The sequence below is a fragment of the Nocardia bhagyanarayanae genome (genome assembly GCF_006716565.1).
In the GTDB taxonomy this organism is placed as follows: domain Bacteria; phylum Actinomycetota; class Actinomycetes; order Mycobacteriales; family Mycobacteriaceae; genus Nocardia; species Nocardia bhagyanarayanae.
The window spans coordinates 287,363-345,033 of record NZ_VFPG01000001.1 but is presented as its reverse complement, the minus strand read 5'-3'; the positions used below and the strand labels follow the sequence as shown (position 1 = coordinate 345,033).

Sequence of the window (57,671 nt, the reverse complement as noted above, 5' to 3'; positions counted from 1 at the left end):
TCGGCATCGCCGCGCCGGTGCTGCTGCTGCTCGCGCGACTGCTGCAGGGCCTCTCGGTCGGCGGTGAGTACGCCACCAGCGCGACCTACCTTTCCGAGGTCGCGTCCGCCGGTCGGCGCGGGTTCTACTCGAGCTTCCAGTACGTGACGCTCGTCGCTGGTCAGCTCACCGCCCTCGGCGTGCAGATCGTGCTGCTGCAGGTGCTCACCTCGGCCCAGATGCATTCCTGGGGTTGGCGAATCCCGTTCGCGATCGGTGCGTGTGGCGCCCTCGTCGTGATGGTGCTGCGGCGCGGGATGGACGAGTCGGCGTCGTTCGAGGCCGAGGCCTCGGGTGCGAAGGAGGCGACCGGGTCCTCGCGCGGTTCGCTGAAGGTGCTGCTGCAGTACCCGAGGGAGTGCCTGCTCGTGGTCGGCCTGACCCTCGGCGGCACGGTGGCGTTCTACACCTACACCACCTACATGCAGAAGTTCATGATCAACACCTCCGGTATCTCCAAGGGCACGGTGGCTTGGATCAACTTCGTCGCGCTGCTGGTGTTCGTGGTGTTGCAGCCGCTGGCCGGCGGATTGTCCGACAAGATCGGCCGCCGCAAGCTGCTGATCTTCTTCGGTGTGAGCGGCGCGCTGCTGACCGTGCCGATCATGACCCTGCTCGCGCACACGTCCAACCCGTTCGCCGCGTTCGGCCTGATGATGCTGGCGCTGGTCATCATCACCGGCTACACCTCGATCAACGCCATCGTGAAGGCCGAGCTGTTCCCGACCAAGATCCGCGCGCTCGGCGTCGGCCTGCCCTACGCGCTGACCGTCGCCATCTTCGGCGGCACCGCGGAGATGATCGCTCTGGCGCTGAAGAAGGCGGGCGCGGAGTCGGTGTACTTCTACTACGTGGCCGGCTGTATCGCGATCTCGCTGATCACCTACTGGTTCATGCGGGAGACCTCGGCCGAGTCCACTATCGACGCCGACGAGAAGGCGCGCGCCGCGGCGAGCGTCGATTCCGATGACGACCGACCCATGGCCGCCGTGCGTGGCTGAGCGGCTCGTCTCCGCGCCGATCCCGCCCATGTGGCAGGATCGGCGCGTGCGGCTTGCGGTGGTCGAAGATGACGACGGTGTGGGTGACGCGCTCGTCGAGGCGCTCAATGCCCGCGGTTACTCCGCCGAGCGCAAGCGGCGCGGCAGCGAGCTGCTGCTCGATCACCGCCGCTACGACGCCGTCATCCTCGACCTCGGACTGCCCGACGGCGACGGTCTGCAGGTGCTTCGGCAACTGCGCGAGGTGAGCACGGTGCCCGTGCTGATCCTCACCGCCCGCAGCGACGAACGCTCCATCGTGCGCGGATTGCGCGGCGGCGCCGACGATTACCTGGTGAAGCCGCCGCGGATCGCGGAGCTGATGGCGCGGCTGGAGACGGTGCTGCGCCGAGCCGCCGCGGTGGCGCAGTCCGAGCGCACCGAGGTGGTCACCGGTGACGTGCGCGTCGATCTCGCGGCCAGGGTCGTCGAGGTCGGCGGTGCGCCGGTCGCGTTGACGCAGAAGGAATTCGAGCTGGTCGAGGTGCTGGTGGAACGACCGGGCGCGGCGGTGAGCCGCCAGCAGCTGATGGACCGGATCTGGGGCGACGCGTTCGTCGCGGTGTCGCGTTCGCTGGACGTGCACATGACCGGTCTGCGCGCCAAACTGAACCGGCCGGGGCTGATCACCACGATCCGCGGCTACGGGTACCGGTGGGGACAGTGAGCGTGGAGGACGGAAGGCCATGCGGCGCAGACTGCTTGCCGCGCTGACGGTGTTCGCGGCGATCGCGGTCCTGGCGTTCGCTGTGCCGTTGTCGTTGACCTACGCCACCAGCCGGACCCAGGAGTTGGTGCTCGGCCGTTCCGGTGACGCGGATCGGTTCGCCACCCTCGCCGACGCCGTCGCGGTGGAGGAGAACGACGCCGCGCTGGCCGAGGAGGTCGCGCGGTATCACGAGTTGTACGGCGAGAACGTGCTCGTGGTCGACGCGCGCGGCGCGACCGCGGTCAACGCGGGCGTGGACATCATCGATCCGGCCGTGGTCGCGGCGGTCGCCGACGCGCGGCGCAATCAGCGACCGCATCCGATCGACCGGCTGATGCCGTGGAGCGATTCGGTGATGCTCGTAGCGCGGCCGGTCGGGACCGGCGTGCAGGTCAACGGGGCCGTCGTCATCGAGGCGTCCACCGCGCAGGCGCGCCGCGACATCACCCGCGCCTGGCTGATCATCGGTTTGGGCGGCGCCGTGGCCATGGTGCTGTTCACGATGCTCGCGCTGACGCTGAGCCGCTGGGTGCTGCGGCCGCTCGCGGCACTGTCTCGCGCCGTCGCCGAATTGACCGCGACGCTGCCGAAAGCGCGGTCCGCGCCGGAGACTTCCGAAGACGCGCCGCCCGCGTCGATCGCGAGGCACTACGGCGGACCGCCCGAAATGCGCGCCGTCGCGGAATCTTTCGACGCCATGGCGCTGGCGGTCGCCGACTCCACGGAGGCGCAACGGCAACTGGTCGCCGATACCGCGCACGCGATGCGCAATCCCTTGGCCGCGCTCACCATTCGGCTGGACTCGCTCGAGTACGCGATACCGGAGAGCGCCGCCGACACGTTCCGCGGCGCGAGCGCGGAGGTGGACCGGCTCACCACGCTGCTCGACGGGCTGCTGACGCTGGCCGTCGCGGAGACGCCGGAGGGGTTCGCCACCGCGGCGGGCGCCGAGGAACATCGTTGCGACGCAGGACAAGTCGTGGCCGATCGGATCGACGCCTGGCATTCGGCGTTCGCCGCGTCGGGGCAGTCGCTGCGCGCCGAGCAGCCGGGAGGACCCGCCGAGGTCGCCGTCTCGGCGGATGTGCTCGCGCAGATTCTCGATGTGCCGCTGAGCAATTCGAATCGCTACGCGGGCAGCGGCGCGCACACCGTCGTGTCGGTGGGTATCGAGCCGGACTGGATCACGGTGACGGTCCGCGACGACGGCCGTGGCGTGCCCGCCGACGAGATCCACAAGCTCACCACGCGGTTCTTTCGCGGTTCCGCCGCGCAGCCAGGCGGTTCCGGCCTGGGTCTGCCGATCGCCGCGGCCCTCGCCCAGGCGCGCGGCGGCGCGCTGTCGGTCAGCGAGGCGTCACCGCACGGACTCGCGGTCGCGGTCCGGCTGCCCGCGGCGGTGGCGTCGTGACGGGGCGGCTCGACCGCCGCAAGTTCCTGGCGCTCGCGGCGCTCGGAGTCGCGGGTGTCGCGGGCTGCGGAAGCGGGGACGAGCCGGTGGTCCGGTTGGCTTCCGGTGAGGTGGGTGGCTTCTATCACGCGTTCGCGCGCCTGCTGGCTGCCGCGGCCGCGCGGATCGGAACGGTACGGATCGAGCCGGTCACCACCTCCGGCTCCCAGGACAACCTCGCCATGCTGGCCAGGGGAGACGCGCAGGCCGGTCTCGCGCTGGCGGATTCGAGCAGGAACGCGCCGGGCGGCGTGCTCGCCCTCGGCCGGGTCTACGAGAACTACTTCCAGCTGGCCGTGCGGGCCGACAGCACCGTCCGCCAGGTGGTCGAATTGCGCGGCCTGCGCGTGAATCTCGGCGCCGAGGGTTCCGGCGCCGCGCTGACGGGGGAGCGGATACTGCTCGCGGCAGGGCTGGATCCCGCGACCGACGTCATCGTGGAGCACCGCCCGCTACGCGACGCCGCGGCGGCCGTGCGCTCCGGCGCCGTCGACGCGCTGCTGTGGGCGGGCGGCGTCCCGACCGCGGCGCTGGAGGTGCCGCTGCGGATGCGCCTGGTGGATCTCGGTGATCTGGCCGCGCCGCTGCGCCAGCGGTACGGGCACATCTACGACCGCGTCGAGATCCCGCGCGACGCCTATCCCGGCGGCTCCGCGATCACCACCATCGGCGTGGCGAACCTGCTGCTCGCCGCGCCCACGTTGCCGGACGAGGCCGCCGCCGCGATCGTCGATCTGCTGGCCGGGCACCCGGACGCGCTGGTCCCGGCCGAGGCCGCGGGCACCCAGTTCCTGGACGCGCGTTCGTTGATCGGCACCGGCCCCATTCCGCTGCACCCCGGCGCGGCCGCGGCCTACCGGCGGCGCCACGGGTGAACGTCGATCAGGAGCGCACCAGCCGCGCGATCGCGTCGGTGGCCTCCTTGATCTTGGCGTCGGCCTCGGGGCCGCCCGCCACCGCGGCGTCCACCACGCAGTGGCTGATGTGGTCCTCCAGCAGACCCATCGCCACGGCCTGCAGTGCCTTCGTCATCGCCGAGACCTGGGTGAGGATGTCGATGCAGTACTTCTCCTCTTCGACCATCCGCTGCAACCCGCGGGCCTGACCCTCGATGCGGCGCAGGCGCTTGAGGTAGTCGTCCTTGGCGGTGATGTAGCCGTGTGCCGAGTGGTCGTGGCCCGGCTGTTCCTTGGTGGTGCTCGCGTCCGGGGTGGTCACCGCTGTCTCCTCGCTGCCTGCCGGAAGTCCGATTTAATACCCCCCTAGGGTACATCCGTTCCGGCGTGTTGTCAGGTGCGCGCGCGGCTGGGCGCGGGTTCTTCGCGCCGCGCCGCTCGCTGATCGGCACCGTACCTGGCCAGCGCGATTCCGCCTATTACGAGCAGCGCGCCGAGCGCCTGGATCGGCGCGACCGCCTCGCCGAGCAGCAGCCAGGAGAGCGCGACGGCGAACAGCACCTCGCTCAGCAGGATCAGCGACATCAGCGTCGCGCCGATGCGCGCCGCGCCCGCCACACCGCAGAGGTAGGCCACCACGGTGCTGATCAGGATCAGCAGGGCGAGTGCCAGCCAGACGGGAAGATGACGCTCGGCCATGTTCGCGGTCGCGCCGCCGAAGTGGATCGGCAGCACGGTGAGCGCGCCGAGCGTCCAGCTGGTCAGCGCGGCCACGGTGAGTCCGGCGCCGAGCAGGACCACCGGGCGCAGGCTGTCCGACGTGCGCGCGGAGAGCAGGAAGAACGCCGCGTTGCACAGCATGGACAGCGCCGCCCAGCCCAGGCCGGGCAGGCTCAGTCCGCCCGCGTCGAAGACGTCGATCACCAGCGCGGCCCCCACGAGCGCGACGACCGCGCCGAGCAGGGTGGCGTCCGACGGCCTTCGCCCGCGCACCGCCCAGTCCCAGCCGATGACCACGATCGGAGCCAGGAACTGAATCATCAGCGACACCCCGACCTGCAGGTATTCCAGCGAAAGGAAGAACGTCGCCTGTACGCCCGCCACCGCGATCACGCCGTACGCGCCGATGGTCCGCAGCCGGCGCACGCTGCCACACAGCCCGTCGGGGTCGGCGAACCCGGCCAGCACGAGCATGATCACCGATGCGCCGGTCAGCCGCACGGCGAGCACCGCGCCGGGCGACCAGTCGGCGGCGAGCACCGATTTCGCCAGCGGTCCGGAACTGGCGAACGCCAGGCCGCTCGCCACGGTCAACCACACGCCCGCGCGCGACACGAATACCTCCAACTGGACCGATGAGTCGTCCCATCATTGCCGATGCCGGCGAGTGGTCTCCGTCACGCATCGCTTCGTCGGGCGGTACCGGTTGCGCGGGAAGCGCGGGCGGACGGAAGAATCGGGCCCATGAGTTCGCTTCCCCGGCCCGCCCTCGCCGTCATCGGCGGCAGTGGTTTCTACGATTTCTTCGACAACGACGCCACCCAGGTCGAGGTCGACACCCCGTACGGCAAGCCGAGCGCGCCGATCGCGGTGGGCGAGGTCGAGGGACGGCCGGTGGCCTTCGTGCCCCGGCACGGCAAGCAGCACGAATACGCGCCGCACACGCTGCCCTACCAGGCCAACATGTGGGCGCTGCGCTCGCTGGGCGTGCGGCGGATCCTCGCGCCGTGCGCGGTGGGCAGCCTGCGCGCCGACTGGGGACCGGGCACCGTCGCGGTGCCGGACCAGCTGGTCGACCGGACCTCCGGTCGTCCGCAGACCTACTTCGACGGCGGCGGCGTGCACGTCTCCTTCGCCGACCCGTACTGCGAGGAACTGCGCGGCGCCGTGGTGAAGTCCGAGGTCGAGGCGCTGCCGCTGAAGGCGGGCGGCACCATGGTCGTGGTCCAGGGTCCGCGCTTCTCGACCCGCGCCGAGAGCCGCTGGTTCGCCGGGCAGGGCTGGGACCTGGTGAACATGACCGGTCACCCGGAGGCCGTGCTCGCTCGCGAGCTGGAGATGTGCTACGCCGCAGTCGCTTTGGTGACCGATCTGGACGCGGGCCTGGAGGAGGGCGACGGCGTGCACGCGGTCGACGTCTTCGCCGAGTTCAAGCGCAACCTGGCCCCCTTCAAAGAACTCATCCGCGCCTCGGTCGCGGCGGTCGACGGAACCGACACTTGCGATCGGTGCCGTGTCCATACCGGCGTGGCGCTGCCTTTCGAACTACCGTAAACCGCATGCGACGGTGCGACGTTCGTGCCGCCACCGGCCGGGTATCGGCTGTGGGCGGCGGGGTGTGGCTGCGATGAAGGTACTGCTCACCGGGGCCGCCGGATTCCTCGGATCACACGTGCGTGGCGCGCTCACGGCCGCCGGGCACGAGGTGATCGCGCTCGACCTGATGCTCGCCGACGTGCACGGGCCCGACGCCGCGCCGCCCGAGGGCGTCGCCGAGGTGGACGTCCGGGACGCCGACGCGCTCGCGCCGCTGTTGCGCGGCATCGAGGTGGTCTGTCATCTCGCGGCCGTCACCGCGCCGAGCACGGAATCGGAATCCGGCATCGCCGCGTTCGCCACGCACAACGACCACGGCACCGCGGTCCTGCTCGCGGCCATGAGTCAGGCCGGGGTCCGTCGGCTGGTGCTCGCCTCGTCCATCACCGTGTACGGCGAAGGTCGCTACCGCAGCGTGCGCGGCGGGCCGTTCTTCCCCGGCCTGCGCTCGCGCGCCGATCTCGACCGCGGCATGTTCGACCACCGCGCGCCGCGCACCGGCGAGGTGCTCACCTGGGAGCCGGTCGGGGAGGACGCGCCGCTGCGGCCGCGCGGCTTCTACGCCGCGAGCAAAGCGGCTCAGGAGCAGTACGCGCTGGCCTGGGCGCTGAGCACCGGGGCGTCGGTGACCGCGCTGCGCTATCACAACGTGTACGGCGACGGCGCCCGCTCGGGTATGGCCACCCGGTTCCGAGCGGATCTGCTCGCGGGCCAGGCGCCGCGGGTGTTCGAGGACGGCGGCCAGGTGCGGGATTTCGTGCACGTCCGCGATGCCGCCGCCGCGACCCGCGCCGCGGTGGAGCGCCAGCTGCCAGGCTTCGTTCCGCTCAACATCGCCTCCGGACACCCGATCACGCTGTGGGAGGTGGCCTCCATCATGGCCAAGGCCCGCGGCGGACCGTCGCCGATCGTGACCGGCCAGTACCGGATCGGCGACGTGCGCCATTTCGTCGCCGATCCCGAACGTGCTCGTCGCGCATTGGATTTCACCGCGCGGGTGCTCCCTGCCGACGGGCTCGCCGAATTCGCCCGGGGTACAGCGGAAGTCGCCGCCGCAGGCTGACGTCCGCCACCCGCCTCGCCTGACGCACAAGACGCACCGGCGCGCGCGCTCCGCGGATCGACGCTCGCGGCGGTCTTGCTCAGCTCCGCAGGGTGCGGTCGAGGTCGCTGCCGCGGGCTGACGGGTGCAAGGCGCAGTGGCTCATTCGCCACGGAGTGCGGCCGAGGCCGCTGCGGCGGTGGACGGTCGCGAGGCTGATGCTTGCGGCTGTGGGTTGCCCGAAGCCCAGTCTCTCAGCGGTGCGGCAGCCGGGCCGGGCTCCGCGTGCGGAACAGGTCAGGCGGACTCGGTTCGGAAAGCGTCGGCATGCGCCTCGGCCCACTGGCGGAAGGTGCGCGGTGCGCGGCCGGTCACCTCGCGCACGGTCGGGTGGACCTCGGATTCGTCCAGCGTGCCGTCGATGAAGAAGCTGGTGAACGCCTCGGCGTAGGCGCGGGGCATGGTCGCCGCGAGTTCGGCGCGGGTCTCGTCGTCGGTGAGTTCGCGGCACACGAGCGGCCGGTCGAGGACCTCGGCGAGTATCGCGACCTGCTCGGCGGGCAGCAGCGCGGCCGGGCCGGTGAGATCGAGAATCCGGCCGTCGAGGTCGCCGCCGGTCAGCGCCCGCGCCGCCACCGCGGCGATGTCGGCGGGGTCGACGGCCGCGACCCGCACCCCGGAGAACTGGGCGCGCACCACGTCACCCGCGGCGAGCTGCGGCAGCCAGCGCAGCGCGTTGGACATGAACGAGCGCGGCCGCAGGAAGGTCCACGGCAAACCGGATTCGCGCACGGCCTGTTCGGACAGCGTCATGTACCGGGACACCGCGTTGCCGAGATCCGCCAGCGCCGCCGACCCGCCGGAGAGCAGCACCACCCGCGCCAGCCCGGCCTTGCCCGCCAGCGCGAGCAGCTCGTCGAGGTTCTCATAGCCCGGCATCAAGTACATGCCCTGCGCGCCGTCCAGCGCCTCGGCCAGGGTCTCGGGTCGGTTCAGGTCGCCGGTGACCGCCTCCACGCCGTCCGGCAGCGACGCCCGCGCCGGATCACGAACGACCGCGCGCACCCGCTGTCCGTCCTCGGCGAGCGCGCGCACGAGTTCCGCGCCGATGTTCCCGGTCGCTCCGGTCACCACGTACATACCGTCTCCTTCGGCTCCGCGCTGCGAAACATCGCGTTCCCGAACATGTTTCGGGAACGCGCCTATCCAATCTACGTGCAGATCGCGCAGCGCGCCCTGGCCGTGGGTGTGGCTTTCCGCTCCGCCCCGTGCGCGTTTCGACGGTGCCGCGACGTGCCTCGCGCAATTCTTAGCCGGTGGTGCACTGGGCCTGCTCCGCCTGCGCTGCGAGACGTGCGCGGCAATCGACGAAAGGGGGCGGCGGTCTCGATGAGGCGTGCCTCCGCTACCGCTGCGGCCATGTGTGGTCTGTCGGCCGACTGAGACCGGTGGTGGTGCGCCACTGTCGGCGGCCGCGTCCATTACGCTCGCCCGGTGGACACCCCGGTACGGCTCGAGATCATCGTGGCAAGCGTGCGCCCGGAGCGGTTCGCTCCGGTGGTCGCCGACTGGTTCCTGCGCGTCGTCCGGGCCAGACCCGAATTCGACACGGGCGTCATCGATCTCATCGACACACCGCTGCCGACGGATCTCACCGACACCCCGGAAGCCCAGGCGTACCGGGACCGGCTGGCGGCCGCGGACGCGTTCGTCGCGATCACCTCCGAGTACAACCACGGCTACCCGGCGTCGCTCAAGACCGCGTTCGACACCGCCAAGCGCGAGTGGCGCGCCAAACCCATCGGGTTCGTCTCGTACGGCGGACTCTCCGGCGGCCTGCGCGCGGTGGAACAGCTCCGGCAGGTGGTCGCCGAGATCCACATGGTCTCGATCCGCGAAACCGTCAGCATCCACCAGGCCAAGCGGCAGTTCGACGCGACGGGCACGCCGACCGACGGCGCGGCCATCGACGCGAGCGAACGGATGCTACGCCAATTGCACTGGTGGGCACGGCATTTGCGGGATGCGCGGGCGGCCGACCCCTACCCCGGCTGAGGCCCGATCACTGGGCGGCGACGGGCCGTCGTCCGCGCGGATGTCCGATGTAGGTGGCCTCGCGCGGGATCGACACCAGGGTGAGATCCACCTGCGCGGTTCCGGTGCGAAGCACCACGCGGTTGCCGATCGCGCCGGGCTGATGGATGGACAGGTCCGGCCTGGTCGCGGGCCAGCCCATCGGGTCGCCGGTGACGTAGATCGTCGTGACGCCTGCGTGCGGCGCGGGCGCGAGCACCCCGTCCACCACGGTCGCGGTGAAACCCGCGTCGGACTGGTGGGTTTCGACGGCGATGGTGAGGCGCTCCGGGTTGCCGATGGTCTGCACCAGGTTCTCCCACGCGTGCGCGCGGTCCGTGCGGATCAGGATGCGCTCGCCGACGGCCAGCGCGCGGAACACCAACTGCTGCGCCAGGTAGAGCTCGCCCGCCAGGTACACCGTCGAGATGCCGGTGCCGATGATGCGAACGGCCACACCCTGATTGTTCTCGTCCGAACCGATGAGCTGACCGCAGCCGGACGACGGCAGGTGCAGCGCGCCGATCACATCGATCGGGTACTCGGTCATCGGCACGGTGTCGTCGAGGCCGGGCACGGCGAGCGGCAGGTGCGCGAGCAGGCTGTCACGGTGACGCCCGTTCATCGACACCATGCCCGTGAGCTTGCCGCGCTCGGGCAGTTCGCGCGCGGTCAGCCGCCAAGCCGCGCCGATGCTCACCGATTCGGCGGAGCTGCCGGGGCGCAGCCGCACGGTGACGGTGGTGCCCCGCGACGGCGCGACCCACAGCTGCGCGAGCAGATCCGAGCCGAGTTGCTTCGGGTCGACCGCACTACCGATGTTGACGGCGTTGCCGATCTCGGCGTAGCGCCAGCGATGGGTCAGGGTGCGCGGATCGAAGCCCGCGGTGATCTGCAGGACCGCCTTGCGGATCTCGGGCGCGGTCAGGATGCGGGCGCTGCAGTCGGCGTCCTCCAGCGCGCGCATGATGCGTTGCGTCGCAATGGTCACCGCGCGCGAGGCGCCCTCGCTACCACCGCCGCGCCGCGCCGCCGCTTCCGGGCAGGCGATGGCGTCGAAGCTGATCGCCAGCCACACGGCGCGGTGCGCGGTGGCGGGCAGCGGGCCGAGCAGTGATTCGTAGATCTTGCCCGCCGGTGTGCCCGCGCGACTGCGGTGTCCGTGGCTGATGATGTCGATGCCGCTGAGCAGGATGTCGTGCTGGTTCAGACAGGCGGCGAGTTCGGGAAGCGGCAGCAGGTGCGAGGCGTGCACGGTGCTGCTGGAGATGCGGGTCAGTCCGCCCTTCGGCGGCAGCACCTCGACGACCGTCACCACCCTGGTGCCGTCCCAGTACAGGCCGAGCGAACGGTCGTCGGGACCGCGGAAGTCGACGGTGTCGCCGATCTCGTAGTCGCGGTGGGTGATATAGCGCCACCAGGTCGCGATCCAGTCCAGCACGGTGCGTTTGGCGATCGGGATCAGCGGAAGCAGCCCGACCACGACGGCGATGCCGAGCGCCGGCCACCCGCCGAGACCGGCCACCAACGCGATCACTCCGGCGACCATGCCGATCACCTGTGCGATCAACAGATTCGGCAGTGAGATGCGACCAAGCAGCGGACGTGGTCCCGCCCCTGTGGCTTCGGCCATCAGCGTCCCCCAAAATACCCGGTATCGACCGTTTCCAACCGGCCGAGCTGAACAAGAGTCCCAGGGAACTGTACTGTGTTCCGCGAACGTGAGCACTGTTCGGGGGAGGAACCATGCCTTCAAAACCCACCACGCGCTGGCAGGTGAGCGGTTACCGCTTCCTGGTCCGCCGGATGGAGCACGCGCTCGTGCGCCGGGATGTGCGAATGCTGCACGATCCGATGCGCTCCCAATCCCGCGCCTTCGCGGCAGGTCTGGTCCTGGCCTGCGTGGTACTCGCCGGTTGCGGCATCCTCGCGCTGCTCCGCCCGCAGGACAAGATCGGCCAGAACGTGCTGCTGATCGGCAAGGAGTCCGGCGGCGTCTACGTGCAGATCGACGGTGTCGTGCATCCGGCGCTGAACCTGGCCTCGGCGCGCCTCGCGTCCGGTGAATCGGGCAAGGCCGTCATCGTCAAGGAGTCCGAGCTCGGCAAGAAGCCGCGCGGCCAGCTGATCGGAATCCCCGGCGCGCCAGCGGCTTTGCGCTACGACAAGGACGGCAAGGGCCGGACCTGGACGGTCTGCGACGTCATGAAGGTCGACGGCTCCAAGGATTTCACCACCACCGTGCTCGCCGGCGACCTGGAACTGGGCGACAAGGCCTCGGTGCTGCCCGCCGACCGCGCGCTGCTCGTGAAGGTGAAGGAGCAGGCGTATCTGGTCTACAACAAGACGCGCGCCCGCGTTGACATGAACGACCGCAGGGTGACCGACGCGCTCGGCATCACCGGCGCGACACCGCGACCGGTCAGCGAGGGGCTGCTCAACGCGATTCCCGAAGTGCCGCAGATCGTTCCGCCGAAGATCAACGATCCCGGTGCGCGCGTGAGCTATCAGGTCGGCGACCGGCGGGTCGGCGATGTGGTGCAGGTGTCCTCCGATCCCGACCAGAATTACGTGGTGCTGCACGAAGGTCTGCAGGCGGTCTCGGAGGTGACCGCGGAAATCATCCGCGCCACGTACCGGTCGACGCCGGGTGCTTCCTGGATCGATCCGACCGACAAGACCAGCGCGAACATCGCCACCGTGCTCGCCGTCGACACCTATCCGACGATTGTGCCCACGATCGTCGATGCCAAGGATCAGCCCATCAGCTGCTTGTCCTGGAAGCCGAACCCGGCCGCCAAGGACGGCGGTATGCAGGCCGAGCTGTCGGTGATCACCGGTGTCGCGCTGCCGATGCCCGACAAGGCCAAGGCGGTGCCACTGGCGCAGGCCGACGGCACGGGGCCGAACGCGGACTCGGTGTACGTCCCGCCGGGCACCGGCGCGTTCGTGCAGACCACCGGCATCGAACCCGACAGCAGGCGTAAGGATTCCCTCTTCTACGTCGCCGACACGGGCGTGCGCTACGGCGTCAAGAACGCCGACGCGCAGAAGGCGCTCGGTCTGGACGCCGAGGCCGGGGTGAAGCCCGAGCCCGCACCGTGGCCCATCGTCGGTCTGCTCGCGAACGGCCCCACGCTCGGGCGCGAAGAGGCGATGGTCGCGCACGACGGTGTCGCGCCCGATCCGTCACCGGCTTCGAAGCCGGTCGGCAATCAACAGAAGTAGTCGGGAGGCAGGTCAGCGCCGCTCGGCGTCGGCTTCGCTCGGCGCGGTGCCTTCGCGCAGCGAGGCGACTTCGCTTCGCAGCGCGCGGACTTCGTCGAGCAGGACGGAGATCTCCCGATCGGTGCGCTCGGCGCTGACCTCCACCGCCTTCAATTGATCGATCACCCAGCTGGTCGTGGTGCCGATCGCGAAACTGATCAGCCCGATGCCGAAGGTCATCAGGACCAAGGAGATCAAGCGACCCTCGGTGGTCACCGGATAGACGTCGCCGTAGCCGACGGTGGTCACCGAGACCGCCGACCACCACAGCGCGTCACCGAAATCGGTGATCTTGCTATCGGGTGCGCCGTACTCGGCGTCGAAGAAGGCCAGGCTGCACAGCAGCAGGATCAGCGCCGAGCTGGCGCCGACGAACACCGAGAGCCGGGCCCGCGTGACGGTGCTGCGGTTCAACGTGTCCAACAGCAGCAGCGCCGCCCGCAACAGCCGCAGCGGCCGGAACGGCGGCAGCACCACGATCAGCAGCTCCAGCGGATGTCGCCGCAGGAACCGCCACCGGTCGGTCGACAGCCACAGCCGCACCGCGAAGTCCGCGGCGAACAGCGTCCAGATCAGGATGTCGACGCCGGTCAGCCAGGAATCCAGCCGCGGCGAAGCCCCGGTGTCGAGCACATGCCACGCGTACACGCCGAGGAACGTCACCGCCAACGCCATCATCGGAACGTTGGTCGCGCGCTCCCACGTCTGCCTGCGGGTCACGATCGAGGTCTGGTCGGTCATCGGGTACTACCTGTTGCTCTGCGGTGCGGGGCGGCGAGTCGCCCGTCGATTGCGGCTGAGGCTACAGGTCGACCCGGCTCGGGCGGCACGGCTACGGCAACGCGACGAGCCGAACTTCGCCCGGGCTGGCGGCCGCGAACTACACTTGGTCGCCTGATGGTGCTCGCGCCCGGTCACCGCTCCATCGCCCAGAGCCAGGTTGTCGCAGATCAAGGCGGGTCCGGGGAACGAGCGCAGCGTTGCCGCCGCACTGGCGCCGCCCGCGTGATCCGGCCCGGCCGGAACGAAGGCGACGGGTGCGCCCGAACCGCTCTCGCCAGCCGAAGGGCCGACAGGATGCGCCGACAGATTCTGTTGATGTGCAGCGCCGAGAACGGACTGACCGTGCGCGCGGCCCTCGCCCTGCGGCACCGCGGATATCTCGTGCGCACCGCGGTCGTGGAGACGGAATCCGACATGGATCTCGCCGCCGCCTCGGGCGCCGACATGATCGTCTGCACCTACCTGACCCGCCGCATCCCGCGCCGGATCTGCGCGGGCGCCGTCCCGGTGGTGGTCGTCCACCCGGGCCCGATCGGCGACCGGGGACCGTCGTCACTGGACTGGGCCATCACCGACCGCGAGCCGTACTGGGGTGTCGCCGTGCTTTCCGCCGTCGAGGATCTGGACGCGGGCCCGGTGTGGGCTTGGCGCACCTTCCCGTTCGACACGCGCTGCCGCAAGAGCACCCTGTACGGCACCGTGGTCGCCGACGCCGCGATCGAGTGCGTCCTCGCGGCGGTGAGCCGCGCGCTCGACACCGATTTCGTTCCGTTCGATCAGGCGGAGGTGCCTCGAGCGTTTCCGCACGCGCGAAGCCGTTCGGCCATGCGCCAGGCCGACCGCGCGTTCGACTGGTCGGACGACGCCGAGGCGATCGCGCACCGCGTCCGTGCCGCGGACGGCGCACCCGGCGTGCTGTCCGTTCTCGCGGACCGGCCCGTCTACCTCTACGACGCCAAGCCGGGACGGCGCGGTCCGATAGACGCCGAGCCGGGGACGATGGTCGGCCGCCGCGACCACGCGATCGAAATCGCCTGCGGCTCGGGCACAATCTGGGTCGGGCACCTCCGTGCCGCGGGCGCGGCCGAGTCGAAATGCAAAGGGCCCGCGCTCGGCGTGCTCGCCCGAACCGGCATCCGGCCCGCGACCATTCCGGTCACGACGGACCCGGCGCTCCCCGGCGATATCCACTACCGCGCCGACGGCCCGGTCGGTGTGATCACCATCGACCCGTACAACGGCGCGCTGACCACCGGACAGTGCCACCGCCTGGCCGCCGCGATCGAGTTCGCCGCCGCACGGGACACCAAGGTCCTGGTGCTTCGCGGCGGCGTCGGTCCGTTCTTCTCGACCGGAATCCATTTGGGCGCCATCGAATTCGCCGCCGACGCCGCCGCGGAGGGCTGGGCGAACATCCGCGCGATGAACTCCGTCTGCCGTGCGCTACTGCTGTGCGCGGACCAACTCACCGTCGCGGCGATCACCGGCAACGCCGGCGCGGGCGGCGTGATGCTCGCCCTCGCGGCCGATGTCGTCGTCGCGCGCGAAAGCGCCACGATAAATGCGCATTACAAGTCGTTGGGCCTGAGCGGCTCGGAATTCCACACCCTCACCCTGCCTCGGCGCGTCGGGTCCGATGCCGCCGAACGACTGCTGAACGACGCACAACCGATCGACACCGCCACCGCGCTGAGCCTGGGACTGTTGGACGAAATCGGCCATATCGGCCGCGGTTTCGACGACTGGCTCGACGACCTCGCCCGCTCCTACGCGGAACCGTCGGCGTGGACGCGAATCATGGCGGCGAAACGAACCCGCCTCGCGGACGACGGCGAGTGCGCGCTGATCGATGCCCACGAGCGCCGGGAACTGGCCTGTATGCGCACCGACCTCAACGGCGTGGACTTCCACACGCGACGACGGGCCTTCCTCGACAAGCGAATTCGCGCCGCCCGAACCGCATAGCGCCGACCGCCTCGGGCATTCGCGCGCCCGAGGCGGTCGGCGTCACATGTCGTCCGAGGTGACGCCGAAGCGGCGGCGGATCGGGAACGACGCGAGGTAGCCCAGGATCAACGCGGTCGCGATGATGCCGGTGCCGATCAGCGCGACGTTGCGCGCGGTGTTGTCCGGTGGCGGCGGCGGTGCGGGCACGGCGAGCTGCTCGCTGCGCGGCGGTGTCGGCCGCTTCGGCGGCAGCTTGTCGGGCACCGCGTTGGTCAGCGCGGCGATCGGGTCGACCGCGCCGTAGCCGACGTACTGGTTCCAGCCCTCGGCGGGCGCGTGCGCGGTGGCCTGGATGCGCCGAATGACCTCGCGCGCACTCATTTCCGGGAACCGGGCCCGCACCAGCGCGACGACGCCGGAGACCAGCGGCGTGGCGAAGCTGGTGCCGCTGATCGGGTTCTGCTGTCCGCGCTGATCGACCGCGCCGATCGCGGTGCCGTCGCCGCGCGGGTTGAGCGAGACCATGTTCTCGCCGGTCGCGGCCACGCTCAGCCAGGGGCCGGGCACGGTGAACTTGGACGGGGCGCCGTTCTGGTCGATCGAGCCGACCGAGAGGGCGTAGTCGTCCCAGCGCGCCGGGCTGACGTTGACCGTGACATTGCTCCACGGATCGGACGTCGGGTCGAGCGGGTCGATCACCTTGTTCACCGGCTTGCACTGCTCGGTGTCGTTGTTGCCCGCCGCGGCGACCACGACGACGTTGCTGTCGAGCGCGTACTGCAACGCCGCGCCGATCGCGCCGTCGACGTCGTTGGACGAGCCGCACCAAACCTCGGAGATGTTGATGACCGTCGCGCCCATGTCCACCGCGCGCACGATCGCCGACGCCATGGTGGCGAGGGTGCCGTAGCCGTCGGGCAGGTCGTCGGGTCCCTTGTTCCGGGAAGCGCCTTCGCGCTGATACATCTTGCTGGTCTGGCGGATGGAGATGATGCGCGCCTCGGGAGCGACACCGGCGAAGCCTTGGCCCTCGACCTGCGAGGCGGCGATCAGCCCGGCGACGAAAGTGCCGTGGCCGTCGCAGTCCTCGGTCCCGTCACCACCCGCGGCGACGAAATCGCCGCCCGCCTCCAGGCCGGGCAGCCGCGGATGCCGCGCGACTCCGGTGTCGATGACCGCGACGACTTGACCCGCGCCCTTCGAGAACTGCCAAGCGCTCTCGAGATCGAGCGCGCGTTGCGCCGCGGGGATGGTCGGCCCGTCGCCGCCGGTCACGATGTCGGCGCAGTTCGAGTTGGGCGGGCGTTCGGTCTTCTCGGGCGGCGCGGCGGGATCGCCCGCGGGCCGCAGCGCCGGATTCACCGCGGGCGGCCGATCGGCCTGCGCGACACCGTGTCCGGAGCCGACGCCGAACGATGCCGAAAGCCCGAGCGTCACCGCGACGGCGGCAACGCGCAAGTGCGCGTTCACAGCCCGCGGACGAGAGAGTAGAGCGAGGCCACCCAGAACACGAGCGGCAGCACCGCCGCGACGAACGCGTACTCCAGCAGCTCCACGCCCCGGCGCATCGGCGGCGTCGCCGACTGGTTCGGGACGATGATGCCCAGGATCAGCGCGGCCACCAGGATCAGCATCGCCGCGCCGAAGACGGCGAGCGGCATATCCATCGCGAAACTCGCCCCCACCAACATGATCAGCACGATCGACGCGCCACCGGCGATCAGCACGACCGCCTGCTCGGCGCCCGCGTAGGTGCGGCTGCGGAACATCAGCACCGCCGCGCAGACCAGCGCGAGCGCGATGCCCTGCCAGTACGGGTCGTCGGACTCCGGATCGGTGGCGGCGAGCGCGCCCGCGACGGTGACCAGCGTGGTCGCCGAGACCAGACCGGCGAGGTACATGCGGGCCCGTTCCGACTTCACCCGCAGCGCCTCCATGGTCGGCAGCGCGCGGTGATCGTCGGGGTCGTCCTCGGTCGGGTCGATCGGCGTGCCCGGCGAAGGCACCGGCGGCAGCGGCAGTTTGGCCAGCAGCATCGAGATCCGCGGCGACAGTGAGAGACCCGCGAGGCCGAGCGCCGCGGCCACCGCGCCGATCGCCTTCAGCGGCTGATCGGTGAGCAGCCCGACCAGAGCGGCGGGCACCGCGTACACCGCGAGCGCGGCCGCGCCGATGAACAGCGCGAGACCAACGCCGGTGACGCGCCACGCCAGGATCGCGGTGGCCCCCAGCAACACCGATCCGAGCAGGATGTGCGCCCAGCCGTAATGATCCGGTACATAGAGCATCCCGGCCGCGAGCGCGGGCGGCAGGGCGCAGCCGCCCAGAACCAGCGCGGTCGCGGTGTCGCCGTACATCCGGCTCAGCACCATGCCCGCGACGACGAGCAGAATGGCCACGGCCAGCGCGATCGAACCGCTGACCCACTCCGGTAGCTCCTCCGGCGCGAGCAACAGGCCGAGGCAACCGACGATCATCGTGATCGCGGCCAGAATGGAGCCGGTGAGCCGCGCGGTCTTCGGCGTCCAGCTGCGGTAGTGGTCGGTGTCCGCGATCGCGACGTTGTACATGATGTCGTCGAAGAGCGGTGTGGGCGCGGTGTGCGAGGCGCTTTCCAACATGAGGAGTTCGCCGTCGCGCACGCCGTGCTCGCCGAGGCTGAGCGAGTTGGAGAACGGCGGATGACCGATTCTGGCCAGCACCCACTCGGCGGGCTCGAAACGCTCGCCTTCGTTGTCGAAATCGTTGGTGCGGCTGTGCTGAGCGACCATGTCGACGACGCTCGGGATCACCAGCGCGACCGGCACGTCGACCGGGATCGCCATGTCCACCTGGGTGTGCTTCGCCAGGATCGTGACCCGAGCCAGGTCCGGCGCACGGACGATACCGCGCGAGGAGTCTTCGTCGATGTGGTCAAGTCGCGCGTGCGTCAAACTTCCCCCAACCTGGTGTTCTACCTCGATTTTCCGCTGACCCGTCGCGCTGGGGGGCGAGCTTGCGACCCTGGCGTCGGGGCAGCAGAATGCAGGTCGAACTGTACGACATGTCGGCGGTGGCCTCTACACTGAGCCCGAAGTCGCAGCATGTGAAGAGGGGGAATTCTTGAGCACCGTCCGGTTCCAGCGCCGTGCTCGCCGGGAGATGCCGCGTACACCGGGCGGCGAGGTCACTTTGCAGCCGCCGCCCGAAATCCCCAGGGTGACACCGGGCAATCTGCTGATGAAGCTGATGCCCGTCGTGATGATCATCGGCATGGTCGGCATGATGGCGCTGCTGTTCACGCAGGGCGGGGGCATCGCGTCGAACCCGATGAGCATGATGTTCCCGATCATGATGCTGTTCTCTATGGTCGGCATGTTCGCGGGCCAGGGCGGCGGTAAGGGACAGAAGGCGGCCGAGGCGAACGAGGACCGCAAGGACTACCTGCGCTACCTCGACCAAGTGCGCAAGGACGTCGACGAGACCGCCAAACAGCAACGCGCGTCGGTGGAGTGGAGCCACCCGGAGCCCGGCCTGATCTGGATGCTCGCGGGCACCAGCCGCATGTGGGAGCGCCGCGCGGGGGACAAGGACTTCTGCCACGCCCGGATCGGCATCGGCGGGCAGCGCCTCGCCACCCGGCTGGTCGCGCCCGAGACCGGCCCGGTCGAGGAGCTGGAACCGATCGCGGCGGTGTCGCTGCGCCGCTTCGTGCGCGCCCACTCGACGGTGCCGGATCTGCCGACCGCGATCGCGGTGAAGGGCTTCGCGACCATCGCGCTGGACGGCGACCGGAACGAGGCCCGCGACATGGTGCGGGCGATGTTGTTGCAGCTGTGCATGTTCCAGGGACCGGACCAGGTGCTCGTCGCCGTGGTGTGCGGGCCGGACACCGCGCGCGAGTGGGAGTGGACCAAGTGGCTCCCGCACACCCAGCATCCCGACGCCCAGGACGGCATCGGCACCCAGCGCATGTTCTACGGCTCGATCCGGGAGGCCACCGCGAGCCTGCACCCGCTGCTGGCCAACCGCGTCCGCTACTCGCGTAACCAGCCCGCGAACGCCGGTCTGGTGCAGGTCGTCATCGTGGTCGACGGCGGCCTGCTGGAAGCCGAGGACGACCAGCTGCGCGAATCCGGCTACGAGGGCGTCACCATCATCGATCTCTGCGGATACGCACCGCGCCTTGCGGTTTCGCGCGGCATCAAGATGGTCGTCGAGAACGGCGAGTGCGTCGGCCGCGGCGCCACCGGCAATCAGGAGCGGTTCGCGCTCATCGACCGGATCAGCGCGCACCAGGCACAACAGGCCGCGCGCAGGCTCGCGCCCTACCGCGCGGCCACCCAGCGCAGCAGCGACGTGGAGACCGAGGACTCCGAGGTCATCTCGACCTGGGCGCAGCTGATGAGCCTCGGCGACATCGGTTCGTTCAATCCCGAGAGCGCCTGGCGTCCGCGCTATGGCCGTGAGCGACTTCGGGTTCCGTTCGGCGTCGACGCCGCGGGCCTGCCGATCGAGCTGGACATCAAGGAAGCCGCCGAGAACGGCATGGGCCCGCACGGTCTGTGCATCGGCGCCACCGGTTCCGGTAAGTCCGAGTTCCTGCGCACCCTGGTGCTCAGCCTGTTGGCCACCCACTCGCCGGACCAGCTGAACCTGGTGCTCGTCGACTTCAAGGGTGGTGCGACCTTCCTGGGTCTGGAGGGCGTGCCGCACGTCGCTGCCGTCATCACCAACCTCGAGGAAGAGGCCGACCTCGTCGACCGTATGAAGGACGCGCTGGCCGGTGAGATGAACCGCCGCCAGGAAGTGCTGCGCCAAGCGGGCAACTTCGCCAACGTCTCCGAATACGAGAAGGCGCGCGCGGCGGGCGCCGACCTCGACCCGCTGCCCGCGCTGTTCGTGGTGCTCGACGAGTTCTCCGAACTGCTCACCCAGCACCCGGATTTCGCCGAACTGTTCGTGATGATCGGCCGGCTCGGCCGCTCGCTGCACGTGCACCTGCTGCTGGCCTCGCAGCGCCTCGAAGAGGGCAAGCTGAAGGGCCTGGAGAGCCACCTGTCCTACCGGATCGGTCTGAAGACGTTCTCCGCCAACGAATCTCGCCAGGTGCTCGGCGTGCCCGACGCCTACAACCTGCCCAACACCCCCGGTGGCGGTTACCTCAAGTCCGACTCGGGCGAGATCCAGCGCTTCCAGGCGTCCTACGTCTCCGGCCCGTACGTCGGCGGCGGCTCCCAGCGCGAGGTCACCCAGGCCGGTGTCGCGGGTGGCGAGATCGACGTGAAGGCACGGCCTTTCACCGCCCACCACGTGGACTTCCGCGCCATCGACCGGGTCCCGCTGCCCACCCAGGCCAGCCACGAGCCGGAGGAGCACCGCACCGAAGAGGGCGAGCAGATCTCGAACCTCAACATGCTCGTCTCCCGCATCCGCGGGCACGGCCGCCCTGCGCACGAGATCTGGCTGCCGCCGCTGGACGAGGCGCCGACGCTGGACCAGCTCATCCCGCGCTCGATCCTCACCGGCGAATACTCGGCCATCGCGACGCTGCGCGCGCCGATCGGCATCGTCGACCGCCCGTACGACCAGCGCCGCGATCCCTTGGTCGTGGACCTGTCCGGTTCGCGAGGCAACGTCGCGGTGGTCGGCGGTCCGCAGTCCGGCAAGTCCACCGCGTTGCGCACCATGATCATGGCGATGTCGATGACGCACACCGCCGAGCAGGTGCAGTTCTACTGCCTCGATTTCGGTGGCGGTACCTTGGCCAGCCTGGAGGGGCTGCCGCACGTCGGTTCGGTGGCGAGCCGTTTGGACGAGGACAAGGTCCGGCGCACCATCGCCGAGATGACCACCATCGTCCGCCAGCGCGAGGCTCGCTTCCGTCAGCTCGGCATCGAGTCGATGGCGGAGTTCCGCCGCCTGCGTTCGATGGATCCGTCCAGCAGCCCCGCCGCCGCAGGCGCGCACGATGACCCGTTCGGCGACGTCTTCCTGGTGATCGACGGCTTCGGCTCGATCCGCCAGGACTTCGATCCGCTCGAGCAGCCGATCATGAACCTTGCGGTGCAGGGTCTTTCGTACGGCGTGCACGTCGTCATAGCGCTGGCCCGCTGGGCCGAGGCTCGTCCCGCGCTCAAGGACCAGATCGGCACCCGCATCGAGCTGCGGCTCGGTGACCCGATGGACTCCGATCTCGGCCGCAAGTTCGCCGCACTGGTTCCGATGGGCCGCCCCGGTCGCGGTATGACCCCGGACTGCCTGCACATGCTGACCGGTCTGCCGCGCATCGACGGCAGCTCCGACCCGACCATGCTCGGCCAGGCCGTCGCCGATGCCGTGGCGACCATCGCGCGCCTGACCCCCGGTCGGCACGCGCCCGCCGCGCGCATGCTGCCCGAGGTGCTGCCGCGCGAACAGCTGTTGCAGCTCGCCGGGAACTGGCCGTCGCAGCTCAACTCGGGCGTCAAGAACGTGCGCATTCCGCTCGGCATCAACGAATCCGAGCTCGCGCCGGTCTACCTCGACTTCAACGAGAGCCCGCACTTCATCGTCATCGGTGACAGCGAGTCGGGTAAGACGACGCTGCTGCGCTCGATCATCGAGGGCATCGCCGCCGCCAACTCGCCGAACGAGGCCCGCTTCATCCTCGGCGACTACCGGCGCACCATGCTCGGCCTGGTGCCCGACGGCTACCTTGCCGGATACGGTTCCACCGCACCGCAGTTCACGCAGAACATGAACGACCTGGCCGCCTACGTCGCCCAGCGCACACCCGGCCCGGACGTCACCCCGCAGCAGCTGCGCGAAAGGTCCTGGTGGAACGGACCGGAGCTGTACGTCATCGTCGACGACTACGACTTGGTCGCCACCTCCATGGGCAACCCGGTCTCGGCCCTCGTCGAGCACCTGCCGCACGCGCGCGATCTCGGCTTCCACCTCATCGTCGCCCGCCGCGCGGGTGGCGCAAGCCGGGCCATGTACGAGGCCACCATGGCCCGGATGAAGGACCTCGGATCGGCGGGCCTGATCATGAGCTGCCCGAAGGACGAGGGCGTGCTGATGGGCACGGTGCGGCCGAGTCCGCTGCCGCCGGGCCGCGGTACGTACATCACCCGTAACGCCCAGGAACTGATCCAGCTGGCATGGATGCCGGCGGCCGAGTGATGTCGAGGGTCGACCTCGTCCTGACGGACACCCGCATCTGGGCGCGCGGCCCCGCCACGCACTGGGACGCGCCGCCTTCGATCGTATTGGGCAGCAACGGGAACCTGGTCGTCGGCGAGTCGTTGAACCCGCCGACCCAGGTCAGCTCCGCCGTGCAGTTCGTGCCCGCCGAGCGGATCGCGCTGCTGCCGCGGGTGCCCGCTGTGCCGGAAGCCTTGACCGCGGTCTTCGGCACGGCGCTGGAGAACCTCGGCGTCGGCGTCCCGTGCGAGCGCATCACCCTCGTCTGCCCGACCGAATGGGGCGGCCGCCGCCGCGCCGTGCTGGACGCCGCCGCGCGCCGGTTCGCGCACGACGTCGTATTCGAGGAGATCGCCGCGCGCGCGGTCACCGTCGACGACGGCACCGCCCGCAGCCGCCGCACCGTCGTCCTGGAATTCGGCGCCATCACCACCACCGCCACCGCGGTGACCCGCAGCCACCTCGGCGTCCAGGTCGAAGCTTGCGAGCACGAACCGAATCTCGCGCTCGCCGACCTCGGCGCCGATCAGCGCGCCCTCGACACGCTGACCGGCCTGATCGCCCGTCTCCTCGACGGCCGCCCGGCGGATGTCGTTCAGGCCGTGGGCGTTTCCGATCCCGTCAAGCTGGACCTCATCGCCGCCGCGGTGCAACAGTCCTGCGGCCCCGACGCCGAACTCCGCCCCATCTCCGGCGGCGAACTCGTCCGCGGCGCACACCAGGAACCGGAGTACCGCCCCGAAGCGGCCCCGGCGCTGCCCACCAACGAATGGCTCCAGCCGCTGCGCGAACGCGCCGCCGCCCAGGCCCCCGACCGCCCCGTCGCCAAGTACGTCCTCGCGGGCGTCGCCGTGATCGCGGTGATCGCCGCGGTCGTCGGCGGTGTCGTCGTCGCGGGCGGTTCCGACGAGACCACGACCGCGGCCCCGACGTCAACCACGGCGGCCGCTGCGACCACCACCCCCGCTCCCGTCCCTCCGCCGCACCCGACGGGCGCACAGGAAACCGTGGGCCGCATCCGTTTCAAGGTGCCGGACGGCTGGCGACTCGCTCCGCCCTCCGGCCAGAACGGCGGCCGCGTCGACCTGTCTCCCCAAGACGGCGCCCGCTACCGCATGACCCTCGTCCAAACCCCGGTCGCCCCCAACGCCGGCTACGAACAGATCGCCGCCAACCTCGAAGCCCAGATGAAGACGAAGCCGTCCATCGGCGACCTCCGCCGCGACGTCGTCTTCGGCGGGCGCTCCGGCCTCTCCTACGTGGAACGGCCCGAAGGTTCCACAGTGCAGTGGCATGTACTGGTGGAGCACGGGATTCAAGTCAGCATCGGCTGCCAATACGTGGGGAACACGTGGAATGGTTTCGAGCCGACGTGCGAGAATTTCGCGTCGTCGGTTCATGTGATTCCGTGAGCGGGGGAGCCCGACTCGCGTCCGTATCATCACATAGGCTCGCGGTGATGTGCGGCCGATAACTTCGCCCGGCCAATTTTGTCCGTTTCGCACAAACTAATTCGGGCCCCCAGCACGAATGCTGGGGGCCCGAATGCTTGGAGTCGAACGAATCCGAACTCAGAAGAGGTTCGCGAGCGCAGAGTCGGTGCCCTGCAGCTCGGAGTTACCGGAGCTGACGAGCTGACCCGCTCCGACCAGCGTGGTGTTCAGCTGGTCAACGTTCTGCTGCCAGGTCCGCTGCATCTGAGCGAACGCTTCGTTCGTCGCACCCTTCCAGTTGGTGGTGACGAACTCTTCGATCTTCTTGTGGAACTGCACCAGCTCGTCGCGAATGCCCTCGGCACGCTTGATGATCTGGCGGGCACCGTCCTCGACGCCGCCGAAATTAGCGGAGATTTGCTGCGACATAATTCAGGCTCCTTTGTTTCCGAGTGTCGGCGGATTAGACCGCGGGCAGGTCCAGGCTGGAAACCTGAGCCTGAACCTTCTGAGCGAAGTCGGTGTCCTGATCGGCGAACGACGAACCCGCCTTGATGAGCTTCTCCGAAGTCTCCATCAGCTTGTCGTTCAGCTTGTCGGCCTGGAAGTAGTAACGCTCCATGAAGGCGTTGAACGCGTCACGGGCCTGGCCCTTCCAGTTGGCGCCGTTGGTGACGGCGTCCTCGTCGGCCTTCAGCGTCCGGATGGCCTGCATCAGGTTGCTGTGCTGCTCCTGGAACTCCTTCGCCTTCTGGGCGATCAGCTCGGGGCTAGCATCGAGATTGCCTGCTTCCGCCATTGCGGCTCCTCCTGTGTGTGTACTTGGTCAACGTTGCAGGTGCCCAGCTGACCTGTTCATCTGATTGGACGCGCCCCGGGTCCGATCGGTTCCCACCCTGTGCAAAGAATTTTGGTGGATCTTTCCCGCGCGTCATCACGCGTCATCGACTGGCCGCACCGTGGACGGAGGGCCTTTGATGAGATCCCCCCGGACATCTCGGACCGCGGTGCCGTCACGTCGGTCGCCGCCAGCGCTCTGCTCCCCTCCTTCCCCCTGCTCGGTACCACCTGAACCGGCGAGTGGGCTGGCTGGGATCACCCTACCCAATGGGTTCTGATAGCGCTAGGAGGCTCGGGGTCCGGAACGCCGAAACATCGCTTCTCCGACCGGGTGTGGCGCGGCCGGATGACCAGCGAAGATCGTTCAGCCGGTGACGGTCTTCGCGAGGATCGGAACCATCTTGTCGACGAGGACCGAGGGGGACTGGTCGGTCCACACCTGGAAGGCCTGGACCGTCGTGAGGTCGTCGACGACGACGATCTTCGCCCTGCTGTTCATGATTGCGCTCGGGAGCCCGCGGAGTCCGCCGTTGCCTGCTTCGCTGTCCGTGCGCAGCACGATGACCACGTCGGAATCGATGTCGGTCGAGTAGCCGGACACCGACAATGGGCGCGGAGACTTCTCGTCCCCTACCGCCCTGTATTTGTCGCTGTAACGGAAGCCGATGTCCTGCAGGAATTTCGCCTGCGAACTGGGGTTCAGCGTGGCGGAAAGGGTGGCGTCCCCGTAGTTGAATGCGATCACGGATTTACCACTGAATTGGGGATTGTCCTGGCGAACCGCGGCGAGCTTGTCGCCGCTCGCGCCCGCGTCGGGCCTGGTGAGGAAGAAGGTGCCAGCCGCGACGGCGATGGCCGCCACCAAGGCGACGATTCCGGGCACGAGGATCTTGCGAAGGCGGGAACCGCCCGGCTGGTGGCCATTCCGCGCGGTCGCCACCGTGCTCTGATCCGTCGCGTCCGGGCCCGGTCCGAAAGGCGCCAACGGCGCGCGCGGTTCGGTCGGATACGACGGCATCGCAGGCGCGGTGTAGGCGCGTGGATCCGTGCCGTGCGCCGGGTGTGGCGCGGTGTAGGCGCGCGGGTCTGTGCTGTGCGTCGAATGTGGCGCCGTGTAAGCGTGCGGGTCCGTGACATGCGCGGACCCGGGTGCTCGGAACTGCGGAGCGCCGAAGAGGGCCGCCTCGGCGTCTTGGACGAACTCGCGGCAAGTCGCGTAGCGGTGCGCCGGATCCTTGGCCAGCACCTTCTCGATGACACCGTCGAGCGCGGGCGGAAGACCGGGACGGGCGGCGCTGAGTTTCGGCGGGGCCTCGTGGAGATGTCCCATCATGACCACGGCGGGCATGGTCGACGGGTACGGATTCTGCCCGGTGAGCAGTCGGTAGAACGCGCAGCCGAGGCTGTAGATGTCGGAGCGGTGATCCAGCCTGTCGCCGACGAGCTGCTCGGGCGAGGCATAGGCGACGGTGGCCATGAAATTGCCTGTCGCGGTGAGGTCTTGGCCGTCCTCGGCGGATTTGGCCACGCCGAAGTCGGTCAGCAAGACCCGCTCCTCATCGCCCTCGTCGGCGGCGGAAAGCAGGAAATTGGCAGGCTTGACGTCGCGGTGCAACAGTCCGCGTCGATGCGCGTAATCGAGGCCCTTGCCGACTTCGGAGATGATGCGCAGCGCCCGCTGCGGTGTCATGACCGAGGGCCCCTTCTTCGCCTCTTCGGCCGCATCGGTCCCATCGACATACTGCATGGCGATCCAGAGCTGGCCGTTCTCCTCGCCACGGTTGTAGACGGCGACGATGTTGGGATGGTCCAGCCCGGCAGCCAGATTCGCTTCTCGTTCGAATCGGGCGCGGAATTCGTCGTCGGTGGAGAGCTCGGCGCTCAGTACCTTCAGCGCGTCACGGCGGGGCAGAATGGGGTTCTGCGCCAGGTAGACGGTGCCCATGCCGCCGGCGCCGAGGGTTTGAATAACCCGGTACCCACCCACGACTGCGCCGGGCCGCAACGCCATTCGTTCCTCCTCCAGAATGCCGAACGCCCGGATACACGAGCCTTCCGCAGAAATCTAGCAAGCATGGTGCTGGTCTTCGACCCCGTCACGACCCTGATGGCGCTGTAGCGACGATGTACGGCCGCAGACCGGTCCGGCCGATGACGCCGGTTTCAGGCGGCACGCGTTCAGTTGTGAGTCAGCAGGGCGTATTGCGCGGAGATCTTCTGATGCAGGTCTTGCAGTTGTTTGCCGTGGGCCTGCACCGTGTACCGGTCGACTTGGAGCACACAGATGTTGGTGCCGGTCAGGCTCGACCCCCCTTCGGGAATATCCGAGTAGCACTCGACTCGATCACCCACTCCGGTGGGCGATGCGACCAGCGTCTCGCCCGCTTCCAGACGCTTCGAGGGCTGCCAGTCCGCCCACAGCGCATCGGCGCCCTTGCGGGTGCGGCTGCGGAACACCACACTGTCGCCGAAGGACGCGAGATCCACCTCGGCGGTTCTCAGCCGATCGAGGAAGCCCGTGCCGCCATCGACGAGCGTGAGCGTGCCCCGCCCGGTGTAGACACCGTCGGGTTCGGCGCGTTGCGGCTTCTCGGGATCGCTCGGCAGTGTCCGGCCGAGTAGCCCTTCCGGGTCCAGCGGAATTCGCGACAGTTCGGCGGCGGGTGTCGGCTCGAACTGCGACAGCAGTGGGATCTGGACATCCAGCATTCGCTCGACATGGCCGACGAGCGAGGGAAGATCGGGCGCCTGCGTGTTGTCCTCGACCTTGATGAAGACGACGTACCGGTCGTGCACGGTCCAGGAACCGATCGAGGACACAGTGGGACGCCAGTGTGCCGTGGTGCCCGGATGTTTCGTGATCTGGACGGGCTCGTTGTCCGGGTTGTATGTGAAGTCGTCGTGTTCGAGCGCCGGGCCCACCGCCTTGGCCGTGTTCGCGTCCGGGAACATGAGCACCGCGATGTTCATGGTGCGGCGCGGTGCCTCGGGCGCCCCGCCCGTGGACCAGGAATTGACCCAGCCCGCGACGAGATCCTTGGCGACGTCGTCGAACGTGTCGTTGATGACGAGCGTCCCCAGCGCTTTCCGGTTGAGCACGATGTGCGGCCGAATGAACCAGGCGTCGGTGACATAGGCCGGATCGGCCTCGAAAGGGAGCGCGACGTAATCGGCCAGTCGCTGCGCCTCCCGGGCTCGTGCCTGTCGCTCGTTCTTGGCGTTGCCGATGGTTTTGGGCTCGGTCTGGTAGTTGCCGACGTCGAGTTTCGACAGATCGGCCTGTACGCGAGTAGGCGTGCCGGACACCTGGGAACCACAGGCGCCGATGCCGACGGCAAGGGCTCCGCAGGTCAGCATGGCTACCGCGGCTCGACGAATCGTTGGTGCGCGCATCCCGACCTACCCCTCGTTGGCCAAAATCTTGTACTGCGCGGCGACGCGCTGGTAAACGTGCTGTGGATTGTCCCCGCTCACTTCGGCGACATAGCGGTCATAGGCGAAATAGCACTGGGGCGGGTACCGGCTCTCGGAGTCCTTCGGATTCCGGCGGTCGAAACATTGGACACCCGGCATGTTGGGCGGGCCGTCCATCGCCTTGTACTTGTCGCCTTCCTGGCCGATGAGAGCGGCTATCAATCGTTCGCTACTCGCGAAATCGCGGGTGCGATAAAGGCTGCTTCCGGAGACCCCGATCAGATCTACCCCCGCGTCGGCGTAGGCCGCCTTGGCGAGATTGGGATAGAACGAGGCGTGCAGCCATGCCTGCCTGGTGAGCACCATCGAGGGATCGGTGTCCGCGGTGAACTGGCTCTTGTCTTCCAGCGGCAGCGTGCGCCGCAGCATCCCGTCGACGTCGATGGGAAGAGAGTCGAGCTGATCCAGCGGCGTCGGGGTGTAGTTCTTCAACCCGTCGAGCATTTTGGTGAACGCGCGCTGCGCCAGCTCGGCGAGCGGCGCCGGGTCCGCGGGCTCGCTGACCGGATCCTCGATTCGCACGATCAGCAGCAGAGTGTCCTGGGCCAGCACGGTTTCCAGGCGTCGCTTGTCTCGTGACCACTTTGCACGGGTGTTCGCAAGCCCCGGGATGGAAACTGGTTCACCGGGCGCGTTCTCGTCCAGCTTGTCCGCGATACGGCCGGCGGCCGCTCGCGCTCGGTCGGCGCTCTCGAACCGCAGCGTATGCATATCGAGTGCACGGCCGAGACCGATACCTTCGCGACGCTGTCCGCGCGTGTACCAACCCGCGACGAATCCCGGTGCCAAGCTGTTGAACTCGGCGGGCTTGTTCGCGCCCTGGATATCTGGGACCCGGAAATCGGGCGTGAGGCGCCGGTCGACGTAGATCGTCGTCTTGAATGCGAATTTGCCGTCGATATCCGCTGCCAGCGGCACCGCGGCGCCGATACGCGCCGCCTCGAGCAGTTTTCCGCGCTTGTCGTTCCGCAGCGCTTCGGTGTCACGAGGAGTTGTCGGATAATTGCCCGAATCGAGCTGCGCGACGTCGTATTTGGGCGTGCCGGCCGATTCGTCGTCGGTGCCGCAGCTGACAGAGGCGACGAGCGCGGCGACGAGGACGCACAGTACTCGGCGAATTCTCATGGCGCACTCACTCACTCTTCGCAAGGATCGCGTACTGAGCGGCGGCCCGCTGGTACAGCGGCGTCGCGGATCTCGACGTGATCGGAATCCGGGTGACGACCACGGCGACATATCGTCCGTACACCACCCCGCACAGCGCGTCGAACAGCCGGACGGCGTCCGAACTGTCGAGGCGAAGGCACCGTGCGTCTGGAAGGCCCGGCGGTGGCGGGAGTTCCTCGTCGTCCCTGCCCGCTTCGAGCAGCACCGTTTGCAGCCGGAAGGCGGCCTGCAGGTCGCGAGTTCGGTAGACGACGCCGCCGCGGCGTCCGACCAAGTCGACACCGCTCTCGTCGAACGCCTTCCGCACTTTCGCGGGATTCCGTTCGAAATGCAGTTCTCCCGAGGGCTCGAAGGCGCCGAAGTCGAGATCGCCGGTGAAGGGGTCGCTGTAGTCCGGCGCTTCCGGGAGTGCCCGGCGCATGATGTTCTCCGGATCGGCGGGGATATCGAGAATGTCGTCCAAGGGGATGGACTTCAGTTGGTCAAGACGCGCGACTTGCAGGGTGATGGTGCGGCGGATGACATCCGCCAGTGCGCTCTGATTCGGCTGCGGTACGCCCGCGTTGACGACGATGACGTACGGACCGTGGGCGACGAACGAAATCCCGGTGATGTCGTCGGCGGACGAGGTGAGCGCACCTGGGTGACCGTCGATCGGCACCGGATGCCGTCCCGGATCCGAGTTCGTGATCTGATCGAACTCGACGGCCGCCTTCTTGCTCGCCGCCTCGGTCGGGAACCGCAGGGCCGAGATGATCAGTTTCTTCCGGCTTCGCAGATCGCCGTTGATGCGGGAAACATAGGCCCCCGCGACCAGATTGTTGTCCAGCGCTGCGGGTTTGTACTTCTCCGGGAAGGTGTTCGACTGGACGAACCAATCCGCGTTCCAGAAGAACTCGATGTCGCCGAGCACGTCGATATCGGGGTCGATCTCATAGGAGTGCACGACGTAATTGAGCATCCGGCGAGCCTCGATGGTCCGGATGTCGTTGACACCGGAGATATCCGGCTCGTACTCGGTGGGCTCGGGTTTGTACGGCCCGGTCTTCAGATCGGCGACGTTCACCGGCGTCATGCCCGGCCCTGGATTGCCCGCGACGGTGGACGAACAGCCGACGCACACGAGCGCCGCTGCCGTCAGCATGGCGACCAGACCACCTCGAAATCTCATGCTTCCCCCTCACGGCGGATGCCCGCGCGGCTCGCACGACTCGGCCCATCACCAACACGCTGCATATCCCGCCCCCGTCGATCACTTACTTCCCGCCGGATCCTACGTCAACCCGCCGAACCGTGGGCAAGCAGAAGGTATTGGGCGCTCGCCCGCTGCGCGAGGTCTTGCGGTTGATTCGCGGTGACTTCGGCGACGTAGCGGTCGTGGGAGAAGTAGCAGCGGTGTTCCAGGATGATGCGGGCGCTTTGCGGCGGGCCGGGGTCTTCGCGGAAGCAGCGGGCGTCGGGTAGGCCGGGTGGGCTGTCGATGGGGTCGTAGCCGGGCGGGACTTGCGCGGCTAGGGCCGCGGTGAGCCGGGCCGCCGCAGCGGGGTCGCTCGCGCGGTAGACGCGTGTGCCCGAGTAGGCGATCAGGTCGACGCCCGCGTCCTCGAAGGCGCGGCGGGTGAGGTCGGGGCGGCTCTCGAGATGCAGGGCGGCGGGCACGGTGTACACGCCGGTCACGTCCTCCAAGGTGCCGGGGCGTTCGGCCGCGAGGGTGCGGGCGAGCAGGTCGTCGACGGGTGTGTCGGCGAGCTTTTCGATCGGGGTCGGGGTGAAGCCGTCCAGCAGCTCGAACTGGCGGTCGAAGAGTTTTTTGGCGACCGCCAGCAGCGGCGCGGGGTCGGGCGGCGTGGCGAGACCGTCGGAGACGAAGGTCCACAGCAGGTAGTCGCCCCGAGCGGTCCACGACTGCACCGAGTCGTGGGCGCTGAGGTAGGTGCGGCCGGTGGGGTACCCGGGGATTTCGAGGGTCTGCTTGGGCGGGTACTTCTCGATCCCCTTGTCCGCCAGCACGTGCATGGCGTGCGTGGCCTGCTCGGGCGTGGTGAAGCGCAGCAGCGCGATGCCGACATCGAGTCCGAAGTTGCGGTTCGCGCGGCGGGAACCGCCGGTGTGCCACCCGGCGATCAGTCCGGGCGCCTGCTCGCCGAAGTTCTCCAGATTGCTGATCCCGCTGCCTCGGAACGGTGGATTGCGGGCGGTGTAGTGATGACCGGCGAAGTTGGTGCGGCCGTGGACGAGTCGACTGTCGAGGTCCATGGGCAGCGGGACGATGCCGCCGAGTCGGATGGATTCGCGGACGGCTCCGTCGTCGGCGGTGCGCAGCGCGGACAGGTCTCGGGGGGTCGTCGGGTAGTTGCCCGGATTCAAGGCGGCCGTGTCGACTGCCGCGGCGGGCTCGGACCCGCACCCCGCGGAGAGCGCGAGCAGGACGGTGAGACAGGCGAGTGCGATGCGGGAGCGTGCCACGATCAGGCACCCCGGGCCAGTATCGAATACTGCGCGGCCGCACGCTGATACAGGCTCGGATCGAGCACGCCGCCGGGCAGTCCGTCGGCGCCGACGACAGCGACGTAGCGGCCGTGGACGAGGACGCAGGTGTATTCGTAGTACTGATCGAAGGCGTCCGTGTCGCGCTGCACGCACTGGGCGTCGGCGATGCCGGGCGGACTGTCGAACAACTGCTCGTCTTCGCGTGGCTCGGTGAGGGCGCGCTGGAGCCGGAAGGCCGAGTCGAGATCGCGCGTGCGGTAGACGGTCGCGTCGTTGCGCGCGACGACATCAACGCCCGCGCTCGCCAGCGCGGCCTGCACCTCGGCGGCGTGCGGCTCGAAATGCAACTGCCCTGCGGCGTCGTAGATCCCAGCGGGCTGGACGCGCCGGGCGGTGTCGCCGCCGCCCACCGGTAGCGGCGGCAGCGCGAGTCGCATGATCCCGTCCGGGTTGGCGGGCAGGTCGAGGATCTGATCGACCGGTGTCGGCTCGAACCGGGTCAATCGTTCGAGCTGTAGATCGAGCATCGTTCGAAGCTGTGTCACAAGGGCGTTCGAGTCGGGCTGGGGGACCGTGGTCATGGCCATGACCACCATCGGCCCGCGCGTGGCGAAGAGGTAGCCCTTCTGGTCGTCAGCGGTGGAGGCCACGGCATCCGGGTGACCGGGAATCGCGAGGGCATGCCGATTCGGGAGGAGTTCGTCCATGGCGCGGTCGAATTCCGTTGCGGCGGAGCGGGCGGCGTCGTCGGAGGGAAAGCGCAGCAGCGCGAGCGACATATTGCGCACAGCCCGAAGTTTCTGGTTCGAGCGGACGGTGACGACGCTGGCGATCAGCCGGTTGCGTTCGGCGATCGGCTCGAACTGGGCGGGCAGCACGCCGAGGGAGTCGCCGAACGCCGAACCAGGAGCGGCGACGATGCGCGTGGCTTCGAGCGCGGCCATCTCGCTGTCGATTTCGTACGGCGCGACCAGATAGCCGAACAACCGCCGCGACTCGATCGCGAAGACGTCGCTCTTCGTCTCCAATCTCGGCTCGTAGTCGACGGGAGCGGACGGGAACGGGCCGACGGCGAGACTTGCCACGTCGACCGTAGTCATGCCCGGCACGCCGCGCCCTTCGACGGTCTGCGCGCCGCAGCCGGAGGCCACACCGGCGAGCAGAGCGCACGCCGTGGCGACGATCGGCAGGGCACGCGGTCGCGACACCCTTCTCACAAGCTGTTGGCCAGCAACGCGTACTGCGCCGCCACTTTCTGCCGGACGTCGGGTTCCTTGTCGCTGGTCACCACGCCGACGTAGCGCTTGTACGGCACGTAGCAGCGGTACTTGTACTCCCGTTCCGGGTCGCCTTTGCTGTTGAGCTGCAAGCATTTCGCGCCGGGGACGTCGTTGGGCGCGCCGAGGGGGTCGAACTGGTCGCCCGCGGTGTCGATCAGGCCGGTGAGCAGCTTCTGGGCGGCGTCGCTGTCACGGGCGCGGGTCACCGAGCTGGCGTCCACGATGGCGATCTTGTCGACGCCGGTGTCCTGGACGAGGCGCTGGGTGGCGGCTTGGTCGTCGGAGGAGTGGATGCCGTGGTTGCCGTCGTAGATGGCGAAGGAGACCGGATCGGGAAAGTGCCCGGCGCGGTCGGCGACGGCGACGCGGGCGAGCAGACCCTCCGGGTCCACCTTCAGGGTGTCGAGCTTGTCGACCGGGGTCGGTTGGAACTTGTCCAGCGCGGGCACCTGGGCGGCGAACGTCTTGTCCACCCAGTTCACCAGGTCGGTGCTGTCGGCGCGGGGGCGCTGCACGTACAGCGAGATGACGAACTGGCGGTGGGCGAGGAAGGCGCCGATGCTGGGAACGCCTGGGCGCCAATGGAGATAGGCGTCGGGGTACTTGGTGGAGCCGAGCCTGCGGTTCTGGTCGGAGACGCCGATGTCGGCGTCCTCGAGTTCGCGGGCGGCGAGCTTGGCGGTGGCCTCGTCCGGGAAGCGGAACACGACGTTGGTGATCGCGGTGGCGTCGGCGGCGGGACGGCTCTGGCCCGCCGGGTCCGCCTTGTCGGAACCGCTTGCGGCGAAGCCGGTCACCATCTTGCGGTTGTCCAGCACCGGCTTGGAGACGTTGGCGACGAAGTCGAGGGCCGCCTCGGTGTCGGTGAGCACGGTGCTGCCGCGGCCGAAGGTGAGCGACGGGTCGATCCGCACGGTCGGCACCACGGCCTCGGACATGCGCATGCCCTCCAGCAGCGCGCCGTCGCCGTTCGAATCCTGGTCGTACGCATGCTTGTCCACCGGATAGGTGCCGACCGCCAGGTTCCGGACGTCGAGTTCACCGGGTAGCGCGGTGCCCGCTACACTTCCGCACCCGGTCAACGCACCGGCTACCGCCACACAAGCCGCCAAGATCGCGATGCGCGAAGTCCGAACCATGACAGGCCCCTCGTTCCTCCCATACGTGCCCTTGAAGATAACCGACGAACGCCGGGCAGAGCGACCGATCAGACACCGATTGCAATACGCTGGGTGCTATGGCGAGGACCTTGGACCAGAGCACCGGTGGAGGCCGATACCGGTGAAGGATCGGCAGGTCGAAGTCGTCGCGGGGAACCACGCCGTCGCCCGGGTCGCGGGCGCGGTGCTGGTGGTCGCGCATCGGGGGCGAGACAAACCGACCGAGGACTCGCCCGCCGTCATCGCGCTCGAATCGCTCGCGGAACTGGTCAGGGCGGCCGTCGAACAACAGCCGGACGGCCCCGGCGCGCTGGTCGCGCGGCAGGCGACGCGCTGGCTCATGAAGCACGCCGAGCAGATCAGCCCAGGCGTGCCGATCGATTTCGGCATCCTCTCCGCGGCGGAGAACGGCGGGGTCGCGATCTTCCTGCACGGCGCGGTGACGGCGGTGCTCGCCGGGGACGGCAGGGACGAGCGGTACCGGGGCAGCGACGCGGCGTTCACCGTCGACCGGGTCGCGTCCGTTCCGGCGCGCGGTGTCGCGTTGTTCATCGACGACGCCGAGGGCCGGATTCCGGAAATGCCGCAGGAGCGCGGAATCGGCTGGCTGGTCGAGGGAATCGCGCAGGCCGGAGGTGCGATCGTCTGGTCGGACGGCGCTCGTTCGCGCGCGGTCGCCCGGCCCGAGCCCGCCGAACACCGAGCGCCGCAGCACCGCACGCCCGTCGCGCCACTCCCGACGGCACGCATCGATCCGGAGCCGCGTCAGCAACCCCGCCCCGAACCGCACCGGGAGCCGCAACCCACGGCGACGCAGGCGTCGACCTCGATGCTGGACTCGGTGGCCGACCCGCACGAGGCCGACACCCAGATCGGCGGCACCAACCCGGCCCCGCAACCCGATCCGGATCTGCAACGCCGCCTCGAGGCCACCGCCAAGGCGACCGCGCTGACCGTCAAGGTCATGGGATTCAAATGCGCGCGTGCCCATCCGAGCGATCCGCGCGCGGCGTTCTGCACCGTCTGCGGCATGCCGGTGGACCAGACCCAGGCGCTGATCGAGGTGGTCCGTCCGCCGCTGGGCATGCTGATCCTCGACGACGGCATGACCTACATGCTGGCCGCCGACGCGGTGCTCGGCCGCGACCCCGAACATTCCGAGGCCGCGCAGCGCGGGCTGATCCCGCTGAAGGTGGAGGACAACTCCGGCGGAATGTCCCGCGCGCACGCGGAGATTCGGCTGATCAACTGGGACGTGACCGTGGTGGACCGCGGCTCGACAAACGGCACCCGCACGCGGTTGCCCGGTTACCGCGACTGGGTCCGCCTCAATCCCAACCAGCCGATGATCCTGGTGCCTGGCACCGAGGTGATGCTCGGCAACCGCGTGCTGCGTTTCGAACCCGCTGCGCCGCCGCCGTTCGGAGGCTGACGACTCCGCGGAACGCCTTACGAGTACCGCGACATGCAGGTGTTCTCGCCGTTGAGCACACCCGCGCGGAAGGCATCGACCCTGGCGAACCCGCTCGGCACCGTCTTGCCCTGCGCGTCGCTGGCCGCGAGACCATCGGTGAGCAGGCCCGAAACCGCCTCGTCCAGGTCGCCCGCGGCGAGGGAGATATCGCCCTGGGTGCGTTGGCGATTCGGGTCGGCGAGCTTGCCGGTGACCACGCCCGCCAGGCACGCGGCGCGCAGCCCGGTCTTGGCGCCGATCAACGACTGGCCGTGACTCTGCTGCACCGCGAGGGTGTAGCGGGCGATGAAGACGACATAGCCGTTGTAGTCGCCGGTGACCTTGAGCGGCAGCGGGTCGTCCTCGTCGACGTCGGCCGTGCCGCGTTTGGCCAGCTCGGGAATGTCGGTGGCGATGAGATTCTCGGCGGGACAGTAGGAGACGGGCGCGGTGGTGGTGCCGTCGCGGCAGTCGATCCGCGCGCCGTTGTAGTTGTAGGTCGGACTGTCCTCGATGGGCAGGATGACGGCGAGCGCCTTGGTGAGCTCGATCAGGCTTTCCTTGTCGATCGGATACTCGCCGGTGCTGCCGCCAAGCGTCTGCGGCAGGCCGCCGCGGCGCTGGTTGATCTCGTCGATGTCGATGCCCTTGCACGCCTTCGGGCCGTCGGTGAATCCGATCTGCACCGCGGTGACCCGCTCGAACGCCGAGCCGTGCACGCTCTCCGGGTCGTCGGGGTCGGAGTCGCGGATCGCGACGGTCGCGGCGAGCACCGTGTTGAGACCGTCGGAGGTATTGATGGTGAAGTGCTTCGACTTGCCCTCCGCCACGTGACGGATGAACGCGCCTGCGAAGCAGTCGGCCTGCTGCTCCTTGACGATCACCGGATCCTTCGGATCGACGATCTTGGCCTGCGACTGCACGGCGTGCCCGTACTCGTGGGCGAGCACCATCACGACGGCCATCTTGCCGAAGGTTTCCGCCATGGTGGGCAACAGCACCGAGCGGTCCCAGCCGATGGAGTTGTCCAGTCGGCAGAAGGCGGCGTTCACCAGCCGGTAGGTCGTCTCCTTGCAGAACTCGGGAGCGTCGTTGCGCGGCGCCTTGGCGCTCCAGGAGACGAGCCGATCGACGGGCGCGAAGTCGCCGTCGAAATCCTTGCCGTACTCGGCGGCCCAGTAGGTCTGGATGTCGTCGATGGCGTTGAGCGCCAGGGTGTCGATCTCGCCGCCGTCGCCGCCGGACGCGGTGAGGTCGGTGTCGGGGACGCCGGGACGTGGTCCGCTCGGGCCGCTCGTCGTGGGCAGTCCGGCCACCCTGAACGGGTCGTCGTAGACCGAGACCGCACGGCCGTCCACCTCGCGCGTACAACCCGCGAGCAGGGCCATCACGCACAGTACAGCCGTAATGACAGCGGTCGCTTGGAGTTTCGGCAAAGCTCCCCCTAGTCGGCCGGTATATCGTTCACATCGGTCGCCGGATCGGGACAATAGGCGCGTCGGGGGCACCGCCGATGTCCGGTTGATGGCATAGTATCCGCTGCATGTCTTTACCGGGGGCGCAGACCATCACCGTGCGCCATGATGGAACTGAACGGGTCTTCGATTCGAATCAGCAAGTCACCATGGGCCGTGCGCCCGAGGTGACGCTGTTCGTCGACAGCCCGCTGGTGTCGCGAGTGCACGCGACGCTGACCTGGCAGGGGAGCGGCTGGGTTCTCACCGACAACGGCAGTACCAATGGCGTTTTCGTCGACGCGCGCAGGCTGAGTCAGCCGGTGTCGATCGACCGCCCGACGCAGGTCAGGCTCGGCGACGCGATCAGCGGTCCGCTGTTGCATCTGCTGCCCGCCGCGGCGCCGGTCCGGCACGCGCGGACGCCGTCGCCGCCACCGTCTTCGCAACCGCAGCAGGCGGCTCGGCAACGGCCGAGTTATCAGCATCCGAACCGTCCGCCGATCGGGCAGCAAGCGCATCAGCCCGGCCCGTCACACCAACCGGCTCCTTCGCACCAACCCGCGGTGGCGCATCACCCGCCCTCGCAGCCGACGCCGCAGCAGCCCAACTTCAACATGACGACCAAGGCCGACACCTCGGCGCTGCCGCCGCTGCGCGCCAGGGCATCGACCGCGCCGATCGCCAGGGCCGACCGGATTCCGTCCGCCGGTCTCGCCATCGGCCGCACCACCGACAACCAGATCGTCGTCAACGATCCGCTGGCCTCCCGCAAGCACGCGCGCCTGATCGCGGGCGCCGAGGGCCTCACCATCGAGGATCTCGGCTCCGCGAACGGCACCTTCGTCAACGGCACCCGGCAGCAGCGCACGGTGCTGCGCGAGCGCGACATCGTCACCATCGGCAACGTCGACTTCGTCGTCCAGCAGGGCGCCCTCGTGCATCGGCAGAAGCCGGTCGCCGAACAGGGATTGCACGTGCACGGCGTCGGATTCACCGTCGAGGGCAACAAGCAGCTGCTCGTCGACGTGAACATGCAGGCGGGCCGCGGCACGCTGACCGCGCTCATCGGTCCGTCGGGCGCGGGCAAGTCGACGCTGTCGAAGTTGATCGCAGGCACCACCCAACCGTCCGGCGGCGTGGTGACTTTCGAAGGACGCAATCTGCACGCCGAGTACGAGGCGCTGCGTTCCCGTATCGGCATGGTCCCGCAGGACGACGTGCTGCACCGTCAGCTCACGGTGCGCCAGGCGCTCGGCTACGCCGCCGAGCTGCGGCTGCCGCCCGACACCACCAAGGCCGACCGCCAGAAGGTGATCGACGGTGTGCTGAAGGAACTTTCGCTCACCGAGCACGCCGACACCAGGGTCGACCGGCTCTCCGGCGGTCAGCGCAAGCGCGCCTCGGTGGCGCTCGAGCTGCTTACCGGTCCTTCGCTGCTGATCTTGGACGAGCCGACCTCGGGTCTGGACCCGGCGCTGGACCGGCAGGTCATGGTGATGTTGCGCGAGCTGGCCGACGCCGGTCGCGTGGTCATCGTTGTCACCCACTCGGTGGCCTGCCTGGACATGTGCGACCAGGTGCTGCTGCTTGCTCCGGGCGGCAAGACCGCGTTCTGCGGACATCCGGCCGGAGTCGGTGGGGCCTTGGGCACCAGCGACTGGGCCGAGATCTTCGCCAACGTGGCGGCCAATCCGGATCAGGCCTTCGCCGCGTACCGATCCAGACAGGCGTTCGCTCCGCCGCCACCACCTCCACCGCGCTACGGACCCGCGGGCAGTCCGCCGCAGTCGAGCGGGTTCAAACAGTTCTCCACGTTGGTGCGCAGGCAGATTCGGTTGATCTTCGCCGATCGCGGTTACCTGATCTTCCTGTTGCTGCTGCCGTTCATTCTCGGCGTGCTTTCCCTCGTGGTGCCTGGCAAGAACGGTTTCGCGCCAGGCGGACTGACGACTCTGCCCACCGGTGAGATCGTGCGCGTGGGCGGCGGCGAGACCCAGCAGCTGCTTGTCGTGCTGATCCTCGGCGCCTGCTTCATGGGCGCGACGCTGACCGTGCGCGACCTGGTCGGCGAGCGGACGATCTTCTATCGCGAGCGGGCGGTCGGCCTGCTGCCCTCGGCTTACCTGATGGCCAAGATCGCGGTGTTCAGCGTCACCGCGTTCCTGCAGGCGGCGGTGCTGGTCGGGATCACCCTCGCGGGCAAGAACCCGCCCGGCGCGGGCTCGGTGTTGTCGTCCGGCAGCGCCGAGCTGTACATCGACATCGCACTGACCGCGGTGTGCTGTGTGGTGTTCGGTCTGCTGATCTCCAGCCTGGCCAAGTCGAACGAGCAGGTCATGCCGATGCTGGTCGTCATGATCATGGTGCAGCTCGTGATGGCCGGTGGCCTCATCCCGGTCACCGACCGGGTCGTGCTCGAGCAGCTGTCCTGGCTGTTCCCCTCGCGCTGGGGCTATGCGGCTGGTGCGTCGACGGTCGACATCAAGACGATCTTCGCCAACGCCCAGCAGGACAAGCTCTGGGACCACACCGCCGGCATCTGGATCCTCGACGTGACGCTGCTGTTGGTCATCACCGCGCTGCTGGCCCTCGCGACCTGGCAGCGGCTACGACTGAAGAAGTCCGCGGCGTGACCGCCTACTCGAACCGCCACGACGTGGGCTCGGCTGGGATCGCGCGCATCTCGCTCGCGCAGCAGGCACACTTATGACTGTGACGGTGCGAGTAGGGGCAGTGCATCTCGGTTGGGATGTGGTGTCCGTGGCAGCGGGCGGCGGGCGAACTCCGATCCGGCCGGTGCAGGTGGAGGGTACGTACACGCCGCCGGCGTATCTGCTGGCCGATTCGTCCGGCCGGCTGCACACCGCCGGTGTCGACCGGCAGCGTCCCGACCTCGGGATGGCCATCGCCGACGTGCGCGACATCCTCGGTCACCCGCAGATCGTGGTGGCCGGGGCGACCTGGCCCGCGGAGATGGTCTTCCGCGCCAGGATGTACAACCCGCTCGCCGCCATCGGCAAGTACCTGCGCGGCAAGCCGGACGTGGTGGCGCTGCCCTTCCCGGACGGCTGGCCGGACGAGAAGGTCGAGGTGTACGCCGAGCTCGTCGAGACGCTCGACGTGGTGGTGGAACCGCTGCCGGAGAGCGTCGCGCTCTCGGGGTACGTGCGCGCGCTCGGCTTGGTGCGCGCGCCCGATCAGCGCAATCCGCGCGGTGTCGGCGCGACCGGCGTCTACTCCGACGGCCGCACGATGCTGGTCGTCGCGGTGCACGGTGACGACGAGCAGCCCACCGAATCGGTCGACGTGCCGGTCACCAGCGACGCCATGCGGGACGCGCGCTCGGCCGACAATGTGGTGATCGAGGTCATGGCCGCGGCCCGCTCCATCGGCGCGGACACTTCGACGGTGTTGTTGAGCGGCAATGTCTGCTTCAACGAGGCGCTGCGATTCGCGTTCCAGAATCACCTGGGTCACCGGTTGCAGGTCGCCGATCATCCGATGCACGCGTTGGTGCTGGGGGCCACGCACCTGCTGGTCACGGACAGCGCGGTCGAGGAGCCAGAGCAGGGCGGTCGGAGCGACTATCCGCCGCAAGCTCAGCATCCGGGGCAGTGGCAGGCCGATGCGGGTCAGCGGCCTGTCGAACCGATGCAGCGTCCCGTCGAACCACCTGTGCAACCGGCGCAGCGGCCGGTCGAATCGGCTCACCGTCCACCGGAAACGGCGCAGCGGCCCGATCTCGGCCCGCAGGCTCCGTCGGGATCGCCCGTGGTCACCTACGGCCCCGGTTACCCGACCGTGCGGCCGAACACCGAACCCGCGCCCAGCGAGGAGCCGACCACCCGCGTCACCCGCGAGGAGCTGGCGCGCGGTCTCCCGCCGAACCTTGCGGAATTGGGCAGCCGGTTCACCAGGCCGCCGGGCCAGCACGGCGACGATCAGCGGAATCCCGCCCTCGGTTACCAGGCTCCCGGCTCGCCCCCGCCCGGTCCGCGGTCGCCTTATCCGCCGCCGAACCAGCAAGGTTCCTGGCAGGAGCCCGCGTCGGAGTCAGAGGACGACGACGAGGACGGCAAGGGCCGCAAGGGCAAGATCTGGGGCAAGATGAAGGGCAACCTGTTCGGCGCGCACACCATCGCCGGTGCGGTGGCGCTGGCCGTGGTTGCCATGCCCGCCGAGGGCGACCGGATCGAGCTCACCGGCGCCGCCGAGTCGATCCGTTCGGTGGTCGACGAGGTCGTCCCCGTGGCCTGCGGTCTGACGCCACACGTCGCGCCGGGCGAGCGCAAGCAGGGAATCGCCGCCGTCCGGGAGCCCGCCGCGGTGGATTCGGAATGCGCGCCGCCGAGTATGGACACACTGCGCTACGTGGTGCCCGGCCCGCCGGGCGCGATCGACCCGGGGGCCCCGGTCGAGATCTGACCGAATTCGGGCCCTCGATACCTTCCTGGTATCGTTCTGCGTTGGCGTGTGGGCGATCGGGAGATTCCTCGTGGATCACCAGTTCGCACACCGAGGCCCGGGTCTCAACCGGCCGCCGGGATCACCTCGACCGCACGCTTTTGGCTGGCAACACCGACGACAGACAGGGAAGCACTGTGCCTACGTACAGCCCCAAGGCGGGTGACGTGACCCGTAAGTGGTACGTCATCGACGCCACTGACGTAGTGCTCGGCCGTCTTGCCGTCCAGGCAGCGAATCTGCTGCGTGGCAAGAACAAGCCGACCTACGCGCCGAACTTCGATGGTGGCGATTTCGTCATCATCATCAACGCGGACAAGGTTGCCATCTCCGGCAACAAGCGCACCGACAAGCTCATCCACCACCACTCCGGGCACCCGGGCGGCCTCAAGTCGCGCACTGTCGGTCAGGTGTTGGAGACCCGTCCGGAGCGTCTCGTGGAGAAGGCCGTCAAGGGCATGATCCCGAAGAACAAGCTGGGCAACGCGATCGCGGGCAAGCTCAAGGTCTACGCGGGCCCGAACCATCCGCACGCCGCTCAGCAGCCCGTTCCGTTCGAGATCAAGCAGGTGGCCCAGTGACCGCTCCCGAGGAATTCAACGAGGACTTCGCCGACGAGGCCGCCGTCGAGGTCGTGGAGGAGGACTACGGCTACGACGCCGAGCCCGCCGCCTACGCCCCGGTCGTCATCGATCGCCCGGTGCAGACCGTCGGCCGCCGCAAGGAAGCCGTCGTCCGCGTCCGGCTGCTGCCCGGCTCCGGCAACTTCGTGCTCAACGGCCGCACCATCGAGGACTACTTCCCGAACAAGGTGCACCAGCAGCTGGTCAAGTCGCCGCTGGTGACCGTCGAGCGCACCGAGTCCTTCGACGTGCACGCCCGCCTGGTCGGCGGCGGCCCGTCGGGCCAGGCAGGCGCCCTGCGTCTGGCTATCGCCCGCGCGCTGATCGAGGTCACCCCCGAGGACCGTCCCGCCCTGAAGCGGGCCGGCTTCCTGACCCGTGACCCGCGTGCCACCGAGCGCAAGAAGTACGGTCTGAAGAAGGCGCGTAAGGCGCCTCAGTACTCGAAGCGCTGATTTTGGCTTCGTCGATCACCGCCATCCGGCACCCTGGGGGTGCCGGGGGCGGTATGGTCGGCGCGGCAGCTGTACGAGAGCAGGCTTCCAGCACCGCTGGTCGCCTGCTCTCGCTGTATTGAGTCGCGGCGTTCGGGCCCTGCGGTTGCTCAGGCCGACGCCTGCGGGCCAACGCGCATGTCGCGAAACCACCGATGAGGGGCGAGGTATGGGACGTTTGTTCGGCACCGACGGTGTCCGCGGGCTTGCCAACGGATCGCTGAGTCCGGAACTGGCACTGCGAGTTTCCGAAGCGGCGGCGCAGGTGCTCGGCCGCGGCAAGAAGCGCGCGCTCGCGGTGGTCGGCCGCGACCCGAGGGCATCCGGCGAGATGCTGGAGGCCGCCGTGACCGCCGGGCTGACCGCGGCGGGCGTGAACGTGCTCTCGGTGGGTGTGCTGCCGACGCCCGCGGTCGCCTACCTCACCGGCCTGTACGACGCGTGCCTCGGCGTGATGATCTCCGCCTCGCACAACCCCATGCCGGACAACGGAATCAAGATCTTCGCCGCGGGCGGTCACAAACTCGACGACGCCGTCGAGGACCGGATCGAGGCACTGCTCGCCGAAGACGCCGCGCAGCGTCCGACCGGCGCGGGCATCGGCCGAGTTCTGAACGCCTCCGGCGCGCGCGACCACGGCCTGGTCATCCCGGATCAGTACAGCCTCGAAGGCACGCACGAGCGGTACGTCGAGCATCTGGTCGAGGGCACCGGGCAGGACCTGAGCGGGCTCACCGTGGTGGTCGACTGCGCGCACGGTGCCGCCGCCGAGGTCGGTCCCGCCGCGTACCGCGAGGCCGGTGCGACGGTGATCGCCATCAACGCCGAACCCGACGGCCTCAACATCAACGACGGCTGCGGCTCGACCCATCTCGAGCAGGTGCAGGCCGCGGTCCGCGAGCACGGCGCCGACCTCGGACTCGCCCACGACGGCGACGCCGACCGCTGCCTCGCCGTGGACGCCGACGGCAATATCGTCGACGGCGACGCGATCCTCGCGATCCTCGCCCTCGCCATGAAGGACGCGGGCGAACTCGCGAAGGACACGCTGGTCGCCACCGTCATGAGCAACCTCGGCCTGCACATCGCCATGCGCGACGCCGGAATCAGCTTGCGCACCACCGCCGTCGGCGACCGCTACGTGCTGGAGGAACTACGCCGCGGCGGCTACAGCCTCGGCGGCGAGCAGTCCGGTCACGTGGTCTTCCCGAAGTACGGCACCACCGGCGACGGCATCCTCACCGGCCTGCGCCTGATGGCGCGTATGGCCCAGACCGGCCGCACCCTCGCCGACCTCGCCAGCGTCCTGGAGACGGTGCCGCAGGTGCTGGTCAACGTGCCGGTGAACGACAAGGCGGCTGTTGCCGCCGCGCCGGAAGTGCGTGATGCGGTGTCGGAAGCGGAGCGTGTGCTCGGGGATTCCGGGCGGATTCTGTTGCGTCCCAGCGGTACCGAGCAGTTGGTTCGGGTGATGGTCGAGGCGACGGATCCGGTGCAGGCGAAGCAGCTCGCGGATGATCTGGCGAAGCGGGTTGCGTCGGTTTAGGTTCGTTGGTCGGCTTGCATCGCTTGGCGTTTCAGGGGTGGCGGTGAGGGTTGCGGGCTGGTGAACCGAGAGCTCGGTTTCGCAGGCTGGTGAATCGAGAGCTCGGCTTTGCGGGCTGGTCCCTCGGTTCAAGGCTTGGCAGTGACAGCTGGAGGCGGGTGTGCCGAGAGGCTGGCTTCGGAGGCTGGTCGCGTGTTTCAAGGCTTGGCAGTGACAGCCTGAGGCTGGTGTACCCAGAGCTGGTCTTCCTAGAACGGGTAAGGCGGTGGCGGCGGGCTCGGTTTCGTGGTTGCGTTGGGTGACGTGATCCCGGGTTCGCTGGTTCGGGTTGGTTTGCCTGCCATGGTTTGCCTGTGAGCGGTGCTGGGCGCGTTAGGTGGGGTACCCGGCTTACCTCCCGCTGTTGGGTGGGGTGGGTTCGGTTTCCGGCGTGGTCGACTGGCTGTGGTTGCGTTGTGGGGCGGTGACGGGAGGGGTGTTGTCGCGTTTGTCGGTTGTGGGCTCTTCTGGCTCCTCTGGTGTCAAGGCCTCTACCGCCATTTGACTACCGTCGATAGTGAAATGGTTTCGACGGTAGTCATATGGTGGTTGAAACCGCCTTGGTAACCACCATTTCTCTCCCGTCGATTTCGACTCCTTCCTCATCCCAGGTCTGTGGACGTAACCACAGCCGGTGGAGCGGGCTGGGAGTTGCGCTATCCCACCCGACTGCGGGAGGTAAGTCGGGTACGGCACTCGTCGTGCCCAGCACTGCTTCGAGGAATGCCTGGGTGGGCGCACTATGCGAGGGTGTAGAGCTTTTGGAGTCTCGCCCCAGCCACCACCCCACACGCGGGTTGCTCCACAGAGCGCGACCAATCCGATTCCCAGCCACCACCCCAAACGCGAGGCGCCAGCCAGCGCGCGACCCACCGGTTCACCAGCCACCACCCCAAACGCGAGTTGGCCACCAGAGCGCGACCAATCCGATTCCCAGCTACCACCCCAAACGCGATTCGCCCACCAGCACGTGACCCACCGGTTCACCAGCCACCACCCCTAACGCGATTCGCCCACCAGCACGTGACCCACCGGTTCACCAGCCACCACCCCAGACACGAGTTGGCCACCAGAGCGCGACCAACCCGATTCCCAACCACCACCCCAAACGCGAGTCGCCAGCCAGAGCGCGACCCACCGGTTTCCCAGCCGCCAGCCAGAATGCGAGTCACCCATCAGAACGACCAGCCAAATTTCCCCGCCACAACCACAGGCGAGCGCCCAAGATGCCCGACTAACCCCGAGCCCCGGACCTACGAACAGCCGAGTACCACCGACCTCCGACGCGGTATCAGTCCCTGCACCCACTAACCGGCGAGTTGTCCACAGGCCCAGAGTTATCCACCGCCCAACCATTTCCCCAGGTCACCAAATCCAGCCCTCCACGCGATGAGCCCAAAGTGGTCCCATGCGACCGGGACTGACCGAAGTTCGAGACAAGCAATTCGGCGCCTTCACCGCCTGGCAGGCCTTGTGCGAGTACACCCGTGCCGAAATGCGCACTCGCGTCGACCGCGGCGACTGGGTGCGCGTGTTCCACGGTGTCTACCGCGAATCCGCGACAACGCCGACCCCTCAACTGCGAGTGGAGGCCGCGCGACTATCAATTGGAGCCCAGTCGCTGGCAGCCGCGTACGAGACCGCCGCGGAGCTGCATGGATTCGCGGTGTCCGGGAGCAGCACAACGCATGTGCTCGGCGTTCAGCGATCGCGGACCTCGCGCTTGGTGGTACACGGCGATCGGACAGGGCCGGGGGATCTGGAACTGATCCACGGCATCGTCGCCACGAACGCGATCCGAACCGCCGTCGATGTCGCGCGTACCTCCGACCGCCTCGACGCACTGGCGACGTTGGACTCCGGACTGCGCCTCGGATTGTCCTGTACGGCCTTGCTCGCAGAGAGTGAACGTCACCGTGGCCGTCGCGGCTACGTGCAAGCGGTGGAGTTGATCGAACTCGCGGACGGTCGTGCGGAGTCGCCAATGGAGTCGCGGACGCGGCTGCGCTGTATCGACGCCGGACTGCCACGCCCAGAGCCACAGGTCGAGGTGTCGACCAGGAACGGGCTACGGCGACTCGATCTCGGCTGGCCCGAGTGGCGGATCGGCCTGGAGTACGACAGCGCCACATGGCATTCCGGCGAAGCCGCGGCAGCGCGCGACGACCGGCGGCACAACTGGCTCTCCGCGGACGGCTGGACCGTCTACTACGCGACCGCCACCGATGTGTACCAGCGACCCGAAAACTTCATCGAGCCCATCCGGTGCGCGATGCGGGGGCGGTGAGCAATGGTTACCCAACTCCGGGAAGACCGGTCAGTCCTCGACGAGTTTGCCGTTGTCCATATGCCAACGTCGGGTCGCGCGAACCGAATCCAGCATCCGTCGATCGTGCGTAACCAGCAGCATCGTGCCGGTGAAGGATTCGACGGCCTGCTCCAGCTGTTCGATCGCGGGCAGGTCGAGGTGGTTCGTGGGCTCGTCCAGAACCAGCAGGTTCACCCCGCGTGCCTGCAAGAGCGCCAGCGCCGCACGCGTGCGCTCGCCGGGCGAGAGCGTGTCGCAGGCACGCAGCACGTGCGGCCCGCGCAGCCCGAACTTCGCCAGCAACGTGCGGACCTCGGCGTCCGGCCAGTCCGGCATTTCCGCGCTGAAAGTGTCCGCGAGGGAGGCTGTTCCGCGGAAGAGTCCGCGCGCCTGGTCGACCTCCCCGATCTCGACACCGGAGCCGAGCGCCGCGGTCCCCGAGTCGGGCTGGATCTTGCCGAGCAGCAGCGCGAGCAGTGTCGACTTGCCGGAACCGTTCGCACCGGTCAGCACGATCCGATCGGCCCAGTCGACCTGGGTCGTCACCGGCCCCAGGGTGAAATCACCGCGGGTGACCGTCGCGTCGGAGACCGTGGCTACCACCGACCCGCTGCGCGGCGCCGCGGCGATGGACATCCGCAGCTCCCACTCCTTGCGCGGCTCCTCCACGGCTTCCAGCCGCTCGATACGGCGCTGCGTCTGGCGGGCTTTGGCCGCCTGCTTCTCGGTCGACTCAGCGCGCATCTTTCGGCCCGCCTTGTCGGAATCCAGCTTCTTCGGGTCGCGAGCCTTGCGGCGAGCGTTGCGCACTCCGTGCTCGAGCCAGTTGCGCTGCATCTGCGCCCGCGCCTCCAGCGCCGCTTTGGTGTCGGCGTACTCCTCGTACGAGTCCCTGGCATGCTGTCGCGCGATCGCCCGTTCGGCCAGGTACGACTCGTAGCTACCGTCGTAGACGCCCACCTGCTGCTGCGCCAGATCCAGCTCGACGATCCGGTTCACCGTGCGCGCCAAGAACTCTCGATCGTGGCTGATCACCATCAGCGGCACCCGCACGCCCGTGACGAACTGCTCGAGCCGAGCGAGTCCATCCAGGTCGAGATCATTGGTCGGCTCGTCGAGCAACAGAATGTCGAAGCGGGACAACAAGACCGAGGCCAGACCGGCGCGCGCCGCTTGACCGCCGGAGAGACCCGTCATCGGCGTGTCCAACCCGCTCGCGAGGCTCTCGGTGAGGCCGAGCTCGGCGGCGACCTCCTCTGCCCGCTGATCGAGATCCGCCCCGCCGAGCGCGAGCCAGCGTTCCAGCGCGGGCGTGTAGTCGTCGGCACCGCCCTCGGCAAGCCGTTCCGCGGCGGAGTCCATCGCGTGCTGCGCCGCCGTTACCCCCGTGCGGCGGCCGAGGAACTCCAAGACCGTTTCGCCGGGAATCCGCTCCGGCTCCTGCGCGAGGTAGCCGACCGTCGCGTCCGGCGGGCTGAGCGTGATCGAGCCGGTGGGCGTCGCTCGGTCGGCGAGCATGCGCAGCAACGTCGACTTGCCCGCGCCATTGACGCCGACCAAGCCGATCACGTCGCCCGGAGCGAGCGTCAGATCCAGATCGTCGAACAGGGTGCGTTCGCCGTGTCCGGCGGAGAGTCCGCGCGCATGCAAAGTGGTGCTCACAGGGAGAAGTCTGCCGTGTTCGCGTCGGCCCGCCGCACGGGGCCGCACTCGAAAGGACGCCCTCGGAGTCCGGGCGAACCGGAACCGCGCCCCCGCTCGGGGTTTCACCCTGAGTGGAGGCGCACGGAAATCAGGGTCGCGATGGGTCGACGGACCGATGTGCGCGAGCACCCGCACGCGGAGAGTGGATGGCACAGCGATCGACACCAGAGAGGGAAATCCGATGACCGCACCCGTCCGCCGCCTCACCCGCACCTCCCACGACAAGTGGATCGCCGGAGTCTGCGGCGGCATCGCACAGTACTTCGGCTGGAACGCCGGCATCGTCCGGCTGCTGTTCGTCCTGTCCTGCCTGCTGCCCGGCCCGCAGTTCATCCTGTACCTCGTTCTGTGGCTGGTGATTCCGAAAAAGTGATCACCGTGACCGGGTCGGGGGCTGCGCCAGGGACTCGTGGATGACAGGATGGGGTGATTCCGCGCGCCTGCCGGAGTTCCGCACCATCGCACGAGTCCCGTCCGAGGAGGAGCCATGATCACGTCCGGCGAGTTCCCGGGCATGGATCTACCCGACATCGACGCGTCCACCCCCTTGGACGGCCTCGGGGCTGTCGAACTGAACCAGCCCACCCAGGACATCAACGCCGACGGCATCCTGGACTCCATCACCACCCAGGGCGACGACGCCATGCAGGTCTGGACCGACTACGACCACGACGGCCTCGCCGACCACGTCACCGTCGTCGAAAAAGACGGCGACTACGCCGCCTGGGAGTTCCACCGCCACCCCGACGGCTCCTCCGAATGGATCCGCACCGACCAGGGAAAGATCGGCGAGTAGCCGACGTTCGCGGCGGGTGCGCTGCCGAAGCCACCCGCCACAAACTCCCGAAAGCTACCACCGCCCAACTACACTCACGCTCATACGGCCCCCGAACGCCGACCCCTCCGAGGGGTGAACAAGGCCGCAGGCTGCGATGATCCGCACATCATGTGCGGATCATCGGAACCTGCGTCCACGCACAACGGCCCCGATTGAGCCGCGCCGCCCCGCCCAGTAGGTTTCTCGGTACGACTGCGGCGAATCGCGTGGATCCGATGGAACCGAGTGCAGGCCAAGCGCGTCGAACAAGGTATGGCGATACTCGGCGTGCCTAGGTTGGTTACCTAGGGTTCCGAGCTGGGGATCGGACGAAGCGACTACGGAGGGGCCCCGTACTGATGACCAACACGAGCAACACGCTTGGTGTCAAGACCGGTGAGCTCGGCAGGTTGAGCAACGAGCTTCAGGCGTCGACCGACGTCGTCAAGAATCAGATCAAGAAGATCAGCGACAACCTCTTCGGGCCTGGCGACGCCGGAACGAAATACCAAAGCAAAGGCAAAGACATCCAGAGCGGGCTCGAAGCGCTGCGTCAGCGCATCGACGACTGGTCCAATGCGAGCGGCGCTACCGCGGACGTCATCGGCGCGGCGGTGGTCAGTTACTCCACCGTGGACGAACAGCGCGCCAGCGAACTGAACAACAAGTGACCGGGGGACCGAAGAATGACTTCCGATGCTCCCGTGTCCAGCACTATCGCTCAGTTGCTGGATTACGGATCGAAGATGCTGCTGTACTTCGAAGAATTCGAGCCGCGTTATAAGCGTGCTTTCGGTGATTTGCCCAGCAGCCTGCAGGGCTACGAAGAGTTGCACAAGCGGTATTACGAGCAGAACGGTCTGAACGAGGACAAGCTCACGCATACGGTCGACGCCTTGAAAGAGGTTGTCACGGCGATGCAAGAACAGTACGGTGCGCAATCGAAGACGTCGCAGAGCATCGCGCAGGCATGGCAGGGTGACGCGGCAACCGCGGCGCTGACGATGATGTCGACTCAACTCAGGTTGGCCGAAGCAGACGCCAAGGTCGCGCAGGAAATTCTCGGGGCCTTCGAAAAGGCTCCGCAGAGCCTTCGTTTGGCCGTCAAAATCAAGTCGGACCAGGTTCTCCAGATCTTGGAGCACGGCGAACACGTGAGGATCGACGGCAAGACGGCCGAAGATATCGACGCGATCATCTCGGGTGCGCAGGGTGTCTCGTGGACCAACACTTGGTCCGGGGACAGCGAAGCCAATAAGGTCGTGCGCATCTTCCCGGACATGCTGGAAGGGGTCAAAGACGGTTTCAAGGGTTACGTCACAAATCAATTCATGGGCGGCGTGATCTTCCCGGGCTCGCCATACGAGCAGATGATCAAAGACAGATGTAAACACTGGCTGGACAACGTCTTCAAGCCGGACTACGCAGCGAAAACAACAAAATTCCTCGAAGCCTGTAATCAGACGGATCTCAAGGTCACCGAGGCATACGATCTGATTATCAACGCGGTGAAGAAGATTTCCGAGGAGTCGTACCCCCGACCCGCCGGGACGCCCAAAACCACCAACCCTTCGCCGGGAAATCCCGGTCCGGGTCCCAGCCCAGGCCCAAGTCCCGGACCGAGCCCGGGTCCCAGCCCGGGCACCACGCCGGACGACACGACCGACGACGACACGACCAACCCTTCGAACACCACGACGTCCAACCCGTTGGAAGGTCTCGCGAGCTTGGTGAGCACGCTCTCTCCGCTGGCAAGCACCCTCACTACAGGATTGAGCACGGGCCTCAGCGCGCTGAGCGGCGTCATTCAAGACGGCGTCGACACGGCATTGGAGCAGTTGGAAGAGGTCACGAAGCAGTCGGAAGAGGACGCGAAGACCGACGAGGAGAACAAGGACGACAAGGCGAAGGCCGAGTTCGACCTCGCTGGAAAGCATTTGACGGTCGAAATGGGTCCCGACGGACAGTTGAAGCTGGTCGCCACCGATCCCGACGGCACATCGCACGAATACGGCATGAAGTTCGACGAGAACGGCAATCCGGTCATCACGGGTACCGAGCAGAAGCCTGGCGAGGAAGAGACTCCGCCTCCCGGCGAGGACAAGCCCGCCGACGGCGGTCAGAATCCCGAGGGCGGTACCGGCAATCCCGGTGCGACGCCGTCGGTTCCGCCAAGTACCAAGCGGGAAGAGGACGGCGAGTACAAGCCGGAGCCGATTCCGGCGCCCGTTGTGGAAGAGGACGCGGAACCGGAGGAGCCGTTCGACAGCGGTGCGCAGTTGGCCGAGGCGGGACCGTTGTGATTCCGGTCCAGGCAGTGTGATCGGGAACGGCTAGGAGTGCAGTCATGGTGAATTACGCCGAGGAGATGGACCGGATCGGCGACGAGTGCCGTCGGATATCCGCGGCGATCTCCGAAGATTTGATCGATATAAACCGGAGGACAGCCGACAAGAGTCGCGAACTCGCGGAGCAGTCCGCGGCGGCGATGCGGGAGTTCTGGGCAGAGCACGGCGAGGAGATCGCCAAGGCCCAGGCCGAGGCCGAGGAAAAGGAGCGGCAGGAAGTCGAGGCCCGTGCCGAGCAGGAACGACTCGCGGCGGAGGCACGGGAGCAGCGGGAGGCGATCGCCCGGTCCATCGCGGCGCGCAAATCGAAGGATGTGGTCACACCGATCGATGAGGACGATGACCCCGAGTCGGAGTACTACCGGCGCAAGAGTTGGTTGATCTGAACCCGAAGGCGACGTGTTCACTACCTTCCCGGACGACCCGCGGCTGTCCAGGTACTTGATCGGTATCGATCGAACGGGCTACAAGGCCGAGCAGCTCATCGACCACTGGTGGGTGGACGCGCCGATCTGCGGGTGAGCCGCGCTACTTCCGCAGCAACTGGGCGAGGGTGCCGACAGAGAGTTTCGGCCGTTCCTCTTCGCGCGGGGCGTTCGGGTCGACGAGTTGGGTGTGGGGGATGGCGGCTTCCGGGTCGGCGAAGGGCTTGTAGGTCTTGTCGCCGAGGACGTGGTAGTTGAGGTAGCCGACGAGGAGGGCGCGGGTGGTGCGGGACGTCTTGGCTTCGTGCTTGCTCGCGCCGAGGGCGGCGAGGGCGCGGCGGCCCTCGATGATGCCGTTGTGGGAGGCGCCGTCGACGGTGCGCAGGAGCGCTTCGCCGCCCCAGGCCGCGGTCAGGGACAGCGCGTTGCAGCTGACGGAGGAAACGTCGTCGCCGGCCACGACGAGCGCGGGGATGTCGAGGTCGGGAGCGAGGGTCTCCGCGGAGGGGGCGGTCGGCGCGGGGTAGAGGGCGGCGATCGCGGCGACTCGGCGCTGTGCCGCGGCGATGACGGCGGCGCCCGCACCCATGCCGTGCCCGACCAAGGCGAGCTTGTCGGGGTGCACGCTGATCTCGCCGTCGCCGAGGCGCACGCCGGTGCAGATGTCGAGCGTGGTGAGCAAGTCGGTCGCCAGGCCGAGATGTGACGGAATCGGCCCGCGCTCGGTGTCGGGTGCGGCGACGACGAAACCCCAGGACGCCAGGTGTTGGAGCAGTTCACGGTAGTTGGCGACGCCGGTGAGCCAGCCGTGTCCGAACGCGACGGCGGGCAGGCCGAGCCCGTTCTCGGGCGTGTAGACCACCCCCGGCTGGCCCGCGATGGCCAGGTTCCCCCGCAGCACCCGGTGCGGGCCGCGGCTGGTCAGGGTGCTCAGTAGCGATTTCACAGACGCCGACACGACGTGAACGTTATCCGATAAGTACTCTGGTGAGCCATGTGCGGAATCGTTGGCTACGTCGGGTACCGGGACGCGCTCGGCGTCGTCGTTGACGCATTGCGCCGCATGGAATATCGCGGGTACGACTCCGCGGGCGTCGCAATCCTGGACGGAGCGGGCGCTCTCGCGGTCGAGCGCAAGGCGGGCAGGCTGGCCAATCTGGAGGCCGAGCTGGCCGAGACCGGGGTCGCCGGCTTCGCGGGCACCACCGGCATGGGACACACCCGGTGGGCGACGCACGGCGCGCCGACCGACCGCAACGCGCACCCGCACCGCGACATCTCCGGCAAGGTCGCGGTGGTGCACAACGGCATCATCGAGAACTTCGCGCCGTTGCGGCGCGAGCTGGAGAACGCGGGCGTCGAGCTGCTCAGCGACACCGACACCGAGGTCGCGGTCCACCTGGTGGCCCGCGCCTACGCCGACGGGCCGACCGCCGGTGACTTCCCGGCCAGCGCGCTGGCCGTGCTGCGCCGCCTGGAGGGCGCGTTCACGCTGGTGTTCACCCACGCCGACCACCCGGACGTGATCGTCGCGGCGCGCCGCAGCACCCCGCTGGTCGTCGGCGTCGGCAAGGGCGAGATGTTCATCGCCTCGGACGTCACCGCGTTCATCGAGCACACCCGCGAGGCGGTCGAGCTCGGTCAGGACCAGGCCGTGGTGATCACCTCGGACAGCTACAAGGTCACCGACTTCTCCGGCGCCGAGGACGGAGTGCGCACCCGCCCGTTCACCATCGACTGGGATCTGGCGGCCGCCGAGAAGGGCGGCCACGATTACTTCATGCTCAAGGAAATCGAGGAGCAGCCGACCGCGGTCGCCGACACCTTGATCGGGCACTTCACCACCGACGAGTCCGGCGGCCGGATCGTGCTCGACGAGCAGCGTCTCGCCGATCAGGAGCTGCGCGAGTTCGACAAGGTCTTCGTGGTGGCGTGCGGCAGTTCGTATCACGCCGGTCTGCTGGCCAAATACGCGATCGAGCATTGGACGCGCCTGCCCGTCGAGGTGGAGCTGGCCAGCGAGTTCCGCTACCGCGACCCGGTTCTGGACCGGTCGACGCTGGTCGTGGCGATCTCGCAGTCCGGTGAGACCGCCGACACGCTGGAGGCGGTGCGGCACGCCAAGGAGCAGAAGGCGCGCGTGCTCGCGATCTGCAACACCAACGGCGCGCAGATCCCGCGCGAGTCCGACGCGGTGCTCTACACCCGCACCGGTCCCGAGATCGGCGTCGCCTCCACCAAGGCGTTCCTGGCTCAGGTGGCCGCGAACTACCTGGTGGGTCTGGCGCTGGCGCAGGCCCGCGGCACCAAGTACCCCGACGAGGTGGCGCGCGAGTTCCGCGAGCTGGAGGCCATGCCGAAGCTGGTCGAGCGAGTGCTGGAGACCGCGCCGCAGGTGCGCGCGATCGCGAGGGAACTGGCGCACGTCCCGACCGTGCTGTTCCTCGGCCGCCACGTGGGCTACCCGGTGGCGCTGGAGGGTGCGCTCAAGCTCAAGGAACTCGCGTACATGCACGCCGAGGGCTTCGCCGCCGGCGAGCTCAAGCACGGCCCGATCGCGCTGATCGAGGACGGACTGCCGGTGATCGTGGTGATGCCCTCGCCGAAGGGTCGCGCGGTGCTGCACTCCAAGCTGCTCAGCAATATCCGCGAGATCCAGGCGCGTGGCGCGCGGACGATCGTGATCGCGGAGGAGGGCGACGACACGGTGCGTCCGTTCGCCGACGATCTCATTGAAATCCCCTCGGCGCCAACGCTTTTCCAGCCGCTGCTCTCGACTGTCCCGCTGCAGATCTTCGCCGCCGAGGTGGCGCAGGAGCGCGGTTACGACGTCGACAAGCCGCGGAACCTGGCGAAATCGGTGACGGTCGAATAACTCTCAGAGCATGTGAACGGGCCCCGGAGCGACTCCGGGGCCCGTTCGGCTTCAGTGGGTGGCGACGAGCTCCCGCTGCGCATCATCGGCATCCCGAACTGGCCTGCGCTCCAGCACACCGGACACGACCGCGAGCCCGAGCGCGCTGACCGCCAGCGCCACCCCGACCCAATTCGGTGCGGTGTATCCGTAGCCCGCGGCGATGACCAGCCCGCCGAGCCACGCCGCGAGGGCGTTGCCCAGATTGAAGGCGCCGATGTTCACCGCCGAGGCCAAAGTCGGGGCGCCCGCGGCTTGATCGAGGACCCGCTTCTGTAGCGGCGGGACGGTGGCGAAACCGAGCGCGCCGATCAGCACCACGGTGATCGCGGCGGCCGGCTTGCTGTGCGCGGTGAGCGTGAAGAGCGCGAGGACCGCGGCCAACGCGGCGAGCGCGGTGTAGAGCATCGGCATGAGGTGGCGGTCGGCGTAGCGGCCGCCGATCAAGTTGCCGACGAACATGCCGAGCCCGAACAGCACCAGCAGCCAGGTGACCGAGCTCTCCGCATAGCCCGTGACCTCGGTCATCATCGGCGCGAGGTAGGTAATCGCCGCGAAGACGCCGCCGAAGCCGAGCACGGTCATCGCCATCGCGAGCAGAACCTGCGGGTTGCGGAAGACGGCCAATTCGTGGACGAGCCGCGCGTCACGAGGCGCCGGCTGTTCCGGGACGAGAGCGGCGACTCCGACCAGGCCGACGAGTCCGACCAGCGCGACGAGCAGGAAGGTGAGCCGCCAGCCGAACTGCTGCCCGATCAGCGTGCCCAGCGGCACGCCGGCCACCGTGGCGAGGGTGAGTCCGGTGAACATGATGGCGATCGCACCGGCCTTGCGGTCGGGCGCCACCAGGCTGCCCGCGACGACCGCGCCGATGCCGAAGAACGCGCCGTGCGCCAGCGAGGCGACGATCCGCCCGGTCAGCATGACACCGAAAGTCGGTGCCACAGCGGAGAGTACGTTTCCAGCGACGAGCAGGACGAGCATGCCGAGCAGCATGCGTTTGCGGGCGATGCGGGTTCCGAGACCCGTCATCACCGGTGCGCCGAGTACGACGCCGAGTGCGTAGCCGGTGACCAGGAGCCCGGCGGTGGGGATCGACACCGCGTAGGTGTCGGCGATGTCGGGCAGGAGCCCGACCACGACGAATTCGGTGGTGCCGATACCGAAGGCCCCGAGAGTCAGGGCGAGCAGTGCGAGCGGCATGGATGAAGCCTCCACAGGAGATTGCGCCTGAGCATTACAGGCGTCAACAATAATTGCAGACGCGTGATAATTGCAAGCGCGGGCTATTGCGGAAGGTGGGTATCCTGATGGCATGACCGCGGATGCCGCCCTGACCGGTCTCGCCGATGGCTGGTACGCACTGTCGCTGCTGCACGATCGGATCGAGGCCCACATCGAGCGCGCGTTGCAGTCCGGCCACGGGCTCAGCGTGCGCGAATACTCGCTGCTGGTGGTGCTGAGTCGCCAGCACGACGGACCCGGCGGGCATCTGCGGATGAACCAAGTCGCCGACGCGGTGGTGCTGAGTCAGAGCGCGACGACGCGGCTGGTCTCCCGGCTCGAGGATCGCGGGCTGTTGCAGCGTTATCTGTGCCCGGACGACCGGCGCGGCATCTACACCGACGTCACGCCGGAGGGTGAGTTGCTGCTCGGCCAGGCCCGCCCCACCCACGATGCCGCGCTGTCCAGCGCGCTTGGACAGGCAGCTGCGGACCCGGAACTGGCGCCGCTCGTCGCGGCCGTCGAGGCGTTGAACACGTCCGCGCGCGGTGCGCGGATGCGGGAGTACCGGCCGGTGTGACCGGACCTACTGGACGGTGACCGTGCCGCGCATCTCCGGGTGCAGGGTGCACAGGTAGCGGTAGGTGCCCGGCTGGGTGAAGGTGTAGCTCCACTCGCCGTTGTCGAAGATCGGGCTGTTGATGCCCATGGCCTTGTCGCCGATGCCCTGCACCGAGTGCGGCGCCTTGTCGGAGAACTTCCACCTGACGGTGTCGCCGACGCCGACCGTGACGTTCTCAGGGGAGAACTTCATGTCGTCCACGTCGACGGTGACGCTGGCGGGCTTGCGATCGCCGGTCGGTGTCGCGGCTGTCGACGTTGCCCGCGCGGTGCCGTTCCGCTCGGGGGCGGACTCGTCGGAGCCGCAGCCGACCAGCGACAGCGTCGCCGCCACGGCGAACGCGGTGACGATCGGAGCGGACTTGGCGCGGCTAACCATCGGCATGATGTTCGAGCTTAGTGGCACAGCCGGAAGCCCTGCGCACGACCGGAGCCGTGCAGCGGGGTTTGTGGCACGGCGGATTCGGCGCGCGAGGAGGTAGTGTCCGGACGGGCGGCCAGCCCGAAGCACTCAGGTCCCCAACCAGTGGAGGCGCCGATGTCCGTTCACCGCGGCTATTTCACCGCCGATGAAGTGCGCGCTGCCGAGGCCGAACTGTTCACGAGGGTGCCCGAGGGGATGCCCATGCAGCGTGCGGCGCACGGCCTTGCGACGATCGTC

General features: G+C 68.5%; 48 protein-coding genes (2 of these 48 running past the window's edge). 27 read left to right on the top strand and 21 right to left on the bottom strand.

Annotation, left to right across the window (positions count from 1 at the left end; genetic code table 11):
- The 4 genes in view from FB390_RS01455 to FB390_RS01440 are tightly spaced (at most 46 nt apart) and all read left to right on the top strand, a layout consistent with a single transcriptional unit that may run on beyond the window.
- A protein-coding gene (locus tag FB390_RS01455; protein WP_141807334.1) for an MFS transporter crosses the window boundary here: on the top strand, nt 1-1,040 show its 3' portion. Its footprint begins 331 nt before the window's first position; 1,040 of the gene's 1,371 nt are visible here — the last part of the coding sequence; the start codon falls outside the window, past its left edge; its stop codon occupies nt 1,038-1,040.
- 46 nt (nt 1,041-1,086) lie between these two features.
- Entirely contained in the window at nt 1,087-1,746 is a 660-nt protein-coding gene (locus tag FB390_RS01450) for a response regulator transcription factor (RefSeq protein ID WP_141811475.1), read from the top strand.
- A 19-nt stretch (nt 1,747-1,765) separates the two neighbouring features.
- Nucleotides 1,766-3,199, top strand: a complete 1,434-nt coding sequence (locus FB390_RS01445; protein WP_141807333.1) for a sensor histidine kinase — start codon at nt 1,766-1,768, stop codon at nt 3,197-3,199.
- Nucleotides 3,196-4,113 (top strand): TAXI family TRAP transporter solute-binding subunit, encoded by a 918-nt coding sequence (locus FB390_RS01440; RefSeq protein ID WP_141807332.1) that lies wholly within the window; start codon nt 3,196-3,198, stop codon nt 4,111-4,113. Before FB390_RS01445 ends, FB390_RS01440 begins: the two co-directional genes overlap by 4 nt.
- Nucleotides 4,114-4,120: 7 nt before the next feature.
- Here FB390_RS01440 and FB390_RS01435 read toward each other — a convergent pair whose 3' ends face one another.
- Complete coding sequence (locus tag FB390_RS01435; protein WP_141807331.1) at nt 4,121-4,456, bottom strand: metal-sensitive transcriptional regulator; 336 nt, start codon at nt 4,454-4,456, stop codon at nt 4,121-4,123.
- Nucleotides 4,457-4,527: 71 nt separating this feature from the next.
- Complete coding sequence (locus FB390_RS01430; protein ID WP_185756912.1) at nt 4,528-5,469, bottom strand: EamA family transporter; 942 nt, start codon at nt 5,467-5,469, stop codon at nt 4,528-4,530.
- Between the two features lie 129 nt (nt 5,470-5,598).
- Here FB390_RS01430 and FB390_RS01425 point away from each other — a divergent pair, with 129 nt between their 5' ends.
- Together FB390_RS01425 and FB390_RS01420 are read left to right on the top strand one after the other, a co-directional pair.
- The gene (locus FB390_RS01425) at nt 5,599-6,408 is read left to right on the top strand and encodes an S-methyl-5'-thioadenosine phosphorylase (protein ID WP_141807329.1); all 810 of its coding nucleotides are present in this window, start codon (nt 5,599-5,601) and stop codon (nt 6,406-6,408) included.
- Between the two features lie 73 nt (nt 6,409-6,481).
- Nucleotides 6,482-7,513, top strand: a complete 1,032-nt coding sequence (locus FB390_RS01420) for an NAD-dependent epimerase/dehydratase family protein (RefSeq protein WP_141807328.1) — start codon at nt 6,482-6,484, stop codon at nt 7,511-7,513.
- Between the two features lie 276 nt (nt 7,514-7,789).
- Here the strand turns inward: FB390_RS01420 and FB390_RS01415 are convergent, their stop codons facing one another.
- A complete protein-coding gene (locus tag FB390_RS01415) occupies nt 7,790-8,632 on the bottom strand; it encodes an NAD(P)H-binding protein (protein ID WP_141807327.1) in 843 nt (280 codons plus the stop codon).
- A 354-nt stretch (nt 8,633-8,986) separates the two neighbouring features.
- Between FB390_RS01415 and FB390_RS01410 the strand changes: the two genes are divergently transcribed.
- On the top strand, nt 8,987-9,547 hold the full coding sequence (locus FB390_RS01410; RefSeq protein ID WP_141807326.1) for an NADPH-dependent FMN reductase: 561 nt from the start codon (nt 8,987-8,989) through the stop codon (nt 9,545-9,547).
- A gap of 7 nt (nt 9,548-9,554) precedes the next feature.
- Here the strand turns inward: FB390_RS01410 and eccE are convergent, their stop codons facing one another.
- Nucleotides 9,555-11,198, bottom strand: a complete 1,644-nt coding sequence (gene eccE, locus FB390_RS01405) for a type VII secretion protein EccE (protein ID WP_141807325.1) — start codon at nt 11,196-11,198, stop codon at nt 9,555-9,557.
- A 113-nt stretch (nt 11,199-11,311) separates the two neighbouring features.
- Here eccE and eccB point away from each other — a divergent pair, with 113 nt between their 5' ends.
- A complete protein-coding gene (gene eccB / locus FB390_RS01400) occupies nt 11,312-12,793 on the top strand; it encodes a type VII secretion protein EccB (RefSeq protein WP_141807324.1) in 1,482 nt (493 codons plus the stop codon).
- 12 nt (nt 12,794-12,805) lie between these two features.
- On the opposite strand, the gene FB390_RS01395 is transcribed toward eccB, so the two are convergent.
- Nucleotides 12,806-13,573: a potassium channel family protein gene (locus FB390_RS01395; RefSeq protein ID WP_141807323.1), complete on the bottom strand. Its 768-nt coding sequence runs from the start codon at nt 13,571-13,573 to the stop codon at nt 12,806-12,808.
- A 357-nt stretch (nt 13,574-13,930) separates the two neighbouring features.
- Between FB390_RS01395 and FB390_RS01390 the strand changes: the two genes are divergently transcribed.
- Entirely contained in the window at nt 13,931-15,580 is a 1,650-nt protein-coding gene (locus FB390_RS01390; RefSeq protein WP_185756911.1) for an enoyl-CoA hydratase-related protein, read from the top strand.
- Nucleotides 15,581-15,622: 42 nt separating this feature from the next.
- On the opposite strand, the gene mycP is transcribed toward FB390_RS01390, so the two are convergent.
- Together mycP and eccD are read right to left on the bottom strand one after the other, a co-directional pair.
- Nucleotides 15,623-17,032 (bottom strand): type VII secretion-associated serine protease mycosin, encoded by a 1,410-nt coding sequence (mycP, locus tag FB390_RS01385; protein WP_246123802.1) that lies wholly within the window; start codon nt 17,030-17,032, stop codon nt 15,623-15,625.
- Entirely contained in the window at nt 17,029-18,495 is a 1,467-nt protein-coding gene (gene eccD / locus FB390_RS01380) for a type VII secretion integral membrane protein EccD (protein ID WP_141807321.1), read from the bottom strand. Before eccD ends, mycP begins: the two co-directional genes overlap by 4 nt.
- Nucleotides 18,496-18,664: 169 nt before the next feature.
- Here eccD and eccCa point away from each other — a divergent pair, with 169 nt between their 5' ends.
- On the top strand, nt 18,665-22,708 hold the full coding sequence (gene eccCa / locus FB390_RS01375) for a type VII secretion protein EccCa (RefSeq protein ID WP_141807320.1): 4,044 nt from the start codon (nt 18,665-18,667) through the stop codon (nt 22,706-22,708).
- Nucleotides 22,708-24,141, top strand: a complete 1,434-nt coding sequence (locus FB390_RS01370) for a type VII secretion-associated protein (protein WP_141807319.1) — start codon at nt 22,708-22,710, stop codon at nt 24,139-24,141. The genes eccCa and FB390_RS01370 overlap by 1 nt, the downstream gene beginning before the upstream one ends.
- A 159-nt stretch (nt 24,142-24,300) precedes the next feature.
- On the opposite strand, the gene FB390_RS01365 is transcribed toward FB390_RS01370, so the two are convergent.
- From FB390_RS01365 to FB390_RS01325, 9 genes are all read right to left on the bottom strand, one after another.
- Complete coding sequence (locus FB390_RS01365; RefSeq protein ID WP_141807318.1) at nt 24,301-24,591, bottom strand: WXG100 family type VII secretion target; 291 nt, start codon at nt 24,589-24,591, stop codon at nt 24,301-24,303.
- 34 nt (nt 24,592-24,625) lie between these two features.
- Nucleotides 24,626-24,961 carry a WXG100 family type VII secretion target gene (locus tag FB390_RS01360; protein ID WP_141807317.1) on the bottom strand — a complete coding sequence of 112 codons (336 nt, stop codon included), beginning with the start codon at nt 24,959-24,961 and terminating at the stop codon, nt 24,626-24,628.
- Nucleotides 24,962-25,366: 405 nt separating this feature from the next.
- Entirely contained in the window at nt 25,367-27,013 is a 1,647-nt protein-coding gene (locus FB390_RS01355; RefSeq protein ID WP_141807316.1) for a serine/threonine-protein kinase, read from the bottom strand.
- 167 nt (nt 27,014-27,180) lie between these two features.
- Nucleotides 27,181-28,395, bottom strand: coding sequence for a DUF7373 family lipoprotein (locus FB390_RS01350; RefSeq protein WP_141807315.1), 1,215 nt, complete (start codon nt 28,393-28,395; stop codon nt 27,181-27,183).
- Between the two features lie 6 nt (nt 28,396-28,401).
- Nucleotides 28,402-29,616 (bottom strand): DUF7373 family lipoprotein, encoded by a 1,215-nt coding sequence (locus FB390_RS01345; RefSeq protein ID WP_141807314.1) that lies wholly within the window; start codon nt 29,614-29,616, stop codon nt 28,402-28,404.
- A complete protein-coding gene (locus tag FB390_RS01340; protein WP_141807313.1) occupies nt 29,609-30,814 on the bottom strand; it encodes a DUF7373 family lipoprotein in 1,206 nt (401 codons plus the stop codon). The genes FB390_RS01345 and FB390_RS01340 overlap by 8 nt, the downstream gene beginning before the upstream one ends.
- A gap of 107 nt (nt 30,815-30,921) precedes the next feature.
- Complete coding sequence (locus tag FB390_RS01335) at nt 30,922-32,109, bottom strand: DUF7373 family lipoprotein (RefSeq protein WP_141807312.1); 1,188 nt, start codon at nt 32,107-32,109, stop codon at nt 30,922-30,924.
- A gap of 2 nt (nt 32,110-32,111) precedes the next feature.
- Nucleotides 32,112-33,341, bottom strand: coding sequence for a DUF7373 family lipoprotein (locus FB390_RS01330; RefSeq protein WP_141807311.1), 1,230 nt, complete (start codon nt 33,339-33,341; stop codon nt 32,112-32,114).
- Nucleotides 33,342-33,346: 5 nt separating this feature from the next.
- Nucleotides 33,347-34,552, bottom strand: a complete 1,206-nt coding sequence (locus FB390_RS01325) for a DUF7373 family lipoprotein (RefSeq protein WP_141807310.1) — start codon at nt 34,550-34,552, stop codon at nt 33,347-33,349.
- A 142-nt stretch (nt 34,553-34,694) separates the two neighbouring features.
- Between FB390_RS01325 and FB390_RS01320 the strand changes: the two genes are divergently transcribed.
- Nucleotides 34,695-36,005: an FHA domain-containing protein gene (locus FB390_RS01320; protein WP_246123801.1), complete on the top strand. Its 1,311-nt coding sequence runs from the start codon at nt 34,695-34,697 to the stop codon at nt 36,003-36,005.
- Nucleotides 36,006-36,022: 17 nt separating this feature from the next.
- Here FB390_RS01320 and FB390_RS01315 read toward each other — a convergent pair whose 3' ends face one another.
- Entirely contained in the window at nt 36,023-37,414 is a 1,392-nt protein-coding gene (locus tag FB390_RS01315) for a neutral zinc metallopeptidase (RefSeq protein ID WP_141807308.1), read from the bottom strand.
- Between the two features lie 155 nt (nt 37,415-37,569).
- On the opposite strand from FB390_RS01315, the gene FB390_RS01310 reads away from it, so the two are divergent.
- From FB390_RS01310 to FB390_RS01285, 6 genes are all read left to right on the top strand, one after another.
- A complete protein-coding gene (locus FB390_RS01310; RefSeq protein ID WP_141807307.1) occupies nt 37,570-40,116 on the top strand; it encodes an FHA domain-containing protein in 2,547 nt (848 codons plus the stop codon).
- 73 nt (nt 40,117-40,189) lie between these two features.
- Complete coding sequence (locus FB390_RS01305) at nt 40,190-41,908, top strand: hypothetical protein (protein ID WP_141807306.1); 1,719 nt, start codon at nt 40,190-40,192, stop codon at nt 41,906-41,908.
- A 176-nt stretch (nt 41,909-42,084) separates the two neighbouring features.
- Nucleotides 42,085-42,528: a 50S ribosomal protein L13 gene (gene rplM / locus FB390_RS01300; protein WP_141807305.1), complete on the top strand. Its 444-nt coding sequence runs from the start codon at nt 42,085-42,087 to the stop codon at nt 42,526-42,528.
- A complete protein-coding gene (gene rpsI, locus FB390_RS01295) occupies nt 42,525-43,025 on the top strand; it encodes a 30S ribosomal protein S9 (RefSeq protein ID WP_141807304.1) in 501 nt (166 codons plus the stop codon). The genes rplM and rpsI overlap by 4 nt, the downstream gene beginning before the upstream one ends.
- Before the next feature lie 208 nt (nt 43,026-43,233).
- Complete coding sequence (glmM, locus tag FB390_RS01290; RefSeq protein WP_141807303.1) at nt 43,234-44,610, top strand: phosphoglucosamine mutase; 1,377 nt, start codon at nt 43,234-43,236, stop codon at nt 44,608-44,610.
- Nucleotides 44,611-46,057: 1,447 nt separating this feature from the next.
- The gene (locus FB390_RS01285; protein ID WP_141807302.1) at nt 46,058-46,936 is read left to right on the top strand and encodes a hypothetical protein; all 879 of its coding nucleotides are present in this window, start codon (nt 46,058-46,060) and stop codon (nt 46,934-46,936) included.
- 30 nt (nt 46,937-46,966) lie between these two features.
- Here FB390_RS01285 and FB390_RS01280 read toward each other — a convergent pair whose 3' ends face one another.
- Nucleotides 46,967-48,619, bottom strand: coding sequence for an ABC-F family ATP-binding cassette domain-containing protein (locus FB390_RS01280; RefSeq protein ID WP_141807301.1), 1,653 nt, complete (start codon nt 48,617-48,619; stop codon nt 46,967-46,969).
- Nucleotides 48,620-48,842: 223 nt separating this feature from the next.
- Here FB390_RS01280 and FB390_RS01275 point away from each other — a divergent pair, with 223 nt between their 5' ends.
- From FB390_RS01275 to FB390_RS34580, 6 genes are all read left to right on the top strand, one after another.
- Entirely contained in the window at nt 48,843-49,034 is a 192-nt protein-coding gene (locus FB390_RS01275) for a PspC domain-containing protein (protein WP_141807300.1), read from the top strand.
- Nucleotides 49,035-49,148: 114 nt separating this feature from the next.
- On the top strand, nt 49,149-49,457 hold the full coding sequence (locus tag FB390_RS01270; RefSeq protein ID WP_141807299.1) for a DUF6802 family protein: 309 nt from the start codon (nt 49,149-49,151) through the stop codon (nt 49,455-49,457).
- A gap of 380 nt (nt 49,458-49,837) precedes the next feature.
- Nucleotides 49,838-50,149 carry a hypothetical protein gene (locus FB390_RS01265; RefSeq protein ID WP_141807298.1) on the top strand — a complete coding sequence of 104 codons (312 nt, stop codon included), beginning with the start codon at nt 49,838-49,840 and terminating at the stop codon, nt 50,147-50,149.
- 33 nt (nt 50,150-50,182) lie between these two features.
- Nucleotides 50,183-51,781: a hypothetical protein gene (locus FB390_RS01260; protein ID WP_141807297.1), complete on the top strand. Its 1,599-nt coding sequence runs from the start codon at nt 50,183-50,185 to the stop codon at nt 51,779-51,781.
- Nucleotides 51,782-51,846: 65 nt separating this feature from the next.
- Complete coding sequence (locus FB390_RS01255) at nt 51,847-52,212, top strand: hypothetical protein (RefSeq protein ID WP_141807296.1); 366 nt, start codon at nt 51,847-51,849, stop codon at nt 52,210-52,212.
- Nucleotides 52,213-52,225: 13 nt separating this feature from the next.
- Entirely contained in the window at nt 52,226-52,348 is a 123-nt protein-coding gene (locus FB390_RS34580; RefSeq protein ID WP_281292295.1) for a hypothetical protein, read from the top strand.
- A 6-nt stretch (nt 52,349-52,354) separates the two neighbouring features.
- Here FB390_RS34580 and FB390_RS01250 read toward each other — a convergent pair whose 3' ends face one another.
- A complete protein-coding gene (locus FB390_RS01250; protein WP_141807295.1) occupies nt 52,355-53,209 on the bottom strand; it encodes a dienelactone hydrolase family protein in 855 nt (284 codons plus the stop codon).
- Nucleotides 53,210-53,245: 36 nt separating this feature from the next.
- On the opposite strand from FB390_RS01250, the gene glmS reads away from it, so the two are divergent.
- Entirely contained in the window at nt 53,246-55,126 is a 1,881-nt protein-coding gene (gene glmS, locus FB390_RS01245) for a glutamine--fructose-6-phosphate transaminase (isomerizing) (RefSeq protein WP_141807294.1), read from the top strand.
- 51 nt (nt 55,127-55,177) lie between these two features.
- Here the strand turns inward: glmS and FB390_RS01240 are convergent, their stop codons facing one another.
- Nucleotides 55,178-56,368 carry an MFS transporter gene (locus tag FB390_RS01240; RefSeq protein WP_141807293.1) on the bottom strand — a complete coding sequence of 397 codons (1,191 nt, stop codon included), beginning with the start codon at nt 56,366-56,368 and terminating at the stop codon, nt 55,178-55,180.
- A gap of 112 nt (nt 56,369-56,480) precedes the next feature.
- Between FB390_RS01240 and FB390_RS01235 the strand changes: the two genes are divergently transcribed.
- Entirely contained in the window at nt 56,481-56,969 is a 489-nt protein-coding gene (locus FB390_RS01235; RefSeq protein WP_141807292.1) for a MarR family winged helix-turn-helix transcriptional regulator, read from the top strand.
- A gap of 6 nt (nt 56,970-56,975) precedes the next feature.
- Here the strand turns inward: FB390_RS01235 and FB390_RS01230 are convergent, their stop codons facing one another.
- Nucleotides 56,976-57,395 (bottom strand): cupredoxin domain-containing protein, encoded by a 420-nt coding sequence (locus tag FB390_RS01230; protein WP_141807291.1) that lies wholly within the window; start codon nt 57,393-57,395, stop codon nt 56,976-56,978.
- Between the two features lie 153 nt (nt 57,396-57,548).
- Here FB390_RS01230 and FB390_RS01225 point away from each other — a divergent pair, with 153 nt between their 5' ends.
- Nucleotides 57,549-57,671, top strand: the 5' portion of a protein-coding gene (locus FB390_RS01225) for an NAD(P)H-hydrate dehydratase (RefSeq protein WP_141807290.1). It continues 1,317 nt past the right edge of the window; the window shows 123 of its 1,440 coding nt (coding positions 1-123); its start codon is at nt 57,549-57,551; its stop codon lies beyond the right edge, outside the window.

Excerpts from the sequence above, each read along its gene's own strand:
- FB390_RS01275 (WP_141807300.1), top strand. The coding sequence starts at position 48,843 with ATGACCGCACCCGTCCGCCGCCTCACCCGCACCTCCCACGACAAGTGG.
- FB390_RS01390 (WP_185756911.1), top strand. The coding sequence starts at position 13,931 with ATGTGCAGCGCCGAGAACGGACTGACCGTGCGCGCGGCCCTCGCCCTG.
- FB390_RS01255 (WP_141807296.1), top strand. The coding sequence starts at position 51,847 with ATGGACCGGATCGGCGACGAGTGCCGTCGGATATCCGCGGCGATCTCC.
- FB390_RS01240 (WP_141807293.1), bottom strand. The coding sequence starts at position 56,368 with ATGCCGCTCGCACTGCTCGCCCTGACTCTCGGGGCCTTCGGTATCGGC.
- eccB (WP_141807324.1), top strand. The coding sequence starts at position 11,312 with ATGCCTTCAAAACCCACCACGCGCTGGCAGGTGAGCGGTTACCGCTTC.
- FB390_RS01340 (WP_141807313.1), bottom strand. The coding sequence starts at position 30,814 with ATGAGATTTCGAGGTGGTCTGGTCGCCATGCTGACGGCAGCGGCGCTC.
- eccE (WP_141807325.1), bottom strand. The coding sequence starts at position 11,198 with ATGGCCGAAGCCACAGGGGCGGGACCACGTCCGCTGCTTGGTCGCATC.
- FB390_RS01350 (WP_141807315.1), bottom strand. The coding sequence starts at position 28,395 with ATGCGCGCACCAACGATTCGTCGAGCCGCGGTAGCCATGCTGACCTGC.
- FB390_RS01395 (WP_141807323.1), bottom strand. The coding sequence starts at position 13,573 with ATGACCGACCAGACCTCGATCGTGACCCGCAGGCAGACGTGGGAGCGC.
- FB390_RS01415 (WP_141807327.1), bottom strand. The coding sequence starts at position 8,632 with ATGTACGTGGTGACCGGAGCGACCGGGAACATCGGCGCGGAACTCGTG.
- FB390_RS01425 (WP_141807329.1), top strand. The coding sequence starts at position 5,599 with ATGAGTTCGCTTCCCCGGCCCGCCCTCGCCGTCATCGGCGGCAGTGGT.
- FB390_RS01360 (WP_141807317.1), bottom strand. The coding sequence starts at position 24,961 with ATGGCGGAAGCAGGCAATCTCGATGCTAGCCCCGAGCTGATCGCCCAG.
- FB390_RS01420 (WP_141807328.1), top strand. The coding sequence starts at position 6,482 with ATGAAGGTACTGCTCACCGGGGCCGCCGGATTCCTCGGATCACACGTG.
- FB390_RS01235 (WP_141807292.1), top strand. The coding sequence starts at position 56,481 with ATGACCGCGGATGCCGCCCTGACCGGTCTCGCCGATGGCTGGTACGCA.
- FB390_RS01270 (WP_141807299.1), top strand. The coding sequence starts at position 49,149 with ATGATCACGTCCGGCGAGTTCCCGGGCATGGATCTACCCGACATCGAC.
- FB390_RS01305 (WP_141807306.1), top strand. The coding sequence starts at position 40,190 with ATGACTGTGACGGTGCGAGTAGGGGCAGTGCATCTCGGTTGGGATGTG.
- FB390_RS01365 (WP_141807318.1), bottom strand. The coding sequence starts at position 24,591 with ATGTCGCAGCAAATCTCCGCTAATTTCGGCGGCGTCGAGGACGGTGCC.
- FB390_RS01445 (WP_141807333.1), top strand. The coding sequence starts at position 1,766 with ATGCGGCGCAGACTGCTTGCCGCGCTGACGGTGTTCGCGGCGATCGCG.
- FB390_RS01370 (WP_141807319.1), top strand. The coding sequence starts at position 22,708 with ATGTCGAGGGTCGACCTCGTCCTGACGGACACCCGCATCTGGGCGCGC.
- FB390_RS01325 (WP_141807310.1), bottom strand. The coding sequence starts at position 34,552 with ATGGTTCGGACTTCGCGCATCGCGATCTTGGCGGCTTGTGTGGCGGTA.
- FB390_RS01310 (WP_141807307.1), top strand. The coding sequence starts at position 37,570 with ATGTCTTTACCGGGGGCGCAGACCATCACCGTGCGCCATGATGGAACT.
- FB390_RS01265 (WP_141807298.1), top strand. The coding sequence starts at position 49,838 with ATGACCAACACGAGCAACACGCTTGGTGTCAAGACCGGTGAGCTCGGC.
- FB390_RS01285 (WP_141807302.1), top strand. The coding sequence starts at position 46,058 with ATGCGACCGGGACTGACCGAAGTTCGAGACAAGCAATTCGGCGCCTTC.
- FB390_RS01315 (WP_141807308.1), bottom strand. The coding sequence starts at position 37,414 with ATGGCCCTGCTCGCGGGTTGTACGCGCGAGGTGGACGGCCGTGCGGTC.
- glmS (WP_141807294.1), top strand. The coding sequence starts at position 53,246 with ATGTGCGGAATCGTTGGCTACGTCGGGTACCGGGACGCGCTCGGCGTC.
- FB390_RS01230 (WP_141807291.1), bottom strand. The coding sequence starts at position 57,395 with ATGCCGATGGTTAGCCGCGCCAAGTCCGCTCCGATCGTCACCGCGTTC.
- glmM (WP_141807303.1), top strand. The coding sequence starts at position 43,234 with ATGGGACGTTTGTTCGGCACCGACGGTGTCCGCGGGCTTGCCAACGGA.
- FB390_RS01355 (WP_141807316.1), bottom strand. The coding sequence starts at position 27,013 with ATGGCGTTGCGGCCCGGCGCAGTCGTGGGTGGGTACCGGGTTATTCAA.